General features: G+C 67.1%; 58 protein-coding genes (2 of these 58 cut by a window edge). 30 read left to right on the top strand and 28 right to left on the bottom strand.

Annotation, left to right across the window (positions count from 1 at the left end; all coding sequences use genetic code 11):
• From PSA7680_RS02720 to PSA7680_RS02710, 3 genes are all read right to left on the bottom strand, one after another.
• Positions 1–557, bottom strand: partial view of a peptidoglycan -binding protein gene (locus PSA7680_RS02720; RefSeq protein WP_085867112.1) — the beginning only. 1432 nt of this gene lie to the left of the window's left edge; only the first 557 of its 1989 coding nucleotides appear in the window; it begins with the start codon at positions 555–557; its stop codon lies off the left edge, out of view.
• A gap of 3 nt (positions 558–560) precedes the next feature.
• Positions 561–1937 (bottom strand): biopolymer transporter ExbB, encoded by a 1377-nt coding sequence (locus tag PSA7680_RS02715; RefSeq protein WP_245824419.1) that lies wholly within the window; start codon positions 1935–1937, stop codon positions 561–563.
• 68 nt (positions 1938–2005) lie between these two features.
• Positions 2006–2563, bottom strand: coding sequence for a gamma-glutamylcyclotransferase (locus PSA7680_RS02710; RefSeq protein ID WP_085867111.1), 558 nt, complete (start codon positions 2561–2563; stop codon positions 2006–2008).
• 68 nt (positions 2564–2631) lie between these two features.
• Between PSA7680_RS02710 and PSA7680_RS02705 the strand changes: the two genes are divergently transcribed.
• The 7 genes from PSA7680_RS02705 to PSA7680_RS02675 all read left to right on the top strand — a co-directional run bounded on the left by PSA7680_RS02705 (position 2632) and on the right by PSA7680_RS02675 (position 7968).
• Positions 2632–3633: a DUF2125 domain-containing protein gene (locus PSA7680_RS02705; RefSeq protein ID WP_085867110.1), complete on the top strand. Its 1002-nt coding sequence runs from the start codon at positions 2632–2634 to the stop codon at positions 3631–3633.
• A gap of 90 nt (positions 3634–3723) precedes the next feature.
• Entirely contained in the window at positions 3724–4089 is a 366-nt protein-coding gene (locus PSA7680_RS02700; RefSeq protein WP_085867109.1) for a DUF805 domain-containing protein, read from the top strand.
• A gap of 156 nt (positions 4090–4245) precedes the next feature.
• Positions 4246–5001 (top strand): alpha/beta fold hydrolase, encoded by a 756-nt coding sequence (locus PSA7680_RS02695; protein ID WP_085867108.1) that lies wholly within the window; start codon positions 4246–4248, stop codon positions 4999–5001.
• 1 nt (position 5002) lies between these two features.
• Positions 5003–5986, top strand: a complete 984-nt coding sequence (locus PSA7680_RS02690; protein ID WP_085867107.1) for an alpha/beta hydrolase — start codon at positions 5003–5005, stop codon at positions 5984–5986.
• 57 nt (positions 5987–6043) lie between these two features.
• Positions 6044–6475, top strand: a complete 432-nt coding sequence (locus PSA7680_RS02685) for a VOC family protein (protein WP_085867106.1) — start codon at positions 6044–6046, stop codon at positions 6473–6475.
• Positions 6475–7131: a hypothetical protein gene (locus PSA7680_RS02680; RefSeq protein ID WP_245824418.1), complete on the top strand. Its 657-nt coding sequence runs from the start codon at positions 6475–6477 to the stop codon at positions 7129–7131. Before PSA7680_RS02685 ends, PSA7680_RS02680 begins: the two co-directional genes overlap by 1 nt.
• 126 nt (positions 7132–7257) lie before the next feature.
• Positions 7258–7968 carry an alpha/beta fold hydrolase gene (locus PSA7680_RS02675; protein ID WP_085867105.1) on the top strand — a complete coding sequence of 237 codons (711 nt, stop codon included), beginning with the start codon at positions 7258–7260 and terminating at the stop codon, positions 7966–7968.
• Positions 7969–8134: 166 nt separating this feature from the next.
• Here PSA7680_RS02675 and phaZ read toward each other — a convergent pair whose 3' ends face one another.
• Positions 8135–9418, bottom strand: a complete 1284-nt coding sequence (gene phaZ / locus PSA7680_RS02670; RefSeq protein ID WP_085867104.1) for a polyhydroxyalkanoate depolymerase — start codon at positions 9416–9418, stop codon at positions 8135–8137.
• Positions 9419–9525: 107 nt separating this feature from the next.
• Between phaZ and phaC the strand changes: the two genes are divergently transcribed.
• From phaC to PSA7680_RS02645, 5 genes are all read left to right on the top strand, one after another.
• Positions 9526–11328, top strand: a complete 1803-nt coding sequence (phaC, locus tag PSA7680_RS02665; protein ID WP_139838529.1) for a class I poly(R)-hydroxyalkanoic acid synthase — start codon at positions 9526–9528, stop codon at positions 11326–11328.
• Positions 11329–11446: 118 nt separating this feature from the next.
• On the top strand, positions 11447–11917 hold the full coding sequence (locus PSA7680_RS02660) for a phasin family protein (protein WP_085867102.1): 471 nt from the start codon (positions 11447–11449) through the stop codon (positions 11915–11917).
• Between the two features lie 271 nt (positions 11918–12188).
• On the top strand, positions 12189–12629 hold the full coding sequence (locus PSA7680_RS02655; RefSeq protein WP_085867101.1) for a phasin family protein: 441 nt from the start codon (positions 12189–12191) through the stop codon (positions 12627–12629).
• Positions 12630–12775: 146 nt separating this feature from the next.
• Positions 12776–13324: a polyhydroxyalkanoate synthesis repressor PhaR gene (gene phaR / locus PSA7680_RS02650; RefSeq protein WP_085867100.1), complete on the top strand. Its 549-nt coding sequence runs from the start codon at positions 12776–12778 to the stop codon at positions 13322–13324.
• Positions 13325–13331: 7 nt separating this feature from the next.
• Positions 13332–14312, top strand: a complete 981-nt coding sequence (locus PSA7680_RS02645; RefSeq protein ID WP_085867099.1) for a LysR family transcriptional regulator — start codon at positions 13332–13334, stop codon at positions 14310–14312.
• Here the strand turns inward: PSA7680_RS02645 and PSA7680_RS02640 are convergent.
• The gene (locus PSA7680_RS02640; protein ID WP_139838532.1) at positions 14309–15496 is read right to left on the bottom strand and encodes a DegT/DnrJ/EryC1/StrS family aminotransferase; all 1188 of its coding nucleotides are present in this window, start codon (positions 15494–15496) and stop codon (positions 14309–14311) included. The genes PSA7680_RS02645 and PSA7680_RS02640 overlap by 4 nt on opposite strands.
• A gap of 134 nt (positions 15497–15630) precedes the next feature.
• On the opposite strand from PSA7680_RS02640, the gene PSA7680_RS02635 reads away from it, so the two are divergent.
• The gene (locus PSA7680_RS02635) at positions 15631–16416 is read left to right on the top strand and encodes an alpha/beta fold hydrolase (protein WP_176244066.1); all 786 of its coding nucleotides are present in this window, start codon (positions 15631–15633) and stop codon (positions 16414–16416) included.
• Here the strand turns inward: PSA7680_RS02635 and PSA7680_RS02630 are convergent.
• On the bottom strand, positions 16413–17813 hold the full coding sequence (locus PSA7680_RS02630; RefSeq protein WP_085867097.1) for a glutamine synthetase family protein: 1401 nt from the start codon (positions 17811–17813) through the stop codon (positions 16413–16415). The two genes, PSA7680_RS02635 and PSA7680_RS02630, sit on opposite strands and share 4 nt — an antisense overlap.
• Before the next feature lie 153 nt (positions 17814–17966).
• Here PSA7680_RS02630 and PSA7680_RS02625 point away from each other — a divergent pair, with 153 nt between their 5' ends.
• Entirely contained in the window at positions 17967–18200 is a 234-nt protein-coding gene (locus PSA7680_RS02625; protein ID WP_139838528.1) for a hypothetical protein, read from the top strand.
• Between the two features lie 60 nt (positions 18201–18260).
• Here PSA7680_RS02625 and PSA7680_RS02620 read toward each other — a convergent pair whose 3' ends face one another.
• The 7 genes from PSA7680_RS02620 to PSA7680_RS02590 all read right to left on the bottom strand — a co-directional run bounded on the left by PSA7680_RS02620 (position 18261) and on the right by PSA7680_RS02590 (position 23401).
• On the bottom strand, positions 18261–19067 hold the full coding sequence (locus PSA7680_RS02620; RefSeq protein ID WP_085867095.1) for an ABC transporter permease: 807 nt from the start codon (positions 19065–19067) through the stop codon (positions 18261–18263).
• The gene (locus PSA7680_RS02615; protein ID WP_085867094.1) at positions 19064–19948 is read right to left on the bottom strand and encodes an ABC transporter permease; all 885 of its coding nucleotides are present in this window, start codon (positions 19946–19948) and stop codon (positions 19064–19066) included. The genes PSA7680_RS02620 and PSA7680_RS02615 overlap by 4 nt, the downstream gene beginning before the upstream one ends.
• 129 nt (positions 19949–20077) lie before the next feature.
• Positions 20078–20788: a transporter substrate-binding domain-containing protein gene (locus tag PSA7680_RS02610; protein ID WP_085867093.1), complete on the bottom strand. Its 711-nt coding sequence runs from the start codon at positions 20786–20788 to the stop codon at positions 20078–20080.
• A 19-nt stretch (positions 20789–20807) separates the two neighbouring features.
• Positions 20808–21590 (bottom strand): ABC transporter ATP-binding protein, encoded by a 783-nt coding sequence (locus PSA7680_RS02605; RefSeq protein WP_085867092.1) that lies wholly within the window; start codon positions 21588–21590, stop codon positions 20808–20810.
• A 116-nt stretch (positions 21591–21706) separates the two neighbouring features.
• Positions 21707–22447: a phosphate/phosphite/phosphonate ABC transporter substrate-binding protein gene (locus PSA7680_RS02600; protein ID WP_085867091.1), complete on the bottom strand. Its 741-nt coding sequence runs from the start codon at positions 22445–22447 to the stop codon at positions 21707–21709.
• Positions 22444–22887, bottom strand: a complete 444-nt coding sequence (locus tag PSA7680_RS02595) for a tellurite resistance TerB family protein (protein ID WP_085867090.1) — start codon at positions 22885–22887, stop codon at positions 22444–22446. The genes PSA7680_RS02600 and PSA7680_RS02595 overlap by 4 nt, the downstream gene beginning before the upstream one ends.
• Before the next feature lie 91 nt (positions 22888–22978).
• A complete protein-coding gene (locus tag PSA7680_RS02590) occupies positions 22979–23401 on the bottom strand; it encodes a tellurite resistance TerB family protein (protein WP_085867089.1) in 423 nt (140 codons plus the stop codon).
• A gap of 170 nt (positions 23402–23571) precedes the next feature.
• Between PSA7680_RS02590 and PSA7680_RS02585 the strand changes: the two genes are divergently transcribed.
• The gene (locus PSA7680_RS02585; RefSeq protein WP_085867088.1) at positions 23572–24537 is read left to right on the top strand and encodes a MipA/OmpV family protein; all 966 of its coding nucleotides are present in this window, start codon (positions 23572–23574) and stop codon (positions 24535–24537) included.
• Between the two features lie 120 nt (positions 24538–24657).
• On the opposite strand, the gene PSA7680_RS02580 is transcribed toward PSA7680_RS02585, so the two are convergent.
• The 6 genes from PSA7680_RS02580 to PSA7680_RS02555 all read right to left on the bottom strand — a co-directional run bounded on the left by PSA7680_RS02580 (position 24658) and on the right by PSA7680_RS02555 (position 29159).
• Complete coding sequence (locus PSA7680_RS02580; RefSeq protein ID WP_085867087.1) at positions 24658–24951, bottom strand: DUF1330 domain-containing protein; 294 nt, start codon at positions 24949–24951, stop codon at positions 24658–24660.
• Positions 24952–24984: 33 nt separating this feature from the next.
• A complete protein-coding gene (locus PSA7680_RS02575) occupies positions 24985–25281 on the bottom strand; it encodes a hypothetical protein (protein WP_085867086.1) in 297 nt (98 codons plus the stop codon).
• Between the two features lie 58 nt (positions 25282–25339).
• Positions 25340–26983: a CTP synthase gene (gene pyrG, locus PSA7680_RS02570; RefSeq protein ID WP_085867085.1), complete on the bottom strand. Its 1644-nt coding sequence runs from the start codon at positions 26981–26983 to the stop codon at positions 25340–25342.
• A 170-nt stretch (positions 26984–27153) separates the two neighbouring features.
• Positions 27154–27513 (bottom strand): preprotein translocase subunit SecG, encoded by a 360-nt coding sequence (secG, locus tag PSA7680_RS02565; RefSeq protein ID WP_085867084.1) that lies wholly within the window; start codon positions 27511–27513, stop codon positions 27154–27156.
• A gap of 135 nt (positions 27514–27648) precedes the next feature.
• Complete coding sequence (locus PSA7680_RS02560; protein ID WP_085867083.1) at positions 27649–28629, bottom strand: Hint domain-containing protein; 981 nt, start codon at positions 28627–28629, stop codon at positions 27649–27651.
• Entirely contained in the window at positions 28629–29159 is a 531-nt protein-coding gene (locus PSA7680_RS02555) for a toxin-activating lysine-acyltransferase (RefSeq protein WP_245824417.1), read from the bottom strand. The genes PSA7680_RS02560 and PSA7680_RS02555 overlap by 1 nt, the downstream gene beginning before the upstream one ends.
• Positions 29160–29359: 200 nt before the next feature.
• On the opposite strand from PSA7680_RS02555, the gene PSA7680_RS02550 reads away from it, so the two are divergent.
• Both PSA7680_RS02550 and PSA7680_RS02545 read left to right on the top strand, forming a co-directional pair.
• On the top strand, positions 29360–30655 hold the full coding sequence (locus PSA7680_RS02550; RefSeq protein ID WP_085867082.1) for an adenylosuccinate synthase: 1296 nt from the start codon (positions 29360–29362) through the stop codon (positions 30653–30655).
• Between the two features lie 13 nt (positions 30656–30668).
• Positions 30669–30890: a DUF2842 domain-containing protein gene (locus PSA7680_RS02545; RefSeq protein ID WP_085867081.1), complete on the top strand. Its 222-nt coding sequence runs from the start codon at positions 30669–30671 to the stop codon at positions 30888–30890.
• Between the two features lie 163 nt (positions 30891–31053).
• Here PSA7680_RS02545 and PSA7680_RS18675 read toward each other — a convergent pair whose 3' ends face one another.
• The gene (locus tag PSA7680_RS18675; protein WP_176244065.1) at positions 31054–33582 is read right to left on the bottom strand and encodes a hypothetical protein; all 2529 of its coding nucleotides are present in this window, start codon (positions 33580–33582) and stop codon (positions 31054–31056) included.
• A 312-nt stretch (positions 33583–33894) separates the two neighbouring features.
• On the opposite strand from PSA7680_RS18675, the gene PSA7680_RS02535 reads away from it, so the two are divergent.
• The gene (locus tag PSA7680_RS02535; protein WP_306372446.1) at positions 33895–34485 is read left to right on the top strand and encodes a thiamine diphosphokinase; all 591 of its coding nucleotides are present in this window, start codon (positions 33895–33897) and stop codon (positions 34483–34485) included.
• Here the strand turns inward: PSA7680_RS02535 and PSA7680_RS02530 are convergent.
• The 3 genes from PSA7680_RS02530 to PSA7680_RS02520 all read right to left on the bottom strand — a co-directional run bounded on the left by PSA7680_RS02530 (position 34388) and on the right by PSA7680_RS02520 (position 37473).
• Positions 34388–35329 (bottom strand): DMT family transporter, encoded by a 942-nt coding sequence (locus PSA7680_RS02530; RefSeq protein WP_085867080.1) that lies wholly within the window; start codon positions 35327–35329, stop codon positions 34388–34390. The genes PSA7680_RS02535 and PSA7680_RS02530 overlap by 98 nt on opposite strands.
• Positions 35330–35381: 52 nt before the next feature.
• Positions 35382–36014 (bottom strand): FkbM family methyltransferase, encoded by a 633-nt coding sequence (locus PSA7680_RS02525; RefSeq protein WP_085867079.1) that lies wholly within the window; start codon positions 36012–36014, stop codon positions 35382–35384.
• 85 nt (positions 36015–36099) lie between these two features.
• A complete protein-coding gene (locus PSA7680_RS02520) occupies positions 36100–37473 on the bottom strand; it encodes an L-serine ammonia-lyase (RefSeq protein ID WP_085867078.1) in 1374 nt (457 codons plus the stop codon).
• 212 nt (positions 37474–37685) lie between these two features.
• Between PSA7680_RS02520 and rpiA the strand changes: the two genes are divergently transcribed.
• The 6 genes from rpiA (at position 37686) to PSA7680_RS02490 (ending at position 43744) form a co-directional block, all read left to right on the top strand.
• Positions 37686–38435 carry a ribose-5-phosphate isomerase RpiA gene (rpiA, locus tag PSA7680_RS02515; protein ID WP_085867077.1) on the top strand — a complete coding sequence of 250 codons (750 nt, stop codon included), beginning with the start codon at positions 37686–37688 and terminating at the stop codon, positions 38433–38435.
• A gap of 24 nt (positions 38436–38459) precedes the next feature.
• Positions 38460–39818, top strand: coding sequence for a glutathione-disulfide reductase (gor, locus tag PSA7680_RS02510; RefSeq protein ID WP_085867076.1), 1359 nt, complete (start codon positions 38460–38462; stop codon positions 39816–39818).
• 70 nt (positions 39819–39888) lie between these two features.
• The gene (hflK, locus tag PSA7680_RS02505) at positions 39889–41049 is read left to right on the top strand and encodes an FtsH protease activity modulator HflK (protein WP_085867075.1); all 1161 of its coding nucleotides are present in this window, start codon (positions 39889–39891) and stop codon (positions 41047–41049) included.
• On the top strand, positions 41049–41918 hold the full coding sequence (gene hflC, locus PSA7680_RS02500; protein WP_085867074.1) for a protease modulator HflC: 870 nt from the start codon (positions 41049–41051) through the stop codon (positions 41916–41918). Before hflK ends, hflC begins: the two co-directional genes overlap by 1 nt.
• Complete coding sequence (locus tag PSA7680_RS02495; protein WP_085867073.1) at positions 41915–42106, top strand: DUF2065 domain-containing protein; 192 nt, start codon at positions 41915–41917, stop codon at positions 42104–42106. The genes hflC and PSA7680_RS02495 overlap by 4 nt, the downstream gene beginning before the upstream one ends.
• Before the next feature lie 240 nt (positions 42107–42346).
• Positions 42347–43744: a Do family serine endopeptidase gene (locus tag PSA7680_RS02490; protein ID WP_085867142.1), complete on the top strand. Its 1398-nt coding sequence runs from the start codon at positions 42347–42349 to the stop codon at positions 43742–43744.
• Positions 43745–43986: 242 nt separating this feature from the next.
• Here PSA7680_RS02490 and PSA7680_RS02485 read toward each other — a convergent pair whose 3' ends face one another.
• From PSA7680_RS02485 to PSA7680_RS02465, 5 genes are all read right to left on the bottom strand, one after another.
• Complete coding sequence (locus tag PSA7680_RS02485) at positions 43987–44574, bottom strand: peptidoglycan-binding domain-containing protein (RefSeq protein ID WP_085867072.1); 588 nt, start codon at positions 44572–44574, stop codon at positions 43987–43989.
• Positions 44575–44657: 83 nt separating this feature from the next.
• The gene (locus tag PSA7680_RS02480) at positions 44658–45497 is read right to left on the bottom strand and encodes a glycosyltransferase family 32 protein (protein WP_085867071.1); all 840 of its coding nucleotides are present in this window, start codon (positions 45495–45497) and stop codon (positions 44658–44660) included.
• 163 nt (positions 45498–45660) lie between these two features.
• Positions 45661–46683 carry a choline ABC transporter ATP-binding protein gene (gene choV, locus PSA7680_RS02475; protein ID WP_085867070.1) on the bottom strand — a complete coding sequence of 341 codons (1023 nt, stop codon included), beginning with the start codon at positions 46681–46683 and terminating at the stop codon, positions 45661–45663.
• The gene (choW, locus tag PSA7680_RS02470) at positions 46680–47513 is read right to left on the bottom strand and encodes a choline ABC transporter permease subunit (RefSeq protein ID WP_085867069.1); all 834 of its coding nucleotides are present in this window, start codon (positions 47511–47513) and stop codon (positions 46680–46682) included. The genes choV and choW overlap by 4 nt, the downstream gene beginning before the upstream one ends.
• A gap of 137 nt (positions 47514–47650) precedes the next feature.
• The gene (locus tag PSA7680_RS02465) at positions 47651–48577 is read right to left on the bottom strand and encodes a choline ABC transporter substrate-binding protein (RefSeq protein ID WP_085867068.1); all 927 of its coding nucleotides are present in this window, start codon (positions 48575–48577) and stop codon (positions 47651–47653) included.
• Positions 48578–48662: 85 nt separating this feature from the next.
• Between PSA7680_RS02465 and betI the strand changes: the two genes are divergently transcribed.
• From betI to PSA7680_RS02435, 6 genes are all read left to right on the top strand, one after another.
• A complete protein-coding gene (gene betI / locus PSA7680_RS02460; RefSeq protein WP_085867067.1) occupies positions 48663–49250 on the top strand; it encodes a choline-binding transcriptional repressor BetI in 588 nt (195 codons plus the stop codon).
• Positions 49247–50767 (top strand): choline-sulfatase, encoded by a 1521-nt coding sequence (betC, locus tag PSA7680_RS02455; RefSeq protein ID WP_085867066.1) that lies wholly within the window; start codon positions 49247–49249, stop codon positions 50765–50767. The genes betI and betC overlap by 4 nt, the downstream gene beginning before the upstream one ends.
• A 41-nt stretch (positions 50768–50808) precedes the next feature.
• Positions 50809–52269 (top strand): betaine-aldehyde dehydrogenase, encoded by a 1461-nt coding sequence (betB, locus tag PSA7680_RS02450; RefSeq protein ID WP_085867141.1) that lies wholly within the window; start codon positions 50809–50811, stop codon positions 52267–52269.
• A gap of 171 nt (positions 52270–52440) precedes the next feature.
• Complete coding sequence (betA, locus tag PSA7680_RS02445) at positions 52441–54099, top strand: choline dehydrogenase (protein WP_085867065.1); 1659 nt, start codon at positions 52441–52443, stop codon at positions 54097–54099.
• 82 nt (positions 54100–54181) lie between these two features.
• Positions 54182–54844 carry a thermonuclease family protein gene (locus PSA7680_RS02440; protein ID WP_085867064.1) on the top strand — a complete coding sequence of 221 codons (663 nt, stop codon included), beginning with the start codon at positions 54182–54184 and terminating at the stop codon, positions 54842–54844.
• A 113-nt stretch (positions 54845–54957) separates the two neighbouring features.
• Positions 54958–55151, top strand: the 5' portion of a protein-coding gene (locus PSA7680_RS02435) for an HP1242/YdcH family protein (protein ID WP_085867140.1). It continues 49 nt past the right edge of the window; the window shows 194 of its 243 coding nt (coding positions 1–194); the start codon lies at positions 54958–54960; the stop codon falls past the right edge of the window.

The raw sequence follows: 55151 nt of genomic DNA, 5'->3' as shown, positions 1-55151 counted from the left end.
TCGGCCTGTGCGTCGATCTCGCTGCGGGCATTGGCGAGGGCGATCTGCAGCGCGTCGCGCTCCTCGGCGAGGGCGGCCTGCGCGGCTTCGGTTTCGGAGAGGGTCGCGGCCAGGGCGGCGCCTTCCTCGCGGGCGGCGTCGCGCTCCAGCAGCAGGGCGGCGACGCGGGCTTCGAAATCATCCAGCGCGGCGGATTGGGCGGCGAGCTGATCGGCCTGTTCGTTGTTGCGCGCGGTGAGCGCGGCGATCATGGCGAGCTGCGTCTGGATCGTGCTGCGCTCGTCTTCCAGAGTGCCGGTGAGGGTGCCCACCTCTTCCTCCAGATCGGCCACGCGCTGCTGCTCCAGCCCGAGGGCGCGGGCGAGGCTGCTGACCTCGTTGGAGAGCGCGTCCAGCTCGGTTTCCTGCCCCGTGATCGTTTCCTTCAGCACGAACTGGATGACCATGAAGATGGTCAGCACGAACATCAGCACCAGCAGAAGCGCCGTCATCGCGTCCACGAAGCCGGGCCAGATCGAGGCCTGGAAACGGGCGCCGGTGCGTCGCGACAGCGCCATGGCCTAGCCCTGACGCCCGCCGCCGGGGCCGCCCCGGTTGGGGCCGGCGTTCGGCCCGCCGTGATTGCCTTGGCCCTGATTGCCTTGGCCCTGGTTTCCCTGACCCGGATTCCCCTGGCCCGGATTTCCCTGGCCCTGGTTGCCGCCGCGGTTGGGGCCTTTGCCGCCGCCGCCCTGGCCCCCACCTTGCCCGCCGCCGGCGCGGTTGGCGCGCACGAGTTGGCGCACGGCGGTGGTGAGCACGGCGAGATCGGTGCGCAGATCGGTCACGGCTTCCTGCCGCCCGGCCGCGATTTCTTCGAGCACGCGCAGCAGCTGCACGTCGATCGAGCGCAGGCGCATCCGGCTTTCGGCGTCCAGCCCGCCACCGTGGGCGAGCCCTTCCTCGGCCTGCACGTTGAGGATGGCCAGCAGCCGTTCCTGCCCGTCGGCGACGCGTTCGAGCGCCCCGGCGGCGCCGGCGTCCACTTCCAGCTTGTTGGTGAGCGCGTAGACGGCATTGACGAGAGCGTCGAGCCGCTCGTTCACCTGCGCGCGGGCGGCGTCGGAGCGGGCGACCATGTCCTGCATGGCTTCCATCTGGCCGGCCATGTGGTCGAGCACCGTGGCCACGGCGTCGTGATCGAGGTTGCCGTCGCCGTCGCCGGCGGTGATGCCGACGCGGGTGATGGTGGAGAGCCATTCTTCCAGCTCGCGGTAGAAGCGGTTCTGGCCGTGGCTGGCGAAGAGTTCGAGGAGTCCGACGACGAGCGAGCCGGCGAGGCCCAGGAGCGAGGAGGCGAAGGCCGTGCCCATGCCGCCAAGTTGCTGTTCGAGCCCGCCCATGAGCCGGGTGAAGACCTGCACCCCGCCTTCGCCCTCTTCCGGGGCGAGGGCGCGGATCGTGTCCACCAGCGCGGGCACGGTGGTGGCCAGCCCGTAGAAGGTGCCGAGCAGCCCGAGGAAGATCAGCAGGTTGGTGATGTAGCGGGTGATGTCGCGGATCTCGTCGATCCGGGTGGCCACGGATTCGAGGATCGAGCTGGCGGAGGAAGAGCTGATCTGCTGGCGCGATGCGCGCCCGGACAGGAGCGCCGCCAGCGGCACCAGCAGGCGCGGCACGCGCACCATCTCGTGGCCGGGGTGGCCGGCCACGAAGCCCTCGATCCAGTTGACCGAGCGCACAAGCTGGAACACCTGCCAGAAACAGGCCAGCACGCCGATCACGAAGACGAAGGCGATGAAGCCGTTCAGGTAGAGGTTGGACAGGAAGACGGGGCCCACGCGGGGATACGCGAGGTAGACCCCGGCGCCGACGAGGCCGAGAACAAGGAGCATCTCCGTGATCTGGCGCACGGGTTGCGAGAAATGTGCCACGGCCTCGCGATCCGGGTGGTCCATGTGGACGGTCCTGATCTGTTTCTTCTTGCCGCCACCATAGGGCGAAGCCCGCGGCAAGCCAACCGCATTCAGGAGGTGGCCGCCGAGGGCGCCGCGAGTTCGCGCACCCTGTTGCAGAGCCAGCTCAGATCGGCGTCTTCGATGCCCAGTTCGCCCAGATGCGCGGCGGTGTTGTAGAGATACTCGGTGTTGGGGCCGCGCCCGCCCACCGCGCGGGCGATCACCTCGGCCTGGCGCTCCAGCGGCAGCGCGCCGGTGTATTGCGCGTGCTCGGTATCGACGACGTAGGTCACGGCTTCCACGCGGCGGCCGTCATCCAGCGTGATCTCGCGCCAGACTTCGATGTAGGCGGAGGAGACGAGTTCGCGCTCGCGCAGGCGGGCGAGGGTGGTTTCGCGGTGGGCCTCTTCCACCCGGAAGGCCACCCCCCGGCAGTGGGCGCCTTCGGCCGGATCGAGGGCGAGCACGAGGCCGGGATTTTCCTCGGTGCCGCGGTGGTGGATCGACCACATGCAGAAGGACCGGTGATACCCCGAAAGCGTCGCCAGCCGGCGTTCCGCATGGGGGAATTCCGGGTTCCACATCAGGGAGCCGTATCCGAATACCCAGAGGGGGCTTTGCGTCATCTGTCTGGTCCTTCCCGTTTGCGCCCTATAAACATCAGCACGTCACAAGTGGAAAGAGGCACGACATCATGCGTTGGCTGATCGGATTGATCCTGGCGGCGGCCCTGGGCTGGAGCGGCTACTGGTTCATCGGCGCGCGCGCCGTGGAAAACGGCCTGAAGGGGTGGTTCGCGGACCGGCAGGCCGACGGCTGGGTGGCGGAATACGGCAGCCTTGAGACCCACGGCTTTCCCAACCGGTTCGACACCATGGCGGAGGATCTGATCCTCGCCGATCCCGAAAGCGGGCTGGCGTGGGAAGCGCCGATGTTCCAGATCCTGGCGCTGAGCTACAAGCCCGGCCACGTCATCGCCGCATGGCCGCGCACGCAGGTCGTGGCCACGCCGCAGGAAAAGATCACCGTGACCAACGACGTCATGCGCGGCAGCGTGCTGTTCCGGCCCGCGCAGGCCTTCGCCTTGAGCCGGGCGACCTTCGAGCTGGAAAATCTCGCGCTGAGCTCCACCGCAGGTTGGACGGCGGCCACCGACAGCGGCGAATTCGCCATTCGCGAGGCGGCCGGGCGGGCCAACACCTACGATCTCTTCTTCGAGGCGCGCAACGTGAAGCCCGCTTCCGACATCCTTGCCCGGATGGACCCGCTCAAGCGGCTGCCCGATGCCTTCGAGACCCTGAAGATCGACGCCACGATGGCCTTCGATGCGCCATGGGACCGCTACGCGATCGAAGAGGCCCGTCCACAGCCGCGGCGGCTGGAACTGGGCACCGTGCAGGCCGCCTGGGGGGATCTGGATCTGCGGCTGGCCGGCACGCTCGACATCGATTCGGCGGGCATTCCGGAAGGGCGGATCACCATCCGCGCGACCAACTGGCGCGAGATGCTGGAGATCGCCGTGCAGAGCGGGCTGCTGCCCGAGCCATATGCCGAGCCGCTGGAGCGCGGGCTTGCCGCGATCGCGGGGCTGTCGGGCAACAGCCAGACGATCGATGCGCCGATCACCTTCAAGGGCGGGCGGATGATGCTGGGCTTCGTGCCCCTCGGCCCGGCCCCGGTGCTGCGTCTGCGCTGACGGGGCCATCGGCGCCGGCGCGTGCGGAAAATCCTTTGCTCGCGGCGAAATCCCGCTAGGCTGACGGCATTGAAATCAGGGAGATATGTCATGCAGGCAGCCATAAGCCGCGTTCTTTCCAACTACGCCACCTTCTCGGGCCGCGCCCCGCGCGCGGAATTCTGGTGGTGGTGGCTCGCCGTTCTGATCCTGCTCACGATCACCTCGATCATCGATGGGCTGATCTTCGGAACCGGCCCCGAGAGCGGTCAGCCGATTTCGATGCTCGTGAGCCTTGGCCTCATCATCCCCAACATCGCCGTCGCCGCGCGCCGGATGCATGACGTCGGAAAATCCGGCTGGTGGCTGCTGCTGGCCTTCATCCCGATCATCGGGGCGCTGGTGTTGCTCTATTTCTACGTGCAGCCCAGCCAGGAGGGCGACAACGCCTACGGCGCGCCCAACCCGCTGACCTGACGCAGGCGAAGGGGCAGGGCCGGGGGCTCTGCCCCCGCCACGCCTCGCGGCGCGGCTCCCCCGAGGTATTTGCCGCAAGGGGAAGGGCAAAGCCCGTTGCCAGAACGGCCCCTGCGTGCGATTTCGTCGAGGTGCAGTTTCAATCCGGGAGGGATCATGGCGGTTGAATTTCTGGAGACGCCCGAGGGGCGCCGCATTGCCTATCATCGCACGGCCGGCAAGGGGCCGGGGGTGGTGTTTCTCGGCGGGTTCAAATCCGACATGGAGGGTAGCAAGGCGGTGCACCTGGAGGGCTGGGCGAAGCGCAGCGGGCGCGCCTTCCTGCGGTTCGACTATTCGGGGCATGGCCAGAGCGGCGGGGATTTCACCGATGGCTGCATCGGCGACTGGGCGGCGGATGCGCGGGCGGTGATCGAAGCGCTGACCGAGGGTCCGCAGGTGCTGGTGGGCTCTTCGATGGGCGGCTGGATTTCGCTGCTGATGACCCAGGCGCTGCCCGCGCGCGTGGCGGGCCTCGTGACGATCGCCGCGGCGCCGGATTTCACCGAGGCAGGCTTCTGGGCCTCCTTCAACGAGGCGGAGCGCCGGCAGGTCATGGAGGAGGGGCAGATCGCGGTGCCTTCGGAATATGGCGAACCCTACATTATCACGCGGCGCCTGATCGAGGATGGCCGCGATCACCTGGTGATGGACAAGCCGCTGCCGCTGCCCTTCCCGGTGCGCTGCCTTCAGGGCACCGCCGATACCGCGGTGAGCACCGAAACGGCGCTGGCGCTGCTGGAGCACGCCGCGTGCGAGGACATGCGGCTGACGCTGGTGAAGGGGGCCGATCACAGCTTCTCTTCGCCGCCCTGCCTCGTGCTGATCGAGAAGACGATCGAGAAGGTTCTGAACCGGGCCGGGGAGGGCTGAGATGCGCCGGCTGGGGAAATGGATCGGGCGCGGGCTGCTGCTCGTGGTGATCGTCGTCGGGCTGCTGGTCGCCTTCGGCCCCTACGAGCCGCTGCACGAGGACGTGCGCTTCGACGCGGCGCAGCTTGAAGGCGGGGTCGATGCCTATCTCGCCGCGCAGGAAGCCGGGTTCGAGGATCTGACGCCCGGCGTGGCGAAGCGGGTGCACTGGGCCGGCGAAGTGGGCGCGCGCACGCCGCTGGCGCTGGTCTACGTCCACGGTTTCTCGGCCACCTCCGAAGAGATCCGCCCGGTGCCGGACAGGTTGGCGGAAGCGCTCGGGGCGAACCTGCATTTCACGCGCCTGTCGGGCCACGGCCGGGGCGGCGCGGCGATGGCGGAGCCGCGGGTGCAGGACTGGATGGAAGACATGGCCGAGGCGGTGGCCGTGGGGCGTGCGATCGGCGATGAGGTGATCCTGATCACCACCTCAACCGGCGGCACCTTCGCCGCCCTTGCCGCGCTTGAGCCGGCGCTGGTGGAAGACGTGGCGGGCATCGTCTTCGTGAGCCCGAACTTCGGCATCAACAACCCGCTGGCGCCGCTGCTGACATGGCCGGCCGCGCGCCATTGGGTGGGGCTCGTGGGCGGCGCGGAACGTGCTTTCGAGCCACAGAACGAGGGCCACGGCACCTATTGGACGACCCGCTACCCGACGGTTTCGGTGCTGCCGATGGCGGCCGCCGTCAAACACGCGGCGTCGCAGGATTACGGCTCCGTCTCGATCCCGGCGCTCTTCGTCTTCTCGGACGAGGATCGCGTCGTGCGCCCCGACATCACCCGCGAAATCGCGGCGCGCTGGGGCGGGCCGGTGAAGATCGTCAACATGGACGGCGGAGAGGGGGGCGATCCGTTCCACCACGTCATCGCCGGCGACATCCTGTCCCCGGCCGGCACGCAGCCCGCGGTGGAGGCGATCGGCGCCTGGATCGAAAGCTTGCAATGAGGCGCGGCGCGTGAGAACGTAAGGCGAACATGCCCTGACGCCCGGAAAGGAGCCCCGGTGGAGCAGCGAGTGAGCCTGATCACCCTCGGCGTGGCCGATCTCGAACGCGCGGCGCGTTTCTACGAGGCGCTCGGCTGGGTGCGGGTGGACAGCCCGGATGGCGTCGTCGCCTTCGATCTCATCGGTCAGACGCTGGGGCTCTACCCGAAGGAAAAACTGGCGGAGGAGTGGGGGATGGATCCGGCGGAGATCGGCGGCTTCTCCGGGATCACGCTGGCGCACAACCTGCGTTCATGCGAGGAGGTGGCGCCGCTTCTCGCGCGGGCGAAGGCGGCCGGCGCGCGGATCCTGAAGGAGGCACAGGACGTGTTCTGGGGCGGCCACCACGGCTACTTCGCCGATCCCGACGGCCATGTCTGGGAAATCGCCTACAACCCCTTTTCCCCACTCGCGCCCGACGGCGCCTTCCAGTGGAACGGGGCGGGCTGATGCGCAGGCCGGCCAGCATGTGGAGCCTGGAGACGCTGGGCCGCGTGCGGCTCTCGAAATACTTCTACATGCGGGACATGCTCCATTCGGAGATCGGCAATTTCCACGGCGTGCCCAACGTGCCGGATGATCCGGATCTCGCCATCGCGGCGGGCCGCCGGCTGGCCGTCGAACTGCTGGACCCGCTGCATGAAACCTTCGGCTGTATCGCCATCCGCTCGGCCTACCGCTCGGCGGCGCTGAACGCCTTCGGCAACGAGCGCAAGCTGAACTGCGGCGGCAACGAGGGCAACCGCGGTGTGCACATCTGGGATCTGCGCGATGCGGAGGGCCACATGGGGGCCTGCGCCTGTGTCGTGGTGCCGTGGTTCGCGGATCAATACGAGAAGGGGCGGGACTGGCGGGACCTGGCGTGGTGGGTGCACGATCATCTGCCCTATTCGCAGATGCTCTTCTTCCCGAATCTGGCCGCCTTCAATCTGACGTGGAACGAGGCGCCGCTGCGCGCGATCCGCAGCTGGATCAAGCCGCATCATCTTGTTCTTCGGGGCGGCGAAAGCCCTGCCGAGCCGCCGGGGCAGCGCCGGCGGCGCTACACGGATTTCCCGCCGTTTCGCGGGGTGGCGCAGCCGGAAATCCCGGCGCGCTGGGCCTGACGGGCCGCGGCATCCGGGCCACAGGTGGCAGGCAATCCAAATGTGGGCGCTCTGTTTTCGGTTTGGAAACAAACGCGCCTGCGGCAGCATTGACCTCAATAACAAGTAACAATCCACGAGGTCAGGATGCACGAGCCGTTGCTTCTCTTGCCGGGCATGATGTGCGATGCCCGCCTGTTCACCCACCAGATCGCGCGGCTGTCGCAGGATCGCTGCGTCGTGATCGGCCCCGTGACGCAAGGCGAGACCGTGACCGAGATGGCGCGTTTCATCCTGCAGGCCGCCCCGCCGCGTTTCGCGCTGGCCGGGCACGGGCTCGGCGGCATGGTGGCGATGGAGATCCTGCGGCTTGCGCCGGAACAGGTCACCCGGCTCGCCCTGATCGACACCAGCCCGCTGGCGGAACTGCCCACGGTGGCGGCGGATCGCGAGCCGCTCATCATGGCCGCGAAACTCGGCCGCCTGGAGCAGGCGCTGGAAGACGAGATGAAACCCGATTACCTCGCGCCGCAAGGGAACCGCGAGCGGGTTCTGGCGCAGTATCGCCGCATGGGGATGGATCTCGGGCCCGAGGTGTTCATCCGGCAGACCCGCGCGATGCAGCGGCGGCCGGACCAGCAGAAGACGCTGCGCATGGCGAAGCTGCCGGCCTTTGCCATCTGCGGCGAGTATGACGCGCTCTGCCCGGTGCACCGGCACGAGGTCATGGCCGGGCTGATGCCGCACGGCCAGATCCGCACCATCGCGCAGGCGGGCCATCTGGCCCCGCTGGAGCAGCCGGTGGCGCTGACGGCGGCGCTGGGCGAATGGCTGAAAGCGCCGCTGGTGCTGCATTAGCGCGAAAACCTATCACGGAGATTGGCCGGCTCTGCCGGCCGGACCCCGGCCTTCCCCATTGGGGGGCCTTTGCCCCTGCCCAGGGCCAGGGGTGCGAAAGGGCGCGCTGGTGCAAGAATGAAAACGCCCGCTTGCGCGGGCGTTGGATGCTTTCCGAAAAGCCGCCTCAGACGGCCTTGAGCTTGGCCTCGCCCTTGCCCTTTGCGGCGGGGGGCGTCCGGCCGGAGTTGTTGTCGATGAACTCCAGCACCATCGGGCGGATGTTGTCGCGCCAGCTGCGGCCGGCGAAGATGCCGTAGTGGCCCGCGCCGGGCTCCACGTGGCTGGCCTTCTTGCTCTCGGGAAGCCCGGTGAGCAGCCCCAGCGCGGCGATGCACTGGCCGGGGGCGGTGATGTCGTCCTTGGCGCCTTCCACCGTCTTCACGGCCACGTCGGTGATCGCGCCGATATCCACCTTCACGCCATCGACGACGAACTCGTTCGCGGCGATCTCGCCGTTCTTGAAGATGCGTTCCACGGTGGAGAGGTAGAATTCCGCCGGCATGTCCATTACGGCGAGGTATTCATCGTAGAAGCGGTTGTGCTTGTCATGGTCGCCGGCCTCGCCGCGGGCGACGCGCTGGATCTGGTCGAAGAAGGCCTTGGAGTGCTTGTCGGCGTTCATCGACATGAAGGAGGCCAGCTGCAGAAGCCCCGGATAGACCATGCGGCCCACGCCGGCGTATTTGAAGCCCACGCGCTGGATCGCCATCTCTTCGAGCACGCCCATCGTCACCCGGTGGCCGAAATCCGTCACGTCGGTGGCCGCGGCGTTGGGATCGATCGGGCCGCCGATCAGCGTGAGCGTCTTGGGCTGCGCGCTGGGATCCTCGGCGGCGAGATAGGCGGTGGCGGCGAGGGTCAGAGGGGCGGGCTGGCAGACGGCGATCACGTGCAGATCGCTGCCCAGTTCCTTCATGAAATCGACAAGGTAGAGGGTGTAGTCCTCGATATCGAACTTGCCGGCGGAAACAGGGATGTCGCGCGCGTTGTGCCAATCGGTGATGTAGACTTCGCAATCGGGCAGCAGGCTGTTGACGGTGGAGCACAGCAGCGTGGCGTAGTGGCCGGACATCGGAGCGACGAGCAGCACCTTGCGCTCCTTCTCGGGGCGGCCGAGCACGTTGAAGTGGATCAGATCGCCGAAGGGGCGGGAGAGCTTCACGTCCACCTGCACGAGATGATCGCGCCCGTCGGGGCAGGAGACGGAGTGGATGCCCCAGTCCGGCTTGGCGACCATGCGGGCGAAAGTGCGCTCCGTCACTTCGCCCCAGGCCGCCATCCACTGGAACATCGGATGCGGCACGAGGCCGGTGATGGGGTAGGAGGCAAAGGCCAGCGCCGTGGCGCCGAGCCATTGGTTGGTGTTGCGCACACTTTCCATCAGGTCGTATGTTGCCATGTGTCGCATGTGTTTTCCCTCTCGCCGGCGCCGCCCGGTTCATTTCGCCGCTTTGACGCAGCGTTGCGGCGAAATTATTATGCACCTGCGGCAAATCTTAGGGGTACAAAATTATTATGACAACAGAGCAATCCGGCGCAGACCACAAAGAAGCGAAAAATCTCGATCGTCTGAACGAGAACCTCGCCAAGATCGAGGAGCTTTCCCAACGGCTTGTCGCCGCGCTGTCGCACAAGCGCAACATCGATCCTTCGTTGCAGGCGCCGGGGCAGGATCTCTACATGAAGGCGGCCGCGGCCTACATGGCGGAGATGGTGAACAACCCTGCCAAGATCCTCGAGCATCAGATCAGCTACTGGGGCAAGGCGCTCACGCACTACGTGGAGGCGCAGCACCTGCTGGCCACGGGCAAGCTGGAAGCGCCGGAGGATCACACGCCGCAGGATCCGCGCTTCAAGAACGCGCTCTGGCAGACGCACCCCTATTTCAACTACATCAAGCAGCAATATCTGCTGACGTCGGAAGCCATCGCGCAATCGGTGGCCGATGTCGAAGGGCTGGGCCCGAAGGACAAGAAGCGGCTGGAGTATTTCTCCCAGCAGATCATCAACATGCTGTCGCCCACGAACTTCCTTGCCACCAACCCGGACGCGCTGGAGAAGGCGGTGGAAACGGAAGGCGAGTCGCTGGTGGCGGGGCTTGAGAACCTCGTGCGCGACATCGAGGCCAACGGCGGCGAACTCCTGGTGACGCTGGCCGACAAGAACGCCTTCAAGGTGGGCGAGAACATCGGCACCACCGAGGGCAGCGTCGTCTTCCGCAACCGCATGTTCGAGCTGATCCAATACGCGCCCACCACCGAACAGGTGCACAAGACGCCGCTGCTGATCTTCCCGCCGTGGATCAACAAGTTCTACATCATGGATCTCAAGCCCGCGAATTCGCTGATCAAGTGGATCGTGGATCAGGGTTACACGCTCTTCGTGGTCAGCTGGGTGAACCCGGATGCAAGCTACGCCGACGTGGGCATGGATACCTACATCGAAGAGGGCTACCTGACGGCGATCAACGAGGTGAAGGCGATCACCGCGCAGGAGAAGATCAACGTGGTGGGCTACTGCATCGCCGGCACCACGCTCAGCCTCACCCTCGCGCTGATGAAGAAACGGGGCGACAAATCCGTCAACTCCGCCACTCTGTTCACCACGCTCACCGATTTCTCGGATCAGGGCGAGGTGGGGGTGTTCCTCGATGACGGTTTCGTGGACGGGATCGAAGAGGAATGCCGCGAGAACGGCGTGCTCGACTCCTTCTTCATGTCGCGCACCTTCTCCTACCTGCGCTCCAACGATCTGATCTACACCCCCGCGATCCGCAGCTACATGCTGGGCGAGGCGCCGCCGGCTTTCGATCTGCTCTACTGGAACGGCGATTCCACCAACCTGCCGGGGCGCATGGCCATCGAATACCTGCGCGGCCTCTGCCAGGACGACGAGTTCGCCACCAAGGGCTTCGAGGTCTGCGGCGAGCGGCTGCACATCAAGGACGTCACGGTGCCCGTCTGCGCCATCGCCTGCGAGACCGATCACATTGCCGCGTGGAAATCGAGCTTCAACGGCGTCAAGCAGTTCGGCTCCCGCTCCAAGACCTTCATTCTGAGCGAATCCGGCCATATCGCCGGGATCATCAACCCGCCCAGCAAGAAGAAATACGGCCACTACACCGGTGCCGCGCCGGCCGGAGAACCCGATGCCTGGCAGGCGGAGGCCACCTTCCACGAAGGCTCCTGGTGGCCGACCTGGGAGCAATGGCTGGCCAAGCGTTCCGGCGCGATGGTTCCGGCCCGCAAACCCGGGGACGACGGCCGCAAGCTGCTCTGCGCGGCGCCGGGCACCTACGTGCTGTCGAAGGAAAAGTGAGGTAGGGCAGGGGCTTGGAAATTTTTTGCTGCACTGCAGCATGAGGGGGTTGAAATGCTGCGCTGCAGCAAACATATTCGGTGCAGGAATTGAGAAACGCCATTTCAGGAGATGCGCCATGGCCAAGACGCCCGATTTCGCCAAAACCTTCCAGGACGCGCTGGCGTCCATGAACGTGGACACCAAGGCCTTCGAAGAGGCCGTCAAGTCTTCCGCCGAGCTGGGCGAGAAGATGTCCAGGATCACCCTGTCCGCCGCCGAGGAATCCGCCGATCTCTCCGCGAAATGGACGAAAGACACGCTCGCCAAGATCGGGGCCGCCTCTTCCGTGAAGACGGATCCGGCCGAGATCAGCAAGGCGATGACGGATTTCGCCTCCTCTTCCGCCGAGAAGACCGCCGAATCCATGGCCGCCTTCGCCGAGATCGTGAAGAAGGTGCAGCTTGAGACGGTCGAGCTTCTGGTGAACGCCGGCAAGGAGTTCAACGAAGACGCCCAGGCCGCGATGAAGAAGGCTGCCGACGACGCGCAGGCCGCCGTCAAGAAGGCCACCGACGAGCTGACGAAGGCCACCGGCGGCAAGAAGTAAGCCCATCTGCGCTGGCCCGCGGGGCCGCGCGGAAAGTAGGGGAGGGCGCGCCGGCGGCGCGCCCTTTTCGTTTCATGCCCGATACATGGTGGTCATGCCGGTGTTGCATGGCCGCGCTATGCAATCAGGGGTGGTGCTGCGATTGCAGAAAAACTACGCCGCAATGCAGAAAAAACCTTGAAATGCTGCAATGCAGCGAGTATGTTGACCATAGGATAACTTAATGGGGTCCGCCTCCGAATTGATCGGGCGCCCCGATGGAGCAAGACCGATGACCAAGACCCAGGATTTCACCAAAGTCATGCAAGACATGATGGCCGCCTTCCCGATGGACACCAAAGCCTTCGAAGACGCCTTCAAGACCCAAGCCGCGATCGGCGAGAAACTGTCCAAGGTTGCCCTCGAAGCTGCCGACAAATCCGCCGAGATCTCCGCGAAGTGGACGAAAGACACCATCGCCCGCCTCGGCGACGTGACCGCCGTCAAGTCCGAGCCGACCGACTACACCAAGGCCGTGACCGATTTCGCCTCCGCTTCCGCCGAAACCGCTGCCGAGAACATGGCCGCCTTCGCTGAAGTGGCCAAGAAGGTGCAGATGGAAACCGTCGAGCTGATGCTGTCTGCCGGCAAGGACTTCTCCGAAGATGCCACCGCCGCCGTGAAAAAAGCGACCACCGAAGCGACGAAAGCCGCCAAGGCCGCTGCCAAATAAGGCATACCAGAACACATCGGTTCCCTCCCAGCCGATGTGAATCGCGAAAGGCAGACCTGCGAAGGTCTGCCTTTTCTCGTTTTCTTTTTGTTGATTTTCCCGCTGGGTGACATAGGCTCTCTGCACTGCAGAAGGAAGGGGATGCCGTGTCTGAACAGGACAAGCCGTTGTTGATCAAACGTTATGCCAGCCGCCGGCTGTATAACACCGAAACCAGCGATTACGTGACGCTCGAGGATATCGCCTCGTTCATCCGCGAAGGCCGCGAGGTGCAGATCATCGATCTCAAGAGCGGCGACGATCTGACCCGGCAATACCTGCTGCAGATCATCGCCGAACACGAGAGCCGCGGCGAGAACGTGCTGCCGATCAACGTGTTGACGGATCTCGTGCGCAGCTACACCAACCAGGCGCAGAGCTTCGTGCCCGATTTCCTCGCCATGTCCTTCGACATGCTGCGCGACGGGCAGTCCAAGATGATGGAAAACCTCACCACCATCCCCAACCCGATGTCGGCCATGCCCGGCTTCGAGGCGATGCAGGCGCAGCAGAAGGCCTTCCTGAAGGCGATGACGGGCGGCTGGTCGGAAAGCTCCGGCCCGCAACCGGAACGGGACGCCGCCGCCAGCGAGTTGGACGAGATCAAGAGCCAGCTTGCCGATCTCCAGGCCAAGCTTTCCCGCCTGAAGGACTAGGCCGCCGATGGCGGGCAGCGCCTCGCGGATCACGCTCTGGGGGATCGAGGTCTTTCTGGCGACGGTGGAAGAAGGGTCCGTTTCGGCGGCTGCGCGCCGCCTCGGGGCCTCGCCTTCGGCCGTGAGCCAGCAGCTCACCGCCCTTGAAACCGCGCTCGGCACGACGCTTCTGCAACGGTCCGCACGGCCCGTGACGCTCACGCCGGCGGGCACCGTCTTTCGCCGCCGGGCGCAGTCCATCCTCAACGAGGCCGCCATGGCGCGGGCCGAGCTGGCGCGGCAGGATCTCGCGGCGCTCACGCGCCTGCGGCTCGGGGTGATCGAGGATTTCGACGCCGATCTCACGCCGGCGCTGCTGCACGGGCTCGCCGCGGATCTGCCGCAGTGCCAGTTCCTGCTGGAAACCGGCGCCAGCCACCGGCTTTCGGGCCAGCTTCTGGCCCGCGAACTGGACGTGGTGATCGCCGCCGACGGCGGGGAGGTGCCCGAGTGGGCCGAGGTGCACCCGCTGCTGGAGGAGCCCTTCGTCGCCGTCGCTCCGGCCGGGCGTGTGCCGCGCGCGTCGCGGCTGGAGGATTTCGCGCGCCTGCCGCTGATCCAGTATTCCGCCCGGCAGCTCATGGGCCGCCAGATCAGCGCGCATCTTCTGCGCGAGAACCTGACGTTGGCCCACCGCTACGAACTCGACAGCTACCACGCCATTCTTGCCATGGTCGCCGCCGGGGAGGGGTGGACGATCCTCACCCCTCTCGGGATCATGCGCGCGCAGCGCTTCCTGCCCCAGATCGAGGTGCACCCTTTGCCGCTCGCACCGCTCTCGCGGCGGTTGTCGCTCGTGGCACGGCGGGAGCTGCTGCAGGACATCCCGGCCCAGGTGGCCGGCCGCGTGCGCGCGCTGCTGCCGGAGCAGGTGATCGCCCCCGCCCGCGCCCGGCTCGGTCCGGCGGCCGAGGGGCTGCGCGTGCTGGCAGGGCAGGGCGTGCGCTAGGCGGCGTCCGGCACCCCGCCGGTGGCCTCCTCCGCCGCATCCAGCAGCGCCCCGGCGATGACATCCAGCTCATCGCGCGTCAGCCGCGCGGGCAGGCGCACGTCGCAGGCGTTCATCAGCATCGCGCGCGTCTTGGGCAACTCCGGCACCTCCGCCAGGAACCGCCAGTTCCAGAAGGCGCGGGCGTTGTCGCTGCTGCGTCCGAAGATCTGCACCGAGACCCCGCGGGCCTTGGCGGCCCTTGCGAAGGCGTCGGCCTGCGCCGCCGTGAGGCCCCGCAGGTTGAACTGGATCGAATCCGGCGCCCGGGTTTCGCCGGGCAGCGGCGGCGGCACATGCAGCGCGGGGGAGGTGTTGAGCCGGGCCGCCACGTAATCGTGGTTGGCGCGCCCCTTGCGCACGCGCTCTTCCAGCAGGGCGAGCTGCGGGCGGATGACGGCGGCGGCGAGGTTGGAGAGCCGCGTGTTGTAGAGCGGCAGCCGGTTCTGCCAATGGGCGAAGCGCGCCTGCACCACCGGGTGTTTCTTCCAGTTGTGCTCGTAGGCGCCCGACATGATCACGGCGCGGGCGATCAGATCGTCGTCATCCGTCACGAGGATGCCGCCTTCGCCTGCGTTCACCATCTTGTAGGACTGGAAGGAAAAACAGCCCACCTTGCCCAGCGTGCCGATCCTGCGACCGTGCCAGAGCGTGCCGAGCGAATGGGCGGCGTCCTCGATCACCGGCACGCCGTGGGCCTCCGCGAGAGCGAGGATCGCGTCCATGTCGGAGGTGTGGCCGCGCATGTGGCTGATCAGCACGGCCTCGGCCCCGGCGGCGAGCTTGGCCTCGAAATCCGCCAGATCGATGCGGTAGTTCTCCGCCACCTCCACGAGCACCGGGGTGCAGTCGGCATGGACGACGGCGGACGGCACGGCGGCGAAGGTGAAGGCCGGGATCAGCACCCGCGCGCCGCGCGGCAGGCCGAGCGCCTTGAGCGAGAGAAACAGCGCCGCCGAGCAGGAGGCCACCGCCAGCGCGTACTTGCTGCCCATCAGCGCGGCGAACTCCTGCTCCAGCAGGGCCACGGGGGCATCCTCGGAGGTGTAGCGGAAGAGATCGCCGTTGGTGAACAGCCGTTCGATCTCGGCGAGGGCCTCGGCCGGGATCGGATCGGCGTCATAGACGTTGGGGGCCTGCATGATTTTGCCTTTTCTGAAAGTTTTGTTCAGAAAAACCGTATCACGCAGCATTGTAAAGCTTTCGTTAAGGTTGCATCGCATTGCGCTGGCCGTTTCGCGGGATTAGCGTCCGCCGGAAGAGAATGCAGGAGAGGCAGATGCAGCACAGCCGGCCCATCGTGGGGTTTCATTGCTCAGGCGCAACGGGGCAGGAGTGGCACAGGCTGAAGGCGATGAGCGCGGGCCCGGCGCCGGTCTTCACGCCCGATTTCTTCGGATGCCCCAGCCGGGGGCCGTGGAAGGGCGGGCGCTTTTCCTTCGCCGATGAGGCCGCGCCGCTTCTGCCTGAGATCCGCGCCCTCGGCGCGCCGGTGCACCTTGTGGCCCATTCCTACGGCGGTGGTGTGGCGCTGCACATCCTGCGCCACCATCCGGATCTGGTGGCCTCGCTCTGCCTCTACGAACCCACCTGCTTCCACGTGCTGCGCGATCTGGGCGCGGAAGGCGAAGCGCTGATCGAAGAGATCGCCGCGCTCAACGGTGGCCTGCTGGCCGACATCGAGGCCGGGCGGCTGCGCAAGGCGGCGGCGGCGTTCACCGAGTTCTGGAGCGGCCCCGGCGCCTTTGACGCCCTGAGCCCGGAGCGTCAGGCGGCTATGGAGGCGTGGATTCCGAAAGTGGTGCCCGATTTCGATGCGTTGATCGACGAGCCGGAAACGCCCGGCGATTTGCGGCCCGATCTTCCGGTGACGCTGATCTGGGGCCACGACACCAGGGTGCAGACGCGCCGCATCATCGACGTGCTGGCGGCGCGGTTCGACGCGCCGCAGGTGCACGGGCTGGACGGGGCGGGCCACATGGGCCCCTTCACCCACCGCGATCAGGTCTTCGCGCTGGTCGCGGCCCACATCGCGCGGGCCGAAACCGGCCTGGCCGGGGCCTAGACGTTCGTCAGCAGGTGTTCACGCTCCCAGGGCGAGATCACCTGCAGGAACTCTTCGTATTCGGCCTTCTTCACGATCGAATAGACGCGGCAGAAATCCTCGCCCAGCACTTTCTGCATGTCCTCGGCGGCGTCGAACAGATCAAGCGCGCCGTAGAGGCCGTGGGGGATGTCCTCTTCGTCGTCGTAGGCATCGCCCTTGTATTGCGCGTCGGGGCGTTTGCCCTCCAGCAGGCCGAGGTAGCCGCAGGCCAGCGAGGCGGCGATGCCCAGGTAGGGGTTGCAGTCCATGCCGGCGAGCCGGTTTTCCACCCGGCGGCTCTCGGGGCCCGAGATCGGCACGCGGATGCCGGTGGTGCGGTTGTCGCGCGCCCAGCTCAGGTTGATCGGCGCGGCGTGATCCTTCACGTAGCGGCGGTAGCTGTTCACGTAGGGCGCCAGCAGCGCGATGACGCTGGGCAGATGGTTCTGCATCCCGGCGATGAAGTGGTAAAACGCATCCGTCTCGCCGCCTTGCGGCCCTGAGAAGATGTTCTGGCCGGTTTCGCGGTCCACGATGGAGTGGTGGATGTGCATGGCGCTGCCGGGCTCGCCCTCGATGGGCTTGGCCATGAAGGTGGCGAAGCAATCGTGGCGCAGCGCGGCCTCGCGGATCAGGCGCTTGAAGTAGAACACCTCGTCGGCCAGCTTCACCGGATCGCCGTGGCGCAGGTTGATTTCCACCTGACCGGCGCCGCCTTCCTGGGTGATGCCGTCGATCTCAAGGCCCTGGGCTTCAGCGAAATCGTAGATATCGTCGATCACGGGGCCGTATTCATCCACCGCGCTCATGGAATAGGCCTGCCGCGCGGCGGCGGGACGCCCGGAGCGGCCCATCATCGGCTCGATCGGCTTGGCCGGATCGGTGTTGCGCGCGACGAGGAAGAATTCCATCTCCGGCGCCACCACCGGCTCCCAGCCCTTCTCGCGGTAAAGCTCCACCACGCGCTTGAGCACGTTGCGCGGGGCGAAGGGCACGGGCTTGCCGGATTGATCCAGCGCATCGTGGATCACCTGCAGCGTCCAGTCCGCCGTCCAGGGCGCGGCCGACGTGGTGGAAAGATCGGGCACGAGGATCATGTCGGGCTCGATGAAGCCTTCCTTCTCGTCCGCCGCCTCGGCCCAGCCGCCGGTGAGCGTCTGGAAGAAGATCGAGTTGGGCAGGAAGAACTGCTTCTGGCTGGCGAATTTCGTGGCCGGCATGGCCTTGCCGCGGGCGATGCCGGGCAGATCGGCGATGATGCATTCCACCTCGTCCAACCGGTGGCCCTCGATGTAGGACCGCGCCGCCTCGGGGACGGACTCCAGCCAGTCGGTGGTGCGCCGTTTCGCGTGGGGTTTCGCCTTTGCCTTTGCCATGTGGCCGCCTCTTGGGTTTGTCTCGTTCGGGCGCGAGCCTATCCCAGCCGCCGGGGGCGCAACAACCGACAAACAGTGCTGACAATCGCCGGGCCGGGGCGTAACCTCGGGTCAAAGGCAGGGCGGCACGTGCCGCCGATTTTGGAGAAAGACATGTTTTCAGCGATTGCTCGCCCGGCTGTGCGCCGGATCTTCCTCGGGCTGGCCCTGGCCGGCTTCACCGCCCCCGCGGCGCTGGCCAACACCAACGGCCCGGTGCAGCCGCACCCCACCTATCCCGAGTGCAACGCCTATCCGATCCTCAACAGCAAGGGCGAAACGCTCTACTGGAACTTCGACGGCTACTGCTACCGGGCCGCCTGCGACGCGGACCCGGAAGTCTGCTGAGATCGCCCGACATGCCCCGGACATGAAGAGACCGCCCGTCGGGCGGCCTCGGTATGCGCCTCAGCGCAGCAGGTTCGGGCGGTAGCGCACCCGCGGCCGCTGGGCCTGTGGCAGGTGCCGGTTGAGCCGCTTGTTGACCATCCCGAAGAGCCAGACGATCACCAGCGTGAAGAGGATGAAATACATCGCCAGGATCGGGTAGGGCACGAAGGGGTTGAACGTCTTGTCGGCGAAATAGCTCGCGTAGTAGAGCGAATCCCCCTTCTGCTGGTGCACCGGGAAGGCCGAGAAGAACACCAGCGTCGTGGCGTGGAACAGGAAGATCGCCTCGTTCGTGTAGGCGGGCCAAGCCAGCCGCAGCATCGTCGGCCAGATGATCCGGCGGAAGCGGCGGAAGCCGGTGATGCCATAGGCGTCTGCGGCCTCCACGTCGCCCTTGGGGATCGAGCGCAGCGCGCCGTAGAAGATCTCGGCCGAGTAGGCGGCGGTGTTGAGGAACAGCACGATGAGCGCGCCGAGACCCGCCGCGGTGAGCCCGTCGAACATCGGGCTGACGCTCTTGAGCCGCAGGAAGAGGAAGTAGGCGAAGAAGAACTGGATGAACAGCGGCGAGCCGCGGAACAAGAAGATGAACCATTCGCTGGGCTTGCGCAGCCAGGCCGATTGCGCCGCCTTGCCGAGCGCCAGAACGTTGGCGAAGAAGAAGCCCAGCAGCAGCGCCATCACCGCGAAGTAGACGTTCCAGATCATGCCGGAGCCGATCAGGGTGAAATGTTCGCAGAGCGTGTAGTCTCCGCGCGGAAGCAGCCGTTCGCCAAGCCCGATGGAACGCAGGGCGTAGGCCTGGATGGTTTCGATGCAACTCATGCCGCGGCCTTCCGCTGGGCTTCGCCGCCGGTGGTGGCCTGGCCGTGTGTCAGTTTCTTCATCAGACGTTCAAGGACGATCTCCGACACCCGCGTGAAGCCGAGGTAGAAGATCAGCAGGAAAGTGAAATAGTAGAGCCGCCAGTCCCCGTGCGGGTAGTCGGTGAAGCGCGGGTTCACCGTGCCGCCCAGTTCGCGCGCCCAGTAGACGATGTCCTCGACGCCCAGCAGGAACAGCAGCGGCGTGGCCTTGATGAGCACCATCCAGAGGTTGGAGAGGCCGGGCAGGGCATAGACCCACATCTGCGGCACCATGATGCGCCAGAAGGCCTGCCGGTGGCTCATGCCGTAGGCTTCGGCGGTTTCCATCTGGGCATGGGGGACGGCGTTCATCGCGCCGTAGAGCACGTTGGCGGCGAAGGCACCGAAGACGATGGCGAAGGTCAGCACCGCGAGGAGGAAGCCGTAGGTCTCGTGCACCCACTGCGGCGCGGTGGAGAGCGGCAGCTTCGCGGCCTGGCAGACGATGAAATCGTTGCCCTGGCGGATCGGCTCCTCCCAGTCCGGGCATTTCACCTTGTGGCGCAGGTATTCGAACGCCTGGTCCAGCGCGATGACGAAGAAGAGGAAGAAGGCGATGTCGGGCACGCCGCGCACGATGGCGGTGTAGCCCTTGCCGAACCAGCGCAGGGGGGCGATGCGCGAGCGCGCCGCCGTGGCGCCGCCGAAGCCGAACAGCAGCGCCGTGGGGGCGGTGATGGCCAGCAGCACGAGCACCGTCACGAAGGAGGCGTAGAAACTCAGGTGCTTGCCTGTCGTCAGGTAGCAGCTGAGCCATGTCAGCCCTTCGAGCGTGGATGGATCGGTGCAGTAGGAAAACATGCCGGGCCGTTCGTTGCGCGCGTGATCTCGGGAATGTGCCTGTGGCCCCATCGACTGGGGGGAGGCGGAAAAGTGAAATCCCGGCCCGCGGGTGAGCCGCGGGCCGGGGCAACCCCTTGCGGGATCAGCTTACCACTGGGAAGAGACTTCCCACTTGGCGATCAGCTCGTTGAGGGAGCCGTCGTCCTTCATGGACTGGATGGCCGCATCGAACTTGGCGCGCAGCTCGCCGTCGGATTCGCGCAGGCCCATGCCCACGCCGCCGCCGATGGCTTCGGTGCGCTCCAGCATCACCAGGCCGTCGGTGCCCACGACGGTGTCGAGGTAGCTCTTGTCGGCCAGAACCGCATCGGCTTCGCCGTTGCGCACGGCGGCCACGGTTTCTTCCGGGGTGGCGAATTCCACGAGGGTCCAGCCCTGCTCGGCGATGAAGGCGGCCTGGATGGTGGCGGCCTGGGCGGCGATCACGGCATTCTCCAGATCCACGTCAGGGTCCATGGCCACGTAGGCGGAGGGATCCGGCGGCGTGTAGGGCTGGGTGAAGTCGATGACCTCATCGCGCTCGTCGGTGATCGACATGCCTGCGATGATGGTGTCGTAGTTGCCCGACACGAGGTTGGGGATGATGGAATCCCAGTCGTTCTTCACCCACTCGCATTCCAGCTCGGCGCGCTTGCACAGCTCGTCGCCCAGCTCGCGCTCGAAGCCGTCGATCTCGCCCTTGTCGTTGACGAAGTTCCAGGGCGCATAGGCGCCCTCGGTGCCCATCCGCACGACGTCGGCCGCCGCGAAGCCGGCGGTCAGCGCGAGCGCCGATGTTGCCAGGATCAGTTTTTTCATTGGTTACACTCCAGGTTGGTTACAGTGCCGAGGTTGTTGCGCTCAGGAATTGCTGCAGTCGCTCGGTCTTCGGATTGCCGAAGAGTTCGGCGGGCGGGCCTTCCTCTTCGATTTTGCCCTTGTGCAGAAAGACCACGTGGTCGGACACATCTGCGGCAAGGCGCATGTCGTGCGTGACGATGATCATGGTGCGCCCCTCGCGGGCCAGATCCTTGATCACCTTCACCACCTCCTGTTCCAGCTCTGGATCGAGCGCGGAGGTGGGTTCGTCGAACAGCAGCGCGCGGGGCTCCATGCAAAGCGCGCGCGCGATGGCGGCGCGTTGCTGCTGGCCGCCGGAAAGCTGTGCGGGGTAGACATCGCATTTGTCGCCGATGCCGACCTTCTCAAGATACTTGCGGGCGGAGGCCTCGACCTCGCCCTTGTCGCGGCCCAGCACGGTGACGGGCGCTTCCATGACGTTCTGCAGGATCGTCATGTGGGCCCAGAGGTTGAACTGCTGGAACACCATCGACAGGTTGGTGCGCACGCGGATGACCTGCTTCTTGTCGGCCGGATGCCGGTGCAGCCCGCTGCCGCGCCATTGGATGGCCTCGCCTTCGAACAGGATGTCGCCCTGCTGGCTGTCCTCCAGCAGGTTGGAGCAGCGCAGCAGCGTGGATTTGCCGGAGCCGGAGGAGCCGATGAGCGAAACGACGTCGCCCTTGCGGGCCGTGATGTCCACGCCCTTCAGGACTTCGAGTTCACCATAGGCCTTGTGCAGGTCCCGGATTTCGATGACGGGTGGTTCTGAGTGGGTCACGAAAGCAGCATTTTGTTCTGGTTAGTGCCGCAGTAGGGCGGAAAATCTGACCAAATGCAACGTGCAAATGGCACGAAACCCCTTGCTACACACCGAACGGGGCGTCAAGACCGCCGTTACGCCGGCGGCGCGGGCGGGATCGGCTGCACCGTGTAGGCTTCGTGCGGGATCCGCTGCAGCGAAAGCGGCAGCATCGGCGCCCGCAGGGCGGGATCGGCGGCTTCCAGAACGGTGGAAATGGCGCTGAAAAGGGAATCGGCCGCGCCGGGACTCGCGGTGATGAAGGGCAGCCCCGGGCTCGGGGCGGTGCTCTCCAGGATGCGCAGCCCGGCGGCGAAAGGGTCGAAGGCCTCGATCAGCCGCCAGGTGACGGCATCCACCGCGGCGACGTCGGCATGCCCCTGCGCCACGGTGCGGGCGCTGGCGCTGTGCGAGCCCGTCAGGATCACCCCGCCGATCGCCACGCCGGCCCGCCGGAAATGGGCCTCCGGTGCGGCCCAGCCCGATTGCGAGAGCGGCTCGTTCACGGCCAGCCGGGCCTGTGCGAAAGCGCGCAAATGCGCGCGGGGATCATCGGCGCGCACCAGCAGGTGGCTTCGGTAGTGCCCCGGCGGGCAGCCCTCAAGCCCGTAGTCCGGCGTGCCCACGAGGCTGACGCGCCGGGCAAGCCGGGCGCGGTAGGGCAGGCCGCAGGTCTGGGCGAGCAGCAGCGTGGGATCCTCCCAGAGGGCCATCAGGGGCACGCCGCGCGTCAGCGCCTCGGGGCCGTGGCCGAGCGCGGCGCGGATCGCGCGCCAGAAACGATCGTTCAGTTCGGCCACCTCGGGCCGGTCGTACATGGGCAGCGCGGCGATCATGCGCCGGAGCTATCGACCCGCTGGCGGGCAAGCGCGCTGTCGCGGTCGTTCACCCCGAGGAAATTGGCCGCCATGCGCAGGATCGAATCCTCTTCGCTGTCGCGCTCGCCGTCGGCCAGCGCCACCGCCCAGAGCGCCTCGATCACCGCGATGCGCTCCTCGTAGGGCACGGCCTCCTTGATGACGCGGGTGAAGCGCACGGTGTCGGGGGCCTGGCGTTCCAGGTCCTCGCCCCGGGCGCGCAGGCTCGTGGCCTCGAAGGGCGAAAGCCCGTAGCGCCGGGCCAGAACCTTGTCGATTTGCGCCATCTCGGCCTCGGCGTAGTCGCCGTCCGAGCGGGCGATGCGCACGAGAAGCGCGGCCAGCGACAGGCGGGCGTCTTCATCCGAAAGCTGCGGGGTCTGCGGGGCCGTCAGGCGGCTGATGAGATTTCCGAACATGGATCATAGGTAAACCGTGACCAGGAGCGCGCCAAGAGGCAATGGCGCAACCGGCGCCTGCCCGGCTATTGCAAGGGTATGCGGCGCGGGATCAGGCGCGGGGCTTCAGATCCGCCGTGTCCACGCCGAGGATCGCCGCGGCGCGGTCGAGAATGTCGTCCTCCTCGGGGCGCTCCACGCCGTCGGCCATCACCACGTCCCAGAGCGCGGCGACGATGCCGGAGCGCTCCTCGTAGGGGATCGCGGCCTTGACGGCCTGCGCGAAGGCTTCGGTGTCGGGGGCCTTCTCCGCCAGCAGTTCGGCGGTGTGGCGCAGCTTGGCGGCGGCGACGGGGTCCAGCCCGTAGCGGCGGGCGAGGATGCGGTCGATCTGGCTGATCTCCTCGTAGGCGTAATGCTTGTCGGATTTGGCCAGCCGCACCAGCAGCGCACCAAGGGCGATGCGCGCATCCGGATCGGGCAGGGCGGTTTCGGCCTCGGGGGCACGCAGGCGGGTAAGAAGCGCTTCGATCATGGGGCGATCATATGCAATCGCGTCCGGCGGGCAACGGTCACGTGCATTTGAGGGCGCGTTGGCCGGGCCCGAGGCATGATTTCCTTTGAAACCCCCCAGGTCGCCTCTAGGTTGGAAAGGCGGGAATCGGCGCCCTCAAGCGCGCCACCGCTCAAGTTGGAGACAGTAACATGGCCGCTACGAACGCGCCTCAACCCTCGCCTCAAACCCCGAAGGCCGCCAAGCGCAGGATGCTCGGCAGCGTGATCCTTGCCGCCGCCATCGGCTCCGCCGCCGGCCTTTCGGCACAGGAGGGCTCCGGCCTCAGCTTCGGCGGCGCCGCCGGTGTTGCGGATCCGGCCGGCCTCTCGGCGGCCACGGCGGCCGGCGCGGCGCCAGAGGTGGCGCAGGCGGATCCGGGGCTGTTCGACGAAGGCGGCCTGCTGGATGCCAACAACCCCGATCTCGTGTTCACCCTGCGCCTCGGTGCGCAGGCGCAATCGCCCTATTTCGGCTCCGACGAGATCGAGTGGGGCCCCGACGTGGGCTTCCGTTTCGATTTCCTGCGCTTTCCCAACGGCTTCGAATACGGCTCCGGCCGGGCCGTGGGCTTCCGCGAGGGCCTCGGCCTGCGCGGCGCGGTGCGCTACATCCCCGGGCGTTCGGCCTCCGATCACCCGGAACTCGCGGGCCTGGACGACATCGACTGGGCCTGGGAGTTCGGCCTCGGCGTCGGCTACGAGCAGCGCAACTACCGCCTGTTCGGCGATCTGCGTTACGGCGCCATCGGGCACAATTCCTTCGTGGGCGAACTCGGGGCTGACGTGATCCTGCGCCCCGCCGAGGGTTGGACGATCACCGCCGGCCCGCGCGTGACGCTCGGCAGCGATCGCTACACCGACACCTATTTCGGCGTGTCGGCCGCGGAATCCGGCGCGAGCGGGCTGCCGGCCTACGATCCGGACGGCGGTGCGGTGGAGGCCGGGGTGGAGCTTTCGGCCCGCTACGCCTTCAACGAACGCTGGGGGGTGGAGGGCATTCTCTCCTACTCGAAGTTCGTCGGCGACGCGGCGGATTCCCCGATCGTGCTTCAGGGCACCGATGATTACCTCAAGCTCGAAGTCGGCCTGACCCGGCGCGTGAGCCTCGACTTCTGAGCGCCGGGCCTTCGGTTCCGCCGGCACGGCAAGGAAAGGGCGGCCTCGGGCCGCCCGTTTCATGTCGGGTGATGTGTTGGCCGGCTCGCCGGCCCTTGCCGCTGAGCGCCGTGGCTCCGGTCAGCCCTCGTAGCCCTCCACGATCACCAACTCCCCCACCGAGCGCCCCTCGCGCAGTGCTTTCGCCTCGGCGTATTCCGGGCTGTGATAGCAGGCGAGCGCCGTCTCGTAGGAGCCGAACTCGATCACGACGGTGCGGCTGCGGGGCGTGCCCTCGGCGGGCGTGGAGGCGCCGCCGCGGACAAGGAACCTGCCGCCGTATTTGGAGAAGGCCAGCGCATTGGCGCGGCGGTAGGCTTCGTAGCCCTCTGCATCGGTGACATCCATCTGGGCGATCCAGTAACCCTTGGGCATGGTGGTGTTTCCTTCCTGTCCTGCGCGGGCGTTCTAGCCTTCGCACCCCTTCTGCGAAAGCTTGATCCCGGCGAAGCCGCGCATGTCCACGAGGCCGTCCTGCACCCATTGCCGCACGATGCCGCGCGTTTGGTCCATGGTGAACCCGTGTTCCGGCAGGATCGCGTCGGCCTCGGCGGTGGTCATTTCGCAGCCGTTGGCGCGGATCAGCTCCAGCAGCTCGGCGGATCTGTCGCCGGCGGCAAGTGCGGGCAGGGGCATCAGGGGGATCAGGGGCAGGCCGCAGAGGGCGAGGGCCGCAACGGCGGCGCGGCGTGGAAATGAGTGCATTAAAAAACTCCGGGGTATCAATGAGATGCCCCGGAGTTTCACGCTTTTTCGCGGATTGTCAAACCAGCCGCGAGGTATCCTTGGCCGCGCGCACGAAATCGGCGAACAGCGGGTGCGGCTCGAAGGGCTTGCTCTTCAGCTCGGGGTGGAACTGCACGCCGATGAACCACGGGTGATCCTTCCACTCCACGATCTCGGGCAGCTTGCCGTCCGGCGACATGCCCGAGAAGGACAGCCCGCAGGCTTCAAGCTGATCGCGATACTTGATGTCCACCTCGTAACGGTGGCGGTGGCGCTCCTCGATGGTGGTGGTGCCATAGACGCCGGCCACCTTGGAGCCTTCCTTGAGGTTGGCCGTATAGGCGCCCAGGCGCATGGTGCCGCCCTTGTCATCCGTGACCTTGCGCTGAACGGTGTAGTTGCCCTGCACCCATTCCTTCAGGTGGTAGACGACCGGGGTGAAGCGCTTCTCGCCGGCTTCGTGATCGAATTCCTCGGAGCCCGCGTCCGGCAGCTGCGCCACGTTGCGGGCGGCCTCGATCACCGCCATCTGCATGCCGAGGCAGATGCCGAGATAGGGGATCTTGCGCTCGCGGGCGAACTGGGCGGCCTTGATCTTGCCTTCGGTGCCGCGCTCGCCGAAGCCGCCGGGCACGAGGATGGCGTGGAAACCTTCGAGGTGGGGCGCGGCGTCCTCCTTGTCGAAGATCTCCGCATCGACCCATTCCACCTTCACCTTCACCCGGTTGGCCATGCCGCCGTGGGTGAGCGCTTCGGCGATGGATTTGTAGGCGTCTTCCAGCTGGGTGTATTTGCCCACGATGGCAACCTTCACCTCGCCTTCGGGGTGGAAGATGCGGTCATAGACATCTTCCCAGCGGCTGAGGTCGGGTTTGGGGGCGGGGGCGATGCCGAAGGCATCCAGAACCGCCTGGTCGAGCCCCTCGCGGTGGTAGGCCAGCGGGGCTTCGTAGATGGATTTGAGATCCTGCGCGGCGATCACGGCGTCGGGGCGCACGTTGCAGAACAGAGCGAGCTTCTCGCGCTCCTTCTGAGGGATCGGGCCTTCGGAGCGGCAGACGAGCACGTCCGGTGCGATGCCGATGGAGCGCAGCTCCTTCACGGAGTGCTGGGTCGGCTTGGTCTTCAGCTCGCCGGAGGCGGCGATGTAGGGCAGCAGCGTGAGATGCATGAAGATGCACTGGCCGCGCGGCTTGTCCTGGCTGAACTGGCGGATGGCCTCGAAGAAGGGCAGGCCCTCGATGTCGCCCACGGTGCCGCCGATCTCGCAAAGCATGAAATCGACCTCGTCGTCGCCGATCTCGATGAAATCCTTGATCTCGTTGGTGACGTGGGGGATCACCTGGATCGTCTTGCCGAGGTAGTCGCCGCGGCGCTCCTTCTCCAGCACGTTGGAATAGATCCGCCCGGAAGAGACGGAATCCGTCTTGCGGGCCGAGACGCCGGTGAAGCGCTCGTAGTGGCCGAGGTCGAGATCTGTCTCCGCGCCGTCGTCGGTGACGAAGACCTCACCGTGCTCGAACGGGCTCATGGTGCCCGGATCGACGTTGAGGTAGGGATCCAGCTTGCGCAGGCGGACCGTGTAGCCGCGCGCCTGCAGGAGCGCGCCAAGGGCTGCGGATGCCAGGCCTTTGCCCAGCGAAGAAACAACACCGCCCGTGATGAAGATATAGCGTGCCATGTGCTGGCAAACCCCCGTGATCTAGATCTCTTTCAAGTGAACCGGCTCAACGAAAAGCCGCAGCATCACGGGATTTAAGCCATAACGGATTCGGCCCGTTTTGGCAACATTACCGCAAGATGCTGTTGGGGGCGGGTGCCCCCTTCCTCAGATGTAGTGGTTGCGCTCCGTCAGTCGGCGCGCGGCGTGGCCGGAGCCTCCTCCGCGGTCGGCGGCAGCAGATCGCTTGCCGGCGGCAGGGCCGGAGCGCTCTCTTCCGCGGCCGGCGGGGTGGTGCCGATCCGGTCCAGAACCGAGCTGTCGGCCGAGTTCCGGGCTGCGATGATGGTGAGTGCGATCGAGGTGCCGATGAAGGCGATGGCCAGAGCCCAGGTCACCTTGCCCATGGCCGTCGCCGCCGCGCGGCCGGACATAACGCCGCCGCCACCGCCGCCCATGCCCAGCCCACCGCCTTCGGAGCGCTGAAGCAGCACTGCGCCGATGAGGCACAGGGCGAGGATCAGGTGGATGACAAGGACGACATTTTCCATGGATGGCACCGCGATTTCATTCGATGTGGCTATCTATGCCGTCCGCCACCGGGTCGCAACCCCTTTCCGGCCGCTTTTCGGAGCCGGCGGCCGGGTGGCGCTGGCAGGATGTCGCAAGCGGGCGGGCGGATCGGCTCAGGGGGCCGGAAGCAGCGCGGCCTCGTATCCCCGCAGCATCCGCCGCGCCGCGTGCCCGAAGGGGCTCACGCCCGCCGGGGCATCGGGGAAGATTGCAGCGAGTTCGGCAAGGGCGCCCTGCGAAAGCCGGTGCAGCGCCTCCTCGCCGAGGTAGAGGCTTTCGGCGCCCGCGCCCTCGGCCAGCAGGATCTCGTGGCTGTCGAGCAGGATGTGGAAATACCCTACCGGCGCAAGGCTTTCGTCCACCTCCACGCCGGGCCAGCCGAGCAGATCCTTCGCGGCCACCAGCACCTCCGCTTCCCCGAAGAGCAGGGCGCAGGCCGGGCCGGCCACGAGAACGCGATGTTCGGGCGAAACCCGCAGCGCCCGACGCGGTAGCCCGCCGCCGAGGGCACCCGGAGCGATCCGGACGGGGCGCAGGACCGGCCTCTGCCGCAACTCCTTTCCCGAAACCGTCCGCCCTTCGATCCAGCGGATGCGGTGCACGCCGCCGTCCCGCGTGCAGACGCGATCGCCGGGGTGCAGCTGTTCGACGGGCACGTCGCCGTCCGGCGTCTGGATGCGCGTCCCGGCGGCGAAACAGACGCCCTCGATGTTGATGGTGATGACCTGCGTGTCGAAGCCGCTCTGCTCGTTGCCGCCGGGCGTGAGCGCCGCCACGCCCACGAGCACGGTGAAGCTGTCCGTCACCACTTCTCCGAAATCCAGCGAGTCGAAGAAGGCCTGATCCACGGTGTAGGTCCAGACCCCGGTGAACGGATCCACGCTGGCCACGCCGTTGCCGGCCTCGGTGCTGATCGACCAGTCGATGTCCGTCACGGTCCAGCCCGGATTCGGGAGGCCCGGATCGACGGTCAGCGCGCCGGTGTCGGTGGTGTTGCCGATCGGGCCGCCGATCGTGCCTTCGGTATCTCCGCCGATCTCGGGGCGGAGGGCGTCGGCGGGCGGCGGCACGGTGGGGAAGGGGAAGTTGACCATCAGCCCGCCCCGCCATCGAGCAGCGCGGCGAACTCCGCCTTGCGGTAGAGCCGCATGTGCACCGCGCCCGCCTTATCCCGCGTCCATTCCACGATCCGAGGGCGGCTCATGTCGCTGTCGAGTCGGTTGGCGCGCATCCGGTCGAAGGGGATCGTCCGGCGCATGATCTCGGCGATCTGGCGGATCTGTCCGAAGGGGGAGACGAGATCCACGATCCAGAACGACGGACCCGAGGCGTAATCCTCGCCGAGGATCGGCGCGTGATCGATCGCGAAGCGCCGCTCCACCTCGGGCGACAGCCCGGCGTAGGTGACGAAGGCGCGCGGAAAACCGTTCTGGCGGAAGATCTTGTATTGCTTCAGGCGCAGCGGCGTTTCGAAGGCGTTGACTGCCTGCAGCAGGGAGCGGTTGCGGTGCGTGGCCGTCAACGCGGAGAGATAGACCATCGCCCCGAGGTCCGCGTAGGCCTCGGGCGAAAGGTCGAACCAACCCTCCGGTGCAGGTCTTTTCTCAGGCTCGGGCATCGTCATCCGCGTGGTCAATCGTTCGTTTGCACCGTGATTATCCTTGGAATGTGGCGCTTTTGGGGGCGAAACCAAGCCGGCGGGGCGATGTGCCGCCGCCGGGCCGGGGGCAGCTTCGCCGCAGTCGCACAGATTCCGGTTTCGCCGCGCCGATCTGGCGGCTATACGGGGGCCGGTTTTTCCCGTGCCAAGGATAGGAAGTGATCATGGCCAACGTGGTTGTCGTGGGCGCCCAATGGGGTGACGAAGGTAAAGGCAAGATCGTCGACTGGCTCAGTGAGCGGGCCGACGTGATCGCGCGGTTTCAGGGCGGCCACAACGCCGGCCACACGCTGGTGGTGGACGGCAAGGTCTACAAGCTGCACGCGCTGCCCTCCGGCGTCGTGCGGGGCGGCAAGCTTTCGGTCATCGGCAACGGCGTGGTGCTCGATCCCTGGCACCTCGTGAAGGAAATCGAGACTGTGCGCGCGCAGGGCGTCGAAATCACGCCCGAAACGCTGATGATCGCCGAGAACACCCCGCTGATCCTGCCGCTGCACGGCGAGTTGGACCGCGCCCGCGAGGAAGCCGCCTCCAAGGGCACCAAGATCGGCACCACGGGCCGCGGCATCGGCCCCGCCTACGAAGACAAGGTCGGCCGCCGCGCCGTCCGGGTTGCTGATCTGGCCGATGACGCCACCCTGGAGGCCCGCGTGGATCGCGCGCTCCAGCACCACGATCCGCTGCGCAAGGGCCTTGGCGTCGCGCCGATCGACCGCGACGCGCTGATCGCCCAGCTCAAGGAGATCGCGCCCAAGATCCTGCCCTTCGCCGCGCCGGTCTGGAAGGTGCTCAACGAGAAGCGCAAGGCGGGCAAACGCATCCTGTTCGAAGGCGCCCAGGGCGCGCTGCTGGACATCGATTTCGGCACCTATCCCTTCGTCACTTCCTCCAACGTGATCGCAGGGCAGGCCGCCACCGGCGTGGGCATCGGCCCCAACGCCATCGATTTCGTGCTCGGCATCGTGAAGGCCTACACCACCCGCGTGGGCGAGGGGCCTTTCCCGACGGAGCTGGAGGACGCCGACGGCCAGCGCCTCGGTGAGCGCGGCCACGAGTTCGGCACCACTACGGGCCGCAAGCGCCGCTGCGGCTGGTTCGATGCCTGCCTCGTGCGCCAGACCGTCGCCACCTCCGGCATCAACGGCATCTCGCTCACCAAGCTCGACGTGCTCGACGGCTTCGACACGCTCAAGATCTGCGTGGCCTACGAGCTGGACGGCAAGCGGCTGGACTACCTGCCCACGGCGGCCGAGGAACAGGCCCGCTGCACCCCGATCTACGAGGAAGTGCCGGGCTGGCAGGAAAGCACCGAGGGCGCGCGCTCCTGGGCTGATCTGCCCGCCAACGCGATCAAATACGTGCGCCGCGTGGAAGAGTTGATCGGCTGCCCGGTCGCGCTACTGTCCACCTCGCCCGAGCGTGACGACACCATCCTCGTCACCGATCCTTTCGCCGATTGATCCGAGCCCGCCCATGGCCCTGCCGTACAAGACAAGAAAACGCCTGTCGCTGCTGATCCTGCTGATCGGCCTGCCGGCCTATATCGTCGTCTGCGTGACGGTGGTGAACTGGCTCGAGCGCCCGTCGATCTGGGTCGAGTTCCTCGTCTACGTGGCGCTGGGCGTCGTCTGGGCGCTGCCGCTGAAGGCGGTGTTCAAGGGCGTTGGCAAGGAAGATCCGGGCGATCAGGGCTGAGCCCGCCGCCTGTTGACCTGAAATACACCGGGGGCCGGGGCAGTGCTTCGGCCTCTTTTCATTTTGCAGGTGCCAAAAGAAAAGCGGGACGGCTGGTCCAGGGCCGTCCCGCTTTTTTACCGTTATACGTATCCGGGGTGGTCTTCAGGACAGTGCCGGATGGTCACTCGTTGCCATAACGGGCCTTGGGTTTGAAACGGGTCGTCTTCGAGATCGTGAACTGGCCGCGCTGCACCTTCTGAAGGCGCCCTTCGCGCAGCAGCTGGCCGAAGGAGCGCAGCCCGTCCTCGCGGGAGATGTCCTGCGCGTTGGCGGCCTTGGCCATGACCCCCATCACGTGCGGACGGGAGAACTGCGGCCGGCCTTCCACGAAGGCCACGTAGGCGGCCGCGGCTTCCAGCAGGTCAGGCAGTTCGGTCACGCCGAGACGGGCGGCGAACTCCTCGAAGCTCGTGTCGTCGGACAGGACGTGATCGACCTTCTCCAGCTCGTAGACCGAGACCTCGCGGCGCGGCGATTTCTGAAGCGCCAGGTTGCCGGCGGTCTGCTCGCTCCCGCGGCCGGCCGAGGCGGCCAGATCGCCGGGGCGGGGGGCCACGTCCACGCGCTGCTCGCTCACCAGCATCAGCGGTGCCATCGTGCCGTCCTTGCGGTTGGGGCGCGGCGCCGGGGCAGGGCTGGGTTTGCCGGGTTTGACGGCCTTGGCCAGATCCTCGCGGTAGGCTTCGGTTTCGTCTTCCTTCTTCTTCTTGCCGCCCAGGAACCTGCGTTCGGCGACGGTGGCGGCCACGGCGGCCTTGAGGTGGGCGAAGCCCGAGCGGCGGCGGGCGCCTTCGCTCTCTTCCAGCTTGCTGTTGGTCTGCTCCAGCAGGCGGGCCACGGCTTCCTCGTCGTCCTCGGCGCTGGTGGTCACGCGGCGCGGGGTGACGCGCACGGGGCGCACCGGGGTGACGGGCTCGTCCCCGCGCTCCTCGGCTTCCACGGCGGCAAGCTCGGCGCGCAGATCGGCTTCTTCCTCCTCGGAGAGCGAGCTGTTGCCCTCCAGAGGATCGGCCTCGGCGGTGGCTTCCGCGATCTCTTCCTCGGGTTCCTCCACCAGCTCGACCGGCTGGAGCGTGCCGTCGGCGATCGCATCCTCCACGTCGGATTTCTTCATCCGGATGACGCGGGCACGGGCGCGGGCGGCGGCCGCCGCGGCGGTGGCGGAGACCTTGCGCTCTTCTTCTTGCGGGGGAGTTTCTTCCTGGGAAGCTTCCTCGGCGGCTTCGGCCACGCTGTCGGCCGGGGTCAGCACCAGCGGAGCGGCGTCCGCCATCTCTTCCGCATCGTCGGCTTCGGTCTGTTCGGCAACTTCGGGGGCCGCCTGGAGCGAGGCGGTCAGACGGGCGAGCACATCTTCGTCGTCGCTGTCTTCCTCGTAAGCTTCTTCCTGTGAAGCAAGCTCTGCTGCCTCGGCGCCTTCGTCCTCTTCCGCCTCGAACACCTCTTCGGTCATCACGGGCGCTTCTTCGAGGCCTTCCGCGATTTCAATGGCGTCCTCGGCATCGTCTTCCGTGGTGTCTTCGGCGGATTCCACCTCGACTTCGGCCTCGGCCTCTACCAGGCTTTCTTCGGCTTCGGCTTCGGCTTCGGCTTCGGCTTCGGCTTCGGCTTCGGCTTCGGCTTCGGCTTCGGCTTCGGCTTCGGCTTCGGCTTCGGCTTCGGCTTCGGCTTCGGCTTCGGCTTCGGCTTCGGCTTCCACGTCCGGAAGAAGTTCCGCTTCGATGTCCTCGGCGATATCCTCGGCGATGTCGTCCACGATGTCGTCGGCCGGGGCCTCGGCTTCAGCCGCGGGTTCCGGCGCCAATTCGGGGGCGGTTTCCGGCGTGCTGCGGGCGGCAACGGCTTTCAGCAGGGCGTCGGTCGCCTCGGGAGCGAAATCCGCGGCCTCCTCCTCGAAGGTTTCTTCTTCGAAAGCTTCTTCCGCGAAAGAGCCTTCCGCTTCGAAATCTGCGATGCCGGCTTCCCCTTCGGCCTCCTCGGCCTCCTTGCTGTCTGCCGCCGCTTCGGTGGCGTCGGGCGCAGCTTCCTCGGCGGCCTGCTCGAAGGCTTCGAGCGCGGCAAGGGAATCTTCCTCTTCGAAATCCTCGGCCGGCTCTTCGGCGGCCGCGGCGATCAGCTCCGGATCGTCCAGCTGCGGCGCCGGGGCCGGTTCAGGCGCCGGTTCGGGGGCCGTCTCGGGCGTGGCGGTGATCTCTTCGGCGATCTCGCCGACCTGCTCGTCCTCGTCGAAGAGGCGGTCGGAGGTGCCGGCCTTGTTCTGGGCGACGACGGCGCGGATGCGTTGCAGCTTGGCGGCAATGCTGTCGGCGTCGGCGGCCGGGGCGGCGGGCGAGGGCTGGAACGCCGGCTTCCGGGGCGCGGCGGCCTTCGGCGCGGGCTTTGCCGCCGGAGCCTGCGCGGCCGGGGCGGCCGCGGGGCGGGAGACCGGCTGCGGCGGGATCGGCGAGGGGGCGGCGCGCTGGGTCTCCAGGGCGGGGGCCTCCTGCTGACGCAAGACCACGTTGTTGTCCTGAATGCGGGCCTCGACGCGCCGGCTGACTTCCTTTTCAGCAATTCGCGCCAGCATCTCGGCGTCGGGTGCGGGGGGTTCCGCTCCGAAATAGCGGTCCTCTGCTGCCAGATCGCGGAAGTACTCCGCAATCGCCTTCATCGTATTAAAAGAATCATCGAAGCCTTCCAGCGTACAGCTGAAGGTTCCATAAGATACTGTCAGAATTTTACTCGCACCGACCATCGGATTGCTCGCTTTCTCTTATTCAGCAACAGTGTGTTTACCACCCCATGCGTCGCAGAAAGGATCGGAACTGGGATATTTCCGGTGTTATTTATGGGCCAGAATGTGTCGAAACCCAAGAACGGCGAAGAAATGCCCGAATTGACCGGGATTGTTTCCAGATCGGAGCCAATAACGCTGCTCGGAGGCGCGCCCGTGGACAATGCGGCGGTTTGCGCGCTTTTGGAGATGGCCCCGAATCTCTTTGCCGCAGATGGCGGGGGCGCGGCTTCGGCCCGTGCGGCCGGGCATTGGCCGCAGGCGGTGATCGGCGACATGGACTCCCTCGATGCGCCGCTGCGCCGGGATCTGGAGGCCGCCGGCGTCGCGCTCATGCCCGTGGCCGAGCAGGACAGCACCGATTTCGAGAAATGCCTTCAGCGGCTGCGCGCGCCCTTGATCCTGTGCCTCGGCTTCACCGGCGGGCGGCTGGATCACGAGCTGGCGGCGCTGCACGCCCTTGCGGCCTTCCCCGCTCAGCCCGCGATCCTGGTGGGGGCGCGGGACGTGATCTTCCGCGTGCCGCCCGCGCTGGAACTCGATCTCGCCGCCGGCACGCGGGTGTCGCTGTTTCCCATGGGGCCGGCGCGGGGCGCGTCGTCGGGGCTGAAGTGGCCCATAGACGGGATCGACTTCGCCCCCGGAGTGCGGATCGGCACGTCGAATTGCGCGCTTGGGCCCGTCAGCCTTCGGATCGCGCGCGGGGAGATGCTGGTGATCCTGCCGCGGCGCTGCCTGCCGGAGGCTGCCCGCGGCCTGCGCGCCGCTCACGGTGGATGATGTAGAGCCCGGCGGCCATCGTCACCCCGATCCCCAGCGCGGCCAGCCCGTTGGGCAGATCGCGGAAGATCATCCAGCCGATCAGCGTGGCGAAGGGGATTTCGAGGTATTGCATCGGTGCAAGCGTGGCGGAGGGGGCGAAGCGCAGAGACCACGTCATCAGCAGGTGTGCCACGGTTCCGAGCGTGCCGAGGGCGAGGATCAGGCCGAGGGTGGCCGGATCGCCGGGAACGGGGGGCAGCCCCTCGGTCAGCAGCAGGAGCGGCACCAGCACGAGGCAGGCCATCGCGCCGCTCACCGCCTGAAGCGCGATCGGGTCCACCTTCTTGGCGATCGTCCGGGTGACGAGCATGAACAGCGCGAAGACGACGGCCACCGCCAGCGGCAGCAGCGCGGCCGGGCCGACGGCGGCGAAGCTGGGCTGCACCACGAGGAGCGTTCCGACGAAGCCCATCGCGCAGGCCGCGATGCGCCGCGGCCCCACTTCCTCGCCCAGCACGTAACGCCCCAGCAGCAGCATGATGAAGGGCATGACGAAGGCGATGGCCACGGCCTCGGCCAGCGGCAGGTAGCGCAGGGCGAGGAACATGCAGCCGATCCCGAGGATGTGCAGCAGCGTGCGCAGGGCCGTCATGCCCAGCACGAAACTATCCCGCAGGATCGCCCGCGCGCCGGTGAGCGCGAAGGGCGCGAGGATCACCAGCTGGAACAGGAAGCGCAGGAACACCAACTCGCCCACCCCCATGCGGCTGCCCAGCAGCTTGGCCACGGCGTCGCCGAGCGGGGCCAGGACGCAGAAGCCGAGCATGAGCACGATGCCGAGAACGGGCCTGTCGCGGGTCATTCGTGGCCTTCCCCCGTGCTCAAGTCGCGCCTCCGGTTGGCCGGTTTCTGGTTCACGTCAGCTTCGTGTGTCGCAGCAGAACGTCACTGTTGTAGCGCTCGATCAATTCAAATTCCGGCAGCATGGCCAGCAACGCCTCCAGGCGGACCTGGCCTTCATACATCTCCCTGTTGGAGAACTCGGTATAGAAGTATCTTGTCCGCGAAAGGGTTTCCCGACCACCCTGAATGACGTCCTCCTCGGCGCCCTGAACATCCGCCCAGATCAGATCGACAGCTTCGATGCCGTTCTCTCGGGCCCAGTCGTCCAGGCGGCGAATGGGCACGGTGGTGCCTTCTCCGAAACTCAGCTCGGGATACTTTTCGAGGACTTTCTTCGGACGGCGGATCGAGCCTGATTTGTCCCAGTCCCTGTCGCGGCGCGACAGGCTCGGATAGAAGGTCACCTCGCCGTTCTCCGCTCCGATCGCATGGCGATGCAGAGTCACGTTCCCGGGCATGTCGGTCTTCAGAAAGTTCGCGATCGCGCGTTCGTCCGGCTCGAAGGCATGCAAGTGGCCGTTCGGAGCATTGGCGGCAAGCTTGCTGGAGTCCGAGCCGTCATTGGCACCGATCTCGAGTATGGTGGTGAATCCTGAAATGCCGAAATCATCCAGATAGCTGTAAATCGAGCGGCGTTTCGGCATGTCTTTTTCCTGCAATCAACTTCTGCCCCCTGAAGACCAGATAAGTCGCCGGGCGCGCAAGCCTTTTTGAGCGGCTTGCGCGTCTTCAGCAGTTCGGCACGTTCACGGCGAGGCCGCCGAGCGAGGTTTCCTTGTATTTCTCGTGCATGTCCGCGCCCGTCTGCCGCATGGTTTCGATGGCGCTGTCCAGTGGCACGAAATGATCGCCGGTGCCGCGCAGGGCCAGCGAGGCGGCCGAGACGGCCTTGATGCAGCCCAGCCCGTTGCGCTCGATGCAGGGCACCTGCACGAGGCCCTTCACCGGATCGCAGGTCATGCCGAGGTGATGCTCCAGCGCGATCTCGGCGGCGTTCTCCACCTGCTTCGGGGTGCCGCCGAGCACGGCGCACAAGCCCGCCGCGGCCATGGCAGAGGCGGAGCCGACCTCGGCCTGGCAGCCGCATTCGGCGCCGGAGATCGAGGCGTTGTGTTTCACCAGCCCGCCGATGGCGGCGGCGGTGAGCAGGAAATCGGGGATGCGGGAGGCGGTGGCGCCGGGCACGTGATCGAGCCAGTAGCGGATGGTGGCCGGCAGCACTCCGGCGGCGCCGTTCGTCGGCGCGGTGACGACCTGTCCACCGGCGGCATTCTCTTCGTTCACCGCCATGGCGTAGGCGCTCATCCAGTCGTTGATCGTATGCGGCGCGGAGAGGTTCATGCCGCGCTCCGCCAACAGCGCCTCGTGGACCTGCCGCGCCCGGCGCTTCACGTTCAGCCCGCCGGGCAGGGTGCCCTCGGCGGCCAGCCCGCGGTCGATGCAGGCGTTCATCACCTCCCAGATGCGCGCGAGCCCGGTGTCGAGATCGGCGGCAGGGCAGCGCGAAAGCTCGTTGGCGCGTTTCATCTCGGCGATGCTCTTGCCGCTGGCCGCCGCCATGGCGAGCATTTCGGCCGCCGTCTTGAACGGGTAGGGCACGGGAGCGCCCTCGTCGGTGTGCTTGCCCCGGGCCAGTTCGTCGGCCGTCATCACGAAGCCGCCGCCGATGGAGTAGTAGGTTTCCTGCAGGATCACGTCGCCCTGGGCGTCGGTCGCCATCAGGATCATGCCGTTGGCGTGGCCGGGCAGCGGCGGGCCGTAATCGAAGATCAGATCGGCTTCGGGATCGAAGGCCAGCGGCGCCAGCCCCTCGGGGTGCAGGCGTTTTTCGGTGCGGATCCGGGCGAGCGCGGCCTCCGCGGCCTCGGCATCGTAGGTGTCGGGCTGGAAGCCTGCGAGGCCCAGGATGGTGGCGCGATCCGTCGCGTGGCCGACGCCGGTGAAGGCCAGCGATCCATGCAGCGAGGCGCGCAGCCCGTGGGCGTGGAAGGGCGAGGCCCGCAACGCTTCAAGAAAGCGCCCCGCCGCCACCATTGGCCCCATCGTGTGGGAAGACGACGGGCCGACGCCGACCTTGAACATCTCGAAGACGGAGAGAAACATCTTGGGCCTTTCCTGCTTGCGCGCGCCCATACATGCCAGAAGCGCGGCGAAAGGCGAGGGGGAAAACGACACCCGATCCCTTCGCCGCGACAGCCGCCCCGGCGCGGAGGGCGGCGGGCGCGCGGCAAAAACCGCCCGTGCGGTATGCATTTGCCTCTCGCGGCCCGGCCATTCCTTTCCTATAACGTATGCAGCAAGTTCAGGAGAGCCCCATGCCCGCAGAGCTTTCGCCGATCGACAAGGCCAAGTTCGTTGCCGCCAAGCGCGCCACCGATTTCGTCGAGGACGGGATGCGCGTGGGCCTCGGGACGGGCTCCACGGCCGCCTGGCTCGTGCGCTGCCTCGGCGAGTTGGTGCGCGACGACGGCCTGCGCATCATCGGCGTGCCGACATCGAGCCGCACCGCCGATCTGGCCCGCGAGGTTGGGATCAAGGTGGTGTCCCTGGACGAGGCCAAGTGGCTCGACGTGACGATCGACGGAGCCGACGAATACGACGCCAACCTGAACCTCATCAAGGGCGGGGGCGGCGCGCTCCTGCAGGAAAAGATCGTCGCCACGGCCTCCGACCAGATGGTCGTGATCGCCGACATCTCCAAGCAGGTGGAGACGCTGGGCGCCTTCCCGCTGCCGGTGGAGGTGGTGCCTTTCGGCTGGCAGACGACCAAGGCGCTGGTGGAGGAAACGCTGGTGCGGCTCAACGGCGATACGCCCTACGTCACCGACGAGGGCAACTACATCGTCGATCTGCACCTCAAGCGCATCGGCAACCCCCGGCAGCTTTCGCTGGTGCTGAACCAGATCCCCGGCGTGGTGGAAAACGGCCTCTTCATCGACATCTGTGACGCGGTCGTGATCGGCTACGGGGATGGCAAAGTCGAGGTGCGGGACATAAATGCAGGGACGGTCGAGGAAGATCACCTCGATTTCGTCGACGAAAAGAACATGTTCTCTGACCTGTGACAGGTCTGACCCTAAGGAATATCTATGGCTTTCGACTATGATCTGTTTGTCATCGGCGGTGGCTCCGGTGGCGTGCGCGCCGCGCGGCTGGCGGCTTCGGAGGCGGGCGCCAAGGTAGCGCTGGCGGAAGAATACCGCATGGGCGGCACCTGCGTGATCCGCGGCTGCGTGCCCAAGAAGCTGATGGTCTTCGCCTCCGGCTACAAGGAGCAGTTCGAAGACGCCCGCGCCTACGGCTGGGACGTGCGGGACGGCGCCTTCGACTGGAATACCTTCCACCCGAAGCTGCGCGCCGAGCTGGACCGTCTCGAAGGCATCTACCGCAACGTGCTGGCCAATGCCGGCGTCGAGGTCTTCGATGCCCGCGCCACCCTGAAGGACGCCCACACCGTGGCGCTTTCAACCGGTGAGACCTTCACCGCCAAGCACATCCTCGTGGCCACCGGCGGGCATCCCTTCAAGCCCGAGATGGAGGGCATCGAGCACACGATCTCCTCCAACGAGGTGTTCCTTTGGGACAGGCTGCCCAAATCCATCCTGATCGTCGGGGGCGGCTTCATCGCCTGCGAATTCGCCTGCATCCTGAACGGCATGGGCGTGGAGGTGACGCAGTTCTACCGCGGCGCCCAGATCCTGCGTGGCTTCGACGACGAGGCGCGCGGCCACGTGGCCGAACAGATGAAGGAACGCGGCGTGGATCTGCACGTCGGCACCGACGTGCTGGAGATCAGGAAGGTCGAGGGCGGGCTCCGGGTGAAATGCACCAACGGCACCGAGCGCGTCTATGAACAGGTGATGTATGCCACCGGCCGCGTGCCCAACACGGCAGGGCTGGGGCTGGAAGAGGCGGGCGTGAAGCTGGGCCGCAAGGGCGAGATCCTCGTGGACGACTACTCCCAGACCTCCGTGCCCTCGATCTACGCCGTGGGCGACGTGACCGACCGCATCAACCTCACGCCGGTGGCGATCCGCGAGGGCGCGGCCTTCGTGGAGACCGTCTTCAAGGGCAACCCCACGAAGCCGGATCACGAACTGGTGGCCTCGGCCGTGTTCACCCAGCCCGAACTGGGCACCGTGGGCCTGACCGAGGAAGAGGCCGCCGAGCAGGAGCCGATCGAGGTCTACTCGGCGTCCTTCCGGGCGATGCAGACGCTGTTTGCCGGGCGCGATGACCGCGTGATGATGAAGCTCATCGTCAGCAAGGCCACGCGCAAGGTTCTCGGGTGTCACATCGTCGCCGACCACGCGGGCGAGATGATCCAGCTTGCGGCGATCGCCATCAAGATGGGCGCCACCAAAGAGGATTTCGACCGCACCGTAGCGGTGCATCCGACGATGAGCGAAGAGCTCGTCACCATGAAGACCCCGACGCGCACGGCTTGAAACCGGCGCGGCGGGATACACCTATTGCACATCCCATGTGCTTGAACTGAACGTTAGATAGAGAGGCTTGATGGCTGGAAATAACGGCGGACCCTGGGGGGGAGGCGGCAACAGCGGCGGCGGAGGCGGCAACGACGACAACCGCGGCAATCGCCCCGGTCAGCGCCCCGGGCAGAACGATCCGCAGATTCCCGACGTTGATGAACTTGTGAAGAAGGGCCAGGAGCAGCTGAAGGTGCTGCTGGGCGGCGGCGGCCGTGGCGGCCGCCCCAATGGCGGCGGCGGCTCCGGCGACGGCGGGCCCAAGATCACCCGCGGCACGGTGGCCATCGGCGCCATCGCGCTGGCCGGGCTCTGGGCCTATGCCTCTTTCTATACCGTCAAACCGGAAGAGAAATCCGTTGAGCTGTTCCTCGGGGAATACGCCTCTACGGGAGAGCCGGGCCTGAACTTCGCGCCCTGGCCGGTGGTGACGAAGGAGGTCATCCCCGTGACCCGCGAACAGATCGTGGAGATCGGCGCCGGCAGCCGCGGGGCCGACAGCGGCCTGATGCTGACGGGAGACGAGAACATCGTGGACATCGATTTCCAGGTGGTCTGGAACATTTCCGACCCGGCGAAATACCTGTTCACGCTGCGCGATCCCGAGCAGACGATCCAGGCCGTGTCTGAATCGGCCATGCGCGAGATCATCGCGCAGTCCGAGCTGGCGCCGATCCTCAACCGCGATCGTGGGATCATCGCCGATCGGCTTCAGGACCTGATCCAGCTCACCCTCGACAGCTACGACTCCGGCGTGAACATCGTGCGGGTGAACTTCGACGGCGCCGATCCGCCCGAACCGGTGAAAGACGCCTTCCGCGCCGTGCAGTCGGCCGGACAGGAGCGTGACCGGCTCGAGAAACAGGCCGACGCCTACGCCAACCGCGTGCTCGCGGGGGCCCGTGGTGAGGCCGCCCAGACCCTCGAAGAGGCTGAAGGCTACAGGGCGCAGGTCGTCAACGAGGCCCAGGGTGAAGCCAGCCGCTTCTCCGCCGTTCTGGAGGAATACGTGAAGGCGCCGGACGTGACGCGCAAGCGCCTCTACCTCGAAACCATGGAACAGGTGCTCGGCCGCGTGGACAAGGTGATCCTCGACGAGGGCGCCGGTGAAGGCGCCGGCAATGGCGTCGTGCCCTATCTGCCGCTCAACGAGCTCCGCAAATCCACCACCGAGGGAGGGTCCAACTGATGCGCCGCTCGACGTTTATCATTCCCGTTCTCGTGGTGATCGCCGCGGGCATCCTTTCGGCGCTGTTCATCGTGGATGAACGCGAGAAGGCGCTGGTTCTGCAGTTCGGCCGCGTCGTGGACGTGAAGGAGGATCCCGGCCTCGCCTTCAAGATCCCGCTGATCCAGGAAGTCGTGAAATACGACGACCGCATCCTCAGCCGCGAGGTCGGCCCGCTCGAGGTCACCCCGCTGGATGATCGCCGGCTCGTGGTCGATGCCTTCGCGCGCTACCGCATCTCCGACGTGCGCCAGTTCCGCCAGGCCGTGGGTGTCGGGGGCGTCGCCGCCGCCGAGAGCCGCCTGGATTCGATCCTGCGCGCCCAGACGCGGGAAATCCTTGGTTCTGTGAGCTCCAACGACATCCTGTCGTCGGACCGCGCCGCGCTCATGCTGCGCATCCGCAACGGCGCCATCGCCGAAGCCCGTGCGCTGGGCCTCGAGGTGATCGACGTGCGCCTGAAGCGCACCGACCTGCCGCAGGCGAACCTCGATGCGACCTTCGCCCGGATGCGCGCGGAGCGTGAACGGGAAGCCGCGGATGAGATCGCCCGTGGTGAGGAAGCCGCGCAGCGCGTGCGCGCCCAGGCCGACCGGACGGTGGTGGAGCTCGTCTCCGAAGCCCGCCGCGAAGCCGAGATCGTGCGCGGTGAAGCCGATGCCGAACGCAACCGGATCTTCGCCGAGGCTTTCGGGGAGGATGAGGATTTCTTCCGATTCTACCGCTCCCTGAACGCCTACCAGCGCGCCTTCCTTGCCGAGAATTCGACGATGGTGCTCTCGCCTGACAGCGAATTCTTCCAATTCTTCAAATCGGCCACGGGCGAGTGATCGAGACGATCCTTCTTGCCCTCGGGCTCGTGCTTTTCGTGGAGGGGCTGGTGTTCGCACTGGCCCCTTCGCGCCTTGATGAGCTGGTGAAGCTCATCGCCTCGCTCCCGCGGGATACGCGCCGGCTGATCGGCCTGTTCGCGATGGGCGGCGGTTTCCTGCTGATCTGGCTGTCGGGCGCTGTTTGATTTCGGCCGAACTGGCAACTGTTACCAATTTATCACGGCCATGTGAAAAGGCGGGATCACACGTGCAGTTGAAGTCAGGCTTCGGCCGCCAACATAATTTTCCAATGAAAGGCGCCCCTGAGACGGCCGCCGAACGAAGAGGAGAATACCGTGACACCACAGGACATCCAGACACGGGCAGGCGCCGCCGCGCTTCTTTCCGCGGTGCGGGCGCTGCCGAGGCAGGCGGGCATCCTGGTGATGGGGCTCGCCCTGCTGCTGGCACCGGCCCTGACATCTCCGGCCATCGCGCGCGGAGCCCCCGAGAGCTTTGCCGACCTGGCTGAAAAGATCAGCCCGGCGGTCGTGAACATCACCACCACCACCACCGTGGCGGCCTCCACCGGCGGCCCGTCGCCGCTGGTGCCCGAAGGCTCGCCCTTCGAAGAGTTCTTCCGCGAGTTCCAGGACCGCGGCGGGCAGGGCAACCGCCCGCGCCGCAGCCAGGCGCTGGGCTCCGGCTTCGTCATCTCCGCCGATGGCTTCGTGGTGACGAACAACCACGTGATCGACGGCGCCGACGAGATCCTCGTCGAGTTCTTCGAAGGCGGTGAACTGCCCGCGAAAGTGATCGGCACCGACCCGAACACCGACATCGCGCTGCTGAAGGTGGAAAGCGAAAAGCCCCTCGATTTCGTCGAATTCGGTGACAGCGACGTCGCCCGCGTCGGCGATTGGGTGATGGCCATGGGCAACCCGCTCGGCCAGGGCTTCTCGGTCTCCGTCGGCATTATCTCGGCCCGCAACCGCGCGCTGTCGGGCAGCTACGACGATTACATCCAGACCGACGCCGCCATCAACCGCGGCAACTCCGGCGGCCCGCTGTTCAACATGGACGGCGAGGTGATCGGCGTGAACACCGCGATCCTGTCGCCCAACGGCGGCTCCATCGGCATCGGCTTCGCCATGTCCTCCGCCGTGGTCGAGCGCGTGGTGGCGCAGCTGAAGGAATTCGGCGAAACCCGACGCGGCTGGCTCGGCGTCCGCATCCAGGACGTGACCGACGACGTGGCCGAAGCCCTCGGGCTGGAAGAGGCCAAGGGCGCGCTGGTGACGGACGTGCCGGAAGGCCCCGCCGCCAAGGCCGGCATGAAGGCCGGGGATCTGATCCTCACCTTCGACGGCAAGGACGTGGAAGACACCCGCGAGCTGGTTCGTCGCGTGGGCAACACCGAGATCGGCAAGACGGTGGATGTCGTCGTCCTGCGGGACGGCAAGGAAGAGACCCTCGCCGTGACCCTGGGCCGCCGCGAAACCGCCGAAGCCGCCGTTCCGGCCTCCGCCCCGGCGACCGAACCGGTGGAAAGCGAAATCCTCGGCCTGACGCTCTCGGAGATGTCCGACGACCTGCGCGAGCAGCTCGAACTTGGCGCCAACGCCGACGGGCTCGTCGTCACCGACGTCGACGAGATGAGCGAAGCCTACGAGAAGGGCCTGCGTGCCGGTGACGTCATCACCGAGGCCGGCCAGCAGAAGGTCGCCTCCATCGAGGATCTGGAAAACCGGATCGCCGATGCCGAGGACGCCGGGCGCAAATCCCTGCTGCTGCTGGTCCGCCGTGGCGGCGAGCCGCGCTTCGTGGCCCTCTCACTGGAGTAGGCCGACCCTCCACCGCGCCGTGACATTCCCGGTGCGGCCCCCCTGAACGCCGCAGAGCCCCCGGAAGCCCTCCGGGGGCTTTTGCATGCCCGGCACAGCCTCGGGGCGCCGCCGTGCCTCCGGGCCCGCCTCTGGTGCGCCCGTTCGCGGCTCAGGATCCTCAAACACGGGCCAAGGGGCCAAACGATGCCGCGCCCCTGCCTTCGGGATTTTCCATGGAATCAGGGGCGCCCGCCGCCGGTTCAACCTTCCTGCGGCGTTTCCCGGCCATAGGCGGCCACCCCGAGCTGGCGCGCCGCATCCAGCGAAAGTGTCTGGCTCTCCAGGCCGCGCGGTGTCTGGTAGGCCTTGATCGCGGCCCGCGTCGGCCCGTCCAGCTGCCCGTTGATCGGCCCCGTGTAGTAGCCGCGCACGGTGAGCGCCCGCTGCACCGTCGCCACGAAGGGCACGGTCAGTTCGGGCGGGCAGGGCGTGCGGAACCAGACCTCGGCGCGCTCGCGCAGGATCTCCTGCCGCGTTTGGGTGCCGTAGGTGGCGGGCGAGAGCAGCGTGTCGTCGTCGTCATAGCGCGCGGGGGATACGAGCACCTGTTCGGTGATCGTCTGGATGATGGCGGGCTGCGTGTCCTGCGTCCAGCACTGGCCGTCGCCCTCCGCGTCCGGCGCCTGCGTCCGGGTGCGGATCGAGCCCGTGGTGTCGGCGGCGGCCACGGCCACCTGGCGCCGCTCGGGCTCCACGCAGCCGGCGAGCAGCGCCAGAGCGGCGAGCGCGGCAACAGGGCGCCGGAGTTGAACGGGGCGCCGGAAACGGGCGGGGCGGTTGGCTGGCACTGCGCGAAAAGCCGATCTTCTTGATGTGTCGTTGCCCCGACTCTGCCAAATCCACCGCCCGGCGAAAAGGGCTTTCCTCGCGTCTAGCCCTTGCGCGGCTGCATCCAGGGCAGCAGGCGCGCCGGTGCGGCGGTGGGATCCACGCCGTGGCGGCGGCAGATTTCCGCGAGGTAGCTGCCCTCCGGCGGCAGACCGGCGAAATGGGTCGCCACCACGCGCCGGGTGGAGCCGAAGAGATGCACCGAGTGGCAGCCCTCCGGCTCGATCAAGGCCGGATCCGCGCCCGGCCGCCACAGCAGCGCAAGCGCCTCTCGGATCAGCGGGTAGAACACCTCCTTGGGCTTTGCGTGGCGGATCTCGTCGTTGCGGCGCAGGAAATGGGTGAACCCCTTGGGCCCGCTCACGCCCCAGGGCAGATCGGCGATCGTCCAGCTTTCGCCGCGCGCCAGCTTCGCGGCCGCCTCCGCGCGATAGGCGTCGCCGCGCCAGGGGATCAGGGGGTTATCGGTTTCGAGAAACGCCAGTAAGGCCGCCAGCGTCGGGCTTTCAGGCGGCAGCCCCATGACGCCGGTCAACACCCGTCCGCGTCCGTTGCGCCCATAGACATGGGGGCCGTCGAAATCGAAGGCGCGGCGGCAGTAGGCGTCGAGATCCGCCCAGATCGCGCCCCCCTCCCGCAGGATGTGCAGGCGCAGCAGGTCCGAATAGACCGCCACCCGCGTGCGATCGCCGTCGGATATGGGAAAGGGGGCGGGGCAGAGCGCCTCGGCCTCGCGGACCTCTACGCCCGCCGGCACCCCCCCGACAGGCCCCGTCACGTAGAGCCGCACCGCGTGCCCGGCGTCCTGGAAGGAGCGGATCACGACCTGCTCGAAGAAGCTCAGATCCGATCCCGTCCAATAGCTCGCAATGGTTGGCAGCATGGTGGCTCCGAATAGTGCATCCGGCGCCAGCCTAGCCGATTGGCGCGCCATCTCCAGAGGTTTCGCGCCCCCGCGGATCAGGCCCCCTTCCTCTTGCCCCAAATACCTCGGGGGAGCCCCGAAGGGGCGGGGGCAGCGCCCCCTCCCGGCCGTGGCCCTGCCGCTAGCCGCGCGGATCCAGAAGCTTGGCCAGTACCGTGTCCTTGGTGATCTGCCCCAGCAGTTGTCCGCCTTCCACCACGCCCACTGGCGCGCCGGTGTGGGTGATCCGGTCCATGACCATCTGGATGCGGTCGTCCGGCGCCACCGTCACCTCGCAGGCGCCGGTGGCCGGCTCCATCACGTCACGGGCGCAGAGCACGCCGAGCGGGTTCATGTGGGCCACGAAATCGGCCACGTAATCGTTGGCAGGGGCCGAGAAGATCTGCTGCGGCGTGCCGCACTGCACGATGCGCCCGCCTTCCATGATCGCGATGCGGTTGCCGATCTTGAAGGCCTCGTCCAGGTCGTGGGAGACGAAGATGATCGTGCGCCTGAGCTTGGCCTGAAGCTCCAGGAGCTCGTCCTGCAGCTTGGTGCGGATGAGCGGATCCAGCGCCGAGAAGGGCTCGTCCATCAGCAGGATCGGCGCTTCGGTGGCGAAGGCGCGCGCCAGCCCGACGCGCTGCTGCATCCCGCCCGAAAGCTCCCCCACCTTGCGTTCGGCCCAGTCCGACAGCCCGACGAGCGCCAGCTGCTCGTCCACCTTGGCATCGCGCGCGCTGCGCGACAGGCCGGCAAGCTCCAGCCCCAGCCCCGCGTTCTCGCGCACGCTGCGCCACGGCAGCAGGCCGAACTGCTGGAACACCATGGCGATGCGGTGCTGGCGCATCTGGCGCAGGGTGGCGGTGTCGGCATGGGTGACATCCACCATGCGATCGCCGTCGTTGACGCGCACGCAGCCGCGCACCACCGGGTTGAGCCCGTTCACCGCGCGCAGCAGGGTGGATTTGCCGGAGCCCGAAAGCCCCATCAGCACGAGGATTTCCCCCTGTTCCACCGTCAGCGAGCAATCGTGCACGCCCAGCACCTGGCCAGTGTCCACCTGCACTTCTGCGCGGCTCCGGCCGGCGTCCATCAGCGGCAGGGCTGCTTCAGGATCTTCTCCGAAGACGATGGAAACATTGTCGAATTCTACGGCGCTCATTTGCGTTCCACCCTCAGGATGCGGTCCAGCATGATGGCGACGACGACGATGACGAAGCCGCTTTCAAACCCGAGCGCGGTGTTGACCTGGTTCAACGCGCGCACCACCGGCACGCCCAGCCCGTCGGCCCCCACCAGCGCCGCGATCACCACCATCGACAGCGAGAGCATGATCGTCTGGTTCAGCCCGGCCATGATCTGGGGCAGCGCGTAGGGAAGCTCCACCTTCCAGAGCGTCTGGCGCGGGGTGGCGCCGAAGGCCTCGGCGGCTTCCAGAAGCGGCGTGGGCGTCGAGGAGACGCCGAGGTGGGTGAGCCGGATCGGGGCGGGCAGCACGAAGATCACCGTGGCGATCAGCCCCGGCACCATGCCGATGCCGAAGAAGACGATGGCCGGGATCAGGTAGACGAAGGTGGGCAGCGTCTGCATCAGGTCGAGGATCGGGCGCAGGAAGCCGTAGAGCCGGGGCCGGTGCGCCGTGGCGATGCCGATCGGCACGCCGATCCCCATGCAGACGACGCAGGCCGAGAGCACTAGCGTGAGGCTTTCGGTCGTCTCTTCCCAATAGCCCTGGTTCAGGATGAAGAGGAAGCCGAGCGCCACGAAGAGGCAGGTTTTCCAGCTTCTCTGCAGCAGCCAGGTGATGCCGACGAAGACCAGCACCATCAGGAGCGGCGGCGGGGTCTGGAGCACCCAGAGAATGCCGTCGATCAGCGCCTCCATCATCGTGGCCAGCCCGTCGAAGAACCACTCGCCGTATTCCTGCAACCAGTCGAAGACCGCCGCGGCGGCCTTGCCGACCGGGATCTTGTACTCTGTGAGCCAGTCCATCCGTTCGCCTTGTCGTGGGGGATTGCGGGTTCTTTTCCGCCCGGCACCGCCGGGCCGAGCCTGTCTGCGCCTGCGGGCGGGCGCGGCCCTCTTGTCGTGGGGCCGCGCCCGCCCAAGGCGGTCAGGTTGCGCCGGGCTTACATGCCCAGGGCAGCTTTCACGGCGGCCACGGCGTCGCCGCCGTCCTTGGTGGTCACGCCGTCGAGCCAGGCCATGAAAGCGTCCGGATGCGCGGCCAGCCAGGCGGAGGCGGCGTCCTGAGGATCGGCGCCGTCGTTCAGGATCGCGCCCATGATCTCGTTCTCCATCGCGAGGGAGAATTCGAGATTCATCAGCAGCTTGCCGACGTTGGGGCATTCTTCCACGTAGCCGGCGCGGGTGTTGGTGAACACGCTGGCACCGCCGAGGTTGGGGCCGAAGAAATCATCGCCGCCGGTCAGGTAGCCCATCTCGAAGTTGGCGTTCATCGGGTGCGGCTCCCAGCCGAGGAAGACGATCGGATCGCCCTTCTTGGTGGCGCGGGCCACCTGGGCCAGCATGCCCTGCTCGGAGCTTTCCTTGACGGAGAAGCCTTCGAGGCCGAAGGCGTTGCTGTCGATCATCGACTGGATCAGGCGGTTGCCGTCGTTGCCGGGCTCGATGCCGTAGATCTCGCCGTCCAGCTCGTCGGCGAATTTCGCGATGTCGGCGAAATCCTTGATGCCCATGTCCATCGCGACCTTGTTCACGGCCAGCGTGTATTTCGCGCCGGAGAGGTTTTCACGCACGGTGTCCACCGTGCCGGCCTCGCGGTAGGGGGCGATGTCGGCTTCCATCGTCGGCATCCAGTTGCCGAGGAAGACGTCGATGTCGCCGTTGGCGAGCGAGGTGTAGGTCACCGGCACCGAGAGCACCTTGATGTCGGTTTCGTAGCCGAGCGCATCCAGCACGAAGGTGGTGGCGGCGGTGGTGGCGGTGATGTCGGTCCAGCCCACGTCGGAGAAGGATACGGTGCCGCAGTCTGCGGCGGCCTGCCCGGCGAGGGCCGCGAGGGCGACGGCCGAGAGGGTGGTGCGAAGGGTCATGAGGGGCGCTCCCTGTTTTTTCTTGATTGACGAGTCAATTAAAAACCACCAGACTCAATCTGGCAAGTGGTTTACGGAGTTTAGCATGCCGAAGGTCGGAATGGAGCCGATCCGGCGCGAGGCGCTGGTGCTGGCGACGATCGCCGAAGTGGGGGCCGCGGGCTCGCTCGACGTGACCGTGAGCCAGATTGCAAAGCGGGCCGGGGTCTCCAGCGCGCTGGCGCACCACTACTTCGGCGGCAAGGATCAGATCTTCCTCGCCGCGATGCGCCACATCCTCACCGCCTACGGCCGCGAGGTCCGGGCGGCGCTGCACGGCAAGACCGATCCGCGCGCCCGCCTCGAGGCGATCATCCGCGCCAGCTTCACCGATGCCCAGTTCGGCCCCGAGGTGATCTCGGCGTGGCTGAACTTCTACGTGAAGGCCCAGCAATCGCCCGAGGCGGCGCGTCTGCTGCGGCTGTATCACCGGCGGCTGCATTCGAATCTGCTCCATGATCTGCGGCCTCTCACCGGCAGGAACGCCGATGAGATCGCGCGCAGCATCGCCGCTCTGATCGACGGTGTCTACATCCGTCAGGCGCTTTCGGGCGCTCCCATGGCGTCGGAAGCGGCCGCGGAGATGGTTCTCGGTGTGCTGCGCCCGGCCCTGGCGCGGGGGGCGCTTCAATGACGGCGCCCAACATCCTGATTTTCATGGTGGACCAACTGGCCGGGACCTTCTTTCCCGATGGACCGGCCGATTGGCTGCACACGCCCAACCTGAAGCGGCTGGCGGCGCGCTCTGCCCGGTTCTCCAACGCCTACACGGCCTCGCCGCTCTGCGGCCCGGCGCGGGCGAGCTTCATGACGGGCTGCCTGCCCAGCCGCACCGGCGTCTACGACAACGCCGCCGAATTCGCGCCCGACATGCCCACCTTCGCCCACCACCTGCGGTCCAGCGGCTACCAGACCTGCCTCGCCGGCAAGATGCATTTCGTCGGCCCCGACCAGCTGCACGGCTTCGAGGAGCGGCTGACGAGCGACATCTACCCGGCCGACTACGGCTGGACGCCGGATTACCGCAAGCCCGGCGAGCGCATCGACTGGTGGTATCACAACATGGGCTCCGTCACCGGCGCGGGCGTGGCCGAGATCACCAACCAGCTCGAATATGACGACGAGGTGGCCGCGCGGGCGAAGGCGAAGGTCTACGATCTGGCGCGGGGCAAGGATGCGCGCCCCTGGTGCCTGACGGTGAGCTTTACCCATCCGCATGATCCCTACGTGGCGCGGCGCAAATACTGGGATCTTTACGAGGATTGCGCGCATCTCATGCCCGAGGTGCCGCCCATCCCCTTCGCCGAGCAGGATGCCCAGAGCCGCCGGATTTTTGAGGCCAACGATTTCGAGAACTACACCATCACCGAAACGGACGTTCAGCGCTCCCGCCGGGCCTATTTCGCCAATATCTCCTACATCGACGAGAAGATCGGCGAGGTGATGGAGGCGCTACAGGCCACGCGGCAGGAGGCGGTGATCCTCTTCACCTCCGATCACGGCGACATGCTGGGCGAGCGCGGGCTCTGGTTCAAGATGAGCTTTCTGGAAGGCTCCGCCCGCGTGCCGCTGATGATCGCGGGGGCCGATACGGGGCCGGGCATCGCGCCGGGCCGGCACGAGGCGCCTGTTTCGCTGCTGGACGTGGCCCCGACGCTCTGCGAGATCGCCGGCGTGCCCGCCGAAGAAATCGCGCCGTGGTGCGAGGGTGAAAGCCTGCTGCCGCTCACCCGCGGGGCGGAGCGCACGGCGCCGGTTCGCATGGAATACGCCGCCGAAAGCAGCCAGGCGCCGCTCGTCTGCCTGCGCTACGGCAAGTGGAAATACATCCGCTGTGCGCTCGATCCCGATCTGCTCTACGATCTGGAGGCCGATCCGCACGAGCTTGAAAACCTGGCCGAACACCCCGCCCACCAGGGCACGCTGGCCGCGCTGCGGGCCAAGGCCGATGCGCGCTGGGATCTGGCGGCATTCGACGCCGAGGTGCGCGCCAGCCAGGCCCGGCGCTGGGTCGTCTACGACGCCCTGCGCAAGGGCCGCTACACGCCGTGGGAATACACCCCGCCGCACGATGACACCCGGCGCTTCATGCGCAACCACATGAACCTCAACACGCTCGAAGAAGAGGCGCGCTTCCCTCGCGGCGAATGATGCCGTCCGCGCGCCCCATCCGAATGAACAAGGACGATCCGATGCGCCCCAACGCCCAGCCCGTCGCCAGCCATTTCATCAACGGCCGCTACGTGGAAGATACCGCCGGCACCCCGATCCCGGTGATCTACGCCGCCACCGGCGAAAGAATTGCGCAGGTCCATGCCGCCACCCCCGCCATCGTGGAGGAGGCGCTGGCCGCCGCCGCGGCCGGCCAGAAGATCTGGGCGGCGATGAGCGGCACCGAGCGCGGCCGCGTGCTGCGGCGCGCCGCCGACATCATCCGCGAGCGCAACCGCGCGCTGTCGGAACTGGAGACGCTCGACACCGGCAAGCCGATGCAGGAAACGCTCTACGTGGACGCCACCTCGGGCGCCGATGCGCTGGAGTATTTCGGCGGGCTCGCCGGCAGCCTCACGGGGGAGCATATCCCGCTGGGGCGCGACTGGGTCTACACGATCCGGGAGCCCCTCGGCGTCTGCGTCGGGATCGGCGCGTGGAACTACCCCACCCAGATCGCCTGCTGGAAGGGCGCGCCGGCGCTGGCCTGCGGCAATTCCATGATCTTCAAGCCCAGCGAAACCACGCCGCTCTGCGCGCTGAAGGTGGCCGAGATCCTGCACGAGGCGGGCTTGCCGGCCGGCGTCTACAACGTGGTGCAGGGCATGGGCGAGGTGGGCGCGGCGCTTGTTTCGGATCCGCGCGTGGCCAAGGTCTCGCTCACGGGCTCGGTGCCGACGGGGCGCAAGGTCTATGCCGCCGCCGCGGACGGCATGAAGCACGTCACGATGGAGCTGGGCGGCAAGAGCCCGCTTCTGATCTTCGATGACGCCGATCTGGAAAACGCCGTGGGCGGAGCGATCCTGGGGAACTTCTATTCCTCCGGGCAGGTCTGCTCCAACGGCACGCGGGTTTTCGTGCAGAAGGGCATCAAGGAGGCCTTCTTGGCCCGCCTGAAGGAGCGGCTCTCCACCGGCGTGGTGATGGGCGATCCGCTGGACGAGGCGGTGAACTTCGGGCCGATGGTGAGCGAACGCCAGATGGAGATCGTACAGGGCTACATCGCCAAGGGCGTGGAAGAGGGCGCGCGGCTGGTGCATGGCGGCGGACGGGCGCAGCGCGAGGGGTTCTTCCTTGAGCCCACCGTCTTCGCCGATGTCACCGACGGCATGACCATCGCCCGCGAAGAGATCTTCGGCCCGGTCATGGCGGTGCTGGATTTCGACACCGAGGAAGAGGCGATCGCGCGGGCCAACGACACCGCCTTCGGCCTCTCGGCCGGGGTGTTCACCCGCGATTTCACCCGCGCGCACCGGGTGATCGGCGCGCTGGAGGCGGGCAGCTGCTTCATCAACTCCTACAACGATGCCCCGGTGGAAGCGCCCTTCGGCGGCAGCAAGATGAGCGGCGTGGGGCGGGAGACCTCGAAAGAGGCCATCGCCCACTACAGCCAGGTCAAATCCGTCTACGTGCGGATGGGCGACGTGGAAGCGCCTTTCTAGCAGGGAGCGTCCGGGCACGGGGCGCGGGGTTCCCGCCAGCGGCGCGGCGCGCCCTTTCAGGGCGCTTGGCCGCTGTCGGGCCCGGCGCCGCTGGCGCGGCGTGGCCCCGGGAAAACACATGGAAAAAGGCGCCGGGCGGATCGCCGGGGCCCGTAGGGAATGAGTGACGGAATGGAAGCGGATTTCGTAATCGTGGGGGCCGGCTCGGCCGGCTGTGCAATGGCTTACCGGCTGAGCGAGGCAGGCGCTTCGGTGCTGGTGATCGAACACGGCGGCAGCGATGCCGGGCCGTTCATCCAGATGCCGGCGGCGCTGAGCTACCCGATGAACATGCGCGTCTATGACTGGGGCTACCAGAGCGAGCCGGAGCCGCATCTCAACAACCGCCGCCTCGCCACGCCGCGCGGCAAGGTGATCGGCGGCTCCTCCTCGATCAACGGCATGGTCTACGTGCGCGGCCACGCGAAGGATTTCGACCATTGGGCCGAGGCCGGGGCGCAGGGCTGGGCCTATGCCGACGTGCTGCCCTACTTCAAGCGCATGGAGAACTGGCACGACGGCGGCCACGGGGGCGATCCGCGCTGGCGCGGCACCGACGGCCCGCTGCACGTGAGCCGCGGCCCGCGCGACAACCCGCTGCACGCGGCCTTCGTGGAGGCCGGCCGGCAGGCCGGCTACGAGACGACCGACGACTACAACGGCGAGAAGCAGGAGGGCTTCGGCCCGATGGAGCAGACCGTCTGGAAGGGGCGGCGCTGGTCCGCGGCCAACGCCTACCTGCGCCCCGCGCTGAAGCGGGACACCTGCGCGCTCGTGCGGGGGCTGGCCACGCGCGTGGTGATCGCGGAGGGCCGGGCCACCGGCGTCGAGATCCTGCGCGGCGGCAAGACGCAGGTGATCCGCGCGCGCCGCGAGGTGATCCTCGCGGCCTCCTCGATCAACTCGCCCAAGCTCCTGCTGCTGTCGGGCATCGGCCCGGCGGCCGAACTGGCCGCTCACGGCATCGATGTCGTGGCCGACCGCCCCGGCGTGGGCAAGAACCTGCAGGATCACCTGGAGGTCTATTTCCAGATGGCGGCTGCCAGGCCGGTCACGCTCTACAAGCACTGGAACCTGTTCTCGAAGGCGCTGATCGGCGCCCAGTGGCTGTTTACCAAAACCGGGCTCGGGGCCTCCAACCAGTTCGAAAGCGCCGCCTTCATCCGCAGCCGGGCCGGTGTGGACTACCCCGACATCCAGTATCACTTCCTGCCGCTCGCAGTGCGCTACGACGGGCGCGCGGCGGCCGAAGGGCATGGCTTCCAGGCGCACGTGGGCCCGATGCGCTCGCCCTCGCGCGGTGAGGTGACGCTGAAGAGCGCCGATCCGCGCGAGGCCCCGCGGATCTTCTTCAACTACATGTCCACCGAGCAGGATTGGATCGACTTCCGCGCCTGCCTGCGTCTGACGCGCGAAATCTTCGCGCAGGAGGCCTTCAAGCCCTTCGTCAAAAAGGAAATTCAGCCGGGTGCGGATGCGCGGACCGATGACGAACTGGACGCCTTCATCCGCGAGCACGCCGAAAGCGCCTACCACCCCTGCGGCACCGCGCGCATGGGGGCGGCGAGCGATCCGATGGCGGTGGTGGACCCGGAATGCCGGGTGATCGGCGTCGAGCGGCTCCGGGTGGCGGACAGTTCCATCTTTCCGCGTATCACCAACGGCAATCTCAACGGCCCCTCCATCATGGTGGGGGAGAAGGCCAGCGACCACATCCTCGGCCGGGCACCGCTTGCCCCGGCCAATGACGCGCCCTGGATCCACCCGAACTGGCGCGAGGCGCAGCGTTGATTTCCGGCAACTCCTGACAAATCGTTAACCAAAGGTGCCGATCGCCCTTGAAGCCCCGCGCCGGGGGCCGTAGCGCGGACCCATGACGCGCCTTCTGCCCGCCCTCTGCCTGATGCTCTTTTCCCTGCCGGCCGCCGCCGCGCCCCTGTCGGGCGCGGTGCAGGTGACGGATGGTGATTCGCTGCGGCTGGGTTCGGAGCGCGTGCGGCTTTTCGGGATCGACGCGCCGGAGCTGGATCAATCCTGCAAGGGGGCGGACGGGCAGGTCTGGGACTGCGGGCGCTGGGCGCGGGACGAGCTGGTGCGGATCGTGGCGGGCCGGCGGCTGCGCTGCGAGCGGCGCGACGTGGACCGCTACGGGCGCAGCGTGGCGCGCTGCGAGGCCGGCGGTCGGGACGTGGCCGCCGAGATGGTGCGGCGCGGCGCGGCCATGGCCTACCGCAAGTATGCGCTGGACTACGTTGATCTCGAGAAGGAAGCGGCCTTCGCCGGGCGCGGGATCTGGGCCGGGGAGGTGGCGCGCCCGGAGGATCATCGCCGCGCGCGGACCGCGCCGGAGCCGGCATGGAGCCCGGGCACGGAGGGCTGCGTGATCAAGGGCAACATCTCCGGCAACGGCCGCATCTACCACCTGCCGGGGCAGCAGCACTACGGCAAGGTGCGCATCAGCACGGGCAAGGGCGAGCGCTGGTTCTGCTCCGAAGCCGAGGCCCGCGCCGCGGGCTGGCGTCGCGCCCGCCGTTAGGCCGCGGGCAGGCGTTTCGGCGGCGTGGAAATCGCCCCGGATTTGATCCCGATCAAGGCAGCCCTGCCTGCGCGCTCCTACCTGTTGTCTGCAACGGAAAGATGGAGACGCAGATGTCCAATACACCGCACGCCCTGGCCGAGGAATTCCCCGACAAGATCGAGGTAATCAGCCGGCTGAAGCAGGAGAACGCGCATTTCGCCCGCCTGATGGAAGACTACCAGGAGGTGAACGACGCCGTGCATCGGGCGGAGACCAACATCGCTCCGACGGATGATCTGCATGAAGGCGAGATGCGCAAGAAGCG

Origin of the sequence: Pseudoruegeria aquimaris, from assembly GCF_900172235.1 — a bacterium.
Taxonomy (GTDB): Bacteria; Pseudomonadota; Alphaproteobacteria; order Rhodobacterales; family Rhodobacteraceae; genus Pseudoruegeria; species Pseudoruegeria aquimaris.
This window is presented reverse-complemented; position numbering and strand designations above follow the sequence as displayed.

Coding starts and splice junctions, on each gene's coding strand:
- PSA7680_RS02545 (WP_085867081.1), top strand. CDS start 30,669: ATGGCCCTGCCGTACAAGACAAGAAAACGCCTGTCGCTGCTGATCCTG.
- pyrG (WP_085867085.1), bottom strand. CDS start 26,983: ATGGCACGCTATATCTTCATCACGGGCGGTGTTGTTTCTTCGCTGGGC.
- PSA7680_RS02575 (WP_085867086.1), bottom strand. CDS start 25,281: ATGCACTCATTTCCACGCCGCGCCGCCGTTGCGGCCCTCGCCCTCTGC.
- PSA7680_RS02705 (WP_085867110.1), top strand. CDS start 2,632: ATGCGTTGGCTGATCGGATTGATCCTGGCGGCGGCCCTGGGCTGGAGC.
- PSA7680_RS02655 (WP_085867101.1), top strand. CDS start 12,189: ATGACCAAGACCCAGGATTTCACCAAAGTCATGCAAGACATGATGGCC.
- PSA7680_RS02440 (WP_085867064.1), top strand. CDS start 54,182: ATGACGCGCCTTCTGCCCGCCCTCTGCCTGATGCTCTTTTCCCTGCCG.
- hflC (WP_085867074.1), top strand. CDS start 41,049: ATGCGCCGCTCGACGTTTATCATTCCCGTTCTCGTGGTGATCGCCGCG.
- PSA7680_RS02615 (WP_085867094.1), bottom strand. CDS start 19,948: ATGTTTTCCTACTGCACCGATCCATCCACGCTCGAAGGGCTGACATGG.
- phaC (WP_139838529.1), top strand. CDS start 9,526: ATGACAACAGAGCAATCCGGCGCAGACCACAAAGAAGCGAAAAATCTC.
- PSA7680_RS02715 (WP_245824419.1), bottom strand. CDS start 1,937: ATGGACCACCCGGATCGCGAGGCCGTGGCACATTTCTCGCAACCCGTG.
- phaZ (WP_085867104.1), bottom strand. CDS start 9,418: ATGCGACACATGGCAACATACGACCTGATGGAAAGTGTGCGCAACACC.
- PSA7680_RS02625 (WP_139838528.1), top strand. CDS start 17,967: ATGTTTTCAGCGATTGCTCGCCCGGCTGTGCGCCGGATCTTCCTCGGG.
- PSA7680_RS02690 (WP_085867107.1), top strand. CDS start 5,003: ATGCGCCGGCTGGGGAAATGGATCGGGCGCGGGCTGCTGCTCGTGGTG.
- PSA7680_RS02465 (WP_085867068.1), bottom strand. CDS start 48,577: ATGACCCTTCGCACCACCCTCTCGGCCGTCGCCCTCGCGGCCCTCGCC.
- PSA7680_RS02585 (WP_085867088.1), top strand. CDS start 23,572: ATGGCCGCTACGAACGCGCCTCAACCCTCGCCTCAAACCCCGAAGGCC.
- PSA7680_RS18675 (WP_176244065.1), bottom strand. CDS start 33,582: ATGAAGGCGATTGCGGAGTACTTCCGCGATCTGGCAGCAGAGGACCGC.
- PSA7680_RS02520 (WP_085867078.1), bottom strand. CDS start 37,473: ATGTTTCTCTCCGTCTTCGAGATGTTCAAGGTCGGCGTCGGCCCGTCG.
- PSA7680_RS02630 (WP_085867097.1), bottom strand. CDS start 17,813: ATGGCAAAGGCAAAGGCGAAACCCCACGCGAAACGGCGCACCACCGAC.
- PSA7680_RS02580 (WP_085867087.1), bottom strand. CDS start 24,951: ATGCCCAAGGGTTACTGGATCGCCCAGATGGATGTCACCGATGCAGAG.
- betC (WP_085867066.1), top strand. CDS start 49,247: ATGACGGCGCCCAACATCCTGATTTTCATGGTGGACCAACTGGCCGGG.
- PSA7680_RS02700 (WP_085867109.1), top strand. CDS start 3,724: ATGCAGGCAGCCATAAGCCGCGTTCTTTCCAACTACGCCACCTTCTCG.
- PSA7680_RS02610 (WP_085867093.1), bottom strand. CDS start 20,788: ATGAAAAAACTGATCCTGGCAACATCGGCGCTCGCGCTGACCGCCGGC.
- betI (WP_085867067.1), top strand. CDS start 48,663: ATGCCGAAGGTCGGAATGGAGCCGATCCGGCGCGAGGCGCTGGTGCTG.
- gor (WP_085867076.1), top strand. CDS start 38,460: ATGGCTTTCGACTATGATCTGTTTGTCATCGGCGGTGGCTCCGGTGGC.
- rpiA (WP_085867077.1), top strand. CDS start 37,686: ATGCCCGCAGAGCTTTCGCCGATCGACAAGGCCAAGTTCGTTGCCGCC.
- PSA7680_RS02525 (WP_085867079.1), bottom strand. CDS start 36,014: ATGCCGAAACGCCGCTCGATTTACAGCTATCTGGATGATTTCGGCATT.
- PSA7680_RS02595 (WP_085867090.1), bottom strand. CDS start 22,887: ATGTTCGGAAATCTCATCAGCCGCCTGACGGCCCCGCAGACCCCGCAG.
- secG (WP_085867084.1), bottom strand. CDS start 27,513: ATGGAAAATGTCGTCCTTGTCATCCACCTGATCCTCGCCCTGTGCCTC.
- PSA7680_RS02590 (WP_085867089.1), bottom strand. CDS start 23,401: ATGATCGAAGCGCTTCTTACCCGCCTGCGTGCCCCCGAGGCCGAAACC.
- PSA7680_RS02550 (WP_085867082.1), top strand. CDS start 29,360: ATGGCCAACGTGGTTGTCGTGGGCGCCCAATGGGGTGACGAAGGTAAA.
- betA (WP_085867065.1), top strand. CDS start 52,441: ATGGAAGCGGATTTCGTAATCGTGGGGGCCGGCTCGGCCGGCTGTGCA.
- PSA7680_RS02645 (WP_085867099.1), top strand. CDS start 13,332: ATGGCGGGCAGCGCCTCGCGGATCACGCTCTGGGGGATCGAGGTCTTT.
- PSA7680_RS02675 (WP_085867105.1), top strand. CDS start 7,258: ATGCACGAGCCGTTGCTTCTCTTGCCGGGCATGATGTGCGATGCCCGC.
- PSA7680_RS02530 (WP_085867080.1), bottom strand. CDS start 35,329: ATGACCCGCGACAGGCCCGTTCTCGGCATCGTGCTCATGCTCGGCTTC.
- PSA7680_RS02635 (WP_176244066.1), top strand. CDS start 15,631: ATGCAGCACAGCCGGCCCATCGTGGGGTTTCATTGCTCAGGCGCAACG.
- choV (WP_085867070.1), bottom strand. CDS start 46,683: ATGAGCGCCGTAGAATTCGACAATGTTTCCATCGTCTTCGGAGAAGAT.
- PSA7680_RS02480 (WP_085867071.1), bottom strand. CDS start 45,497: ATGCTGCCAACCATTGCGAGCTATTGGACGGGATCGGATCTGAGCTTC.
- PSA7680_RS02680 (WP_245824418.1), top strand. CDS start 6,475: ATGCGCAGGCCGGCCAGCATGTGGAGCCTGGAGACGCTGGGCCGCGTG.
- PSA7680_RS02490 (WP_085867142.1), top strand. CDS start 42,347: ATGGGGCTCGCCCTGCTGCTGGCACCGGCCCTGACATCTCCGGCCATC.
- PSA7680_RS02600 (WP_085867091.1), bottom strand. CDS start 22,447: ATGATCGCCGCGCTGCCCATGTACGACCGGCCCGAGGTGGCCGAACTG.
- PSA7680_RS02555 (WP_245824417.1), bottom strand. CDS start 29,159: ATGACGATGCCCGAGCCTGAGAAAAGACCTGCACCGGAGGGTTGGTTC.
- PSA7680_RS02620 (WP_085867095.1), bottom strand. CDS start 19,067: ATGAGTTGCATCGAAACCATCCAGGCCTACGCCCTGCGTTCCATCGGG.
- PSA7680_RS02535 (WP_306372446.1), top strand. CDS start 33,895: ATGGCCCCGAATCTCTTTGCCGCAGATGGCGGGGGCGCGGCTTCGGCC.
- PSA7680_RS02560 (WP_085867083.1), bottom strand. CDS start 28,629: ATGGTCAACTTCCCCTTCCCCACCGTGCCGCCGCCCGCCGACGCCCTC.
- betB (WP_085867141.1), top strand. CDS start 50,809: ATGCGCCCCAACGCCCAGCCCGTCGCCAGCCATTTCATCAACGGCCGC.
- hflK (WP_085867075.1), top strand. CDS start 39,889: ATGGCTGGAAATAACGGCGGACCCTGGGGGGGAGGCGGCAACAGCGGC.
- PSA7680_RS02660 (WP_085867102.1), top strand. CDS start 11,447: ATGGCCAAGACGCCCGATTTCGCCAAAACCTTCCAGGACGCGCTGGCG.
- choW (WP_085867069.1), bottom strand. CDS start 47,513: ATGGACTGGCTCACAGAGTACAAGATCCCGGTCGGCAAGGCCGCCGCG.
- PSA7680_RS02695 (WP_085867108.1), top strand. CDS start 4,246: ATGGCGGTTGAATTTCTGGAGACGCCCGAGGGGCGCCGCATTGCCTAT.
- PSA7680_RS02710 (WP_085867111.1), bottom strand. CDS start 2,563: ATGACGCAAAGCCCCCTCTGGGTATTCGGATACGGCTCCCTGATGTGG.